Here is a 57,671-nt window from a genome sequence, read left to right on the forward strand (position 1 = left end):
GTCCGGTCGGGACACTCGATGATTCCCTGGTGGGTGGACAGATCACGGCAAAGGCACACACTGTGGTGGCCAGTCAGTGCCTGGGTCACACCCTGGATGGAAACCATCCCTACAAGTATCAACGTCCGTGCTATCTGTTAGCGTGATTCTCATTACTCACGATGACCAGCCTGTCATGGAAGGGCGATGATTTCAGCATGGACACCGGCGACGCGCAAAGACGCGCAGACGCACCAACCGGCACGGATGAGCGCACGGGGATCACGGAGGCGGACCTGCACAGGCGCAATCCGAAGCTGCCGCTGCGCAGTCAGGAATGGTTCGACAATCCGGACGATCCGAACTCGACCATCACCTCACTGGAACGGTATCTGAACTACGGGCTGTCGGCCGACGAACTGCAAAGCGGCAAGCCGATCATCGGCATCGCACAGTCCGGCAGCGATCTGGCCCCCTGCAACCGCCACCACCTGGACCTGGCCAAGCGCGTGCGGGAGGGCATCAGGGAGGCCGGCGGCATCTGCTTCGAGTTCCCCGTCCACCCGATCCAGGAAACGGGCCGGCGCCCCACCGCGGCGCTCGACCGGAATCTGGCCTATCTGGGCCTGGTGGAGACCCTGCACGGCTATCCGATCGACGGCGTGGTGCTGACCACCGGCTGCGATAAGACCACGCCCTCGCAGCTGATGGCGGCCGCGACCATGAACATCCCGGCGATCGTGCTCTCCGGCGGGCCCATGCTCAACGGCTGGCACAAGGGCCGGCGGATGGGTTCCGGCACGATCCTGTGGGAGGCCAGGGCGCAGTACGCCGCCGGCCAGATCTCCAAGGCGGAATACCAGACGATGGTGACGTCCTCGGCGCCCTCGATCGGGCACTGCAATACGATGGGCACCGCCTCGACGATGAATGCGGTGGCCGAGGCCCTTGGCATGAGCCTGCCAGGGTGTTCGGCGATTCCCGCGCCCTATCAGCAGCGGCCCACGATCGCCTATGAGACGGGCAAGCGGATCGTGGAGATGGTGCTGGCGGACCGGAAGCCATCTGACATCATGACGCGCGATGCCTTCATCAACGCCATCCGCGTGACCAGCGCGATCGGCGGGTCGACGAACGCTCCCTGGCATCTGATCGCGATCGCCAAGCACCTGGGCGTGGATCTGACGCTCGAGGACTGGCAGCACTACGGGCGCGACATCCCCTGCATCGTCGACATGCAGCCGGCGGGGCGCTTCCTGGGCGAGGAGTTCTTCCGCGCCGGCGGCGTGCCGGCCGTGGTCAATGAACTCATGGCCGCGGGCCTGATCCACGAGGACGCACCCACGGTCAACGGCCAGAGCATCGGCCAGAACTGCCGGGATGCGCAGGTGATCGACCGCGAGGTCATCCGCACGGTGGCCGACCCGCTGGTGCCCGCGGCCGGTTTCCAGGTGATGACGGGCAATCTGTTCGACAATGCGGTGATGAAGCTGTCCGTCGCCTCGGAGGAATTCACCCAGCGCTATCTGCGCAATCCGGACGATCCCGATGCCTTCGAGGGCAGCGCCGTGGTCTTCGACGGGCCAGAGGACTACGAGGCCCGGATCGACGATGAGGACCTCAACATCGACGAGCACTCGATCCTCATCATGCGCGGCACGGGCGCGATCGGCTATCCCGGTGCGGCCGAGGTCGTCAACATGCATCCGCCGGCCCGGCTCATCAACGCCGGTATCAATGTACTGCCGTGCATCGGCGACGGCCGGCAGTCGGGGACTTCGGCCTCGCCGTCGATCCTGAACTGTTCGCCCGAGGCCGCGGCCCCCGGGGCGACTCTGGCCGTGGTCCGCACGGGCGACCGGCTGCGCGTGGATGTGGGCGCCGGCCGGGTCGACCTGCTGGTCGACGCCGCCGAACTACGCGAGCGCAAGGTCCTACTCGATGCTGCCGGCGGATACTCCTATCCGGCCAGCCAGACCCCATGGCAGGAGATCCAGCGTTCCATGGTGTCCCAGTTGGGTGATGGAATGGTCTTGGAGCCGGCGGTGAAGTACCAGCGGCTGGCTCAGACGGGGCCGGTCCCACGGCAGAACCACTGAGTCCGAAACGGCCCCGGGCACACCGGTCCGAGTACGCGCACGTCCTTAGAGCAGTCCACGAAGGTAGAGGAAATGACAGATAACGCACCAGCACAGCCCACCCGCCTGCCGCACGATGATGTGGATCCGGGCGGTCTACTGGAGTATTCGGTGGTGTTCACCGATCGCTCGCTCAACCACATGTCCAAGCGCTTCACCGGTGTCATGCAGGACATCATCCGGATCCTGAAGTCCGCCTATGACGCGGATGCCGTGGCGATCGTGCCCGGTGGCGGCAGCTATGCGATGGAGGCCGTTGCCCGACAGCTGATGACGGACAAGAAGGTGCTGATCCAGCGCAATGGGTTGTTCTCCTTCCGCTGGAGCCAGATCCTGGAAGCCGGGAAGATCGCCGCTGCGACCGAGGTCCTCAAGGCCGCCCCGGTGTCCGATGACCCACACGCAGGCTGGGCACCCACCCCGGTCGACCAGGTCGTCGCCGCGATCGAGGCCGGCCGCCCCGACGTCGTAATCGCCACGCATGTGGAAACCGCTGCGGGCATCATCCTGCCCGATGACTACATCCGCGCATTGGCCCAGGCGGCCCACGCGGCGGGTGGCCTGTTCGTGCTGGACTGTGTGGCCTCGGGTGCCACGTGGGCCTCGATGCGCGAACTGGGCGTGGACGTGCTCATCAGCGCGCCGCAGAAGGGCTGGTCCGGTTCGCCCTGCGCCGGCTACGTCATGCTCAGTGAGGCAGGGCGCGCTGCCGTGGAATCAAGCGAGTCGAGCAGCTTCGCCATCGATCTGAAGAAGTGGCTGTCGATCGCCGACTCCTATGTCTCCGGTGGCACGCCGTACCACGCGACGATGCCCACGGATTCTCTGGCGCACAATGCCGAGCTCATGCTGGAGGCCGAGCGCTTCGGCCTGGACAAGCTGGCCGCGGCGCAGGCGGAGCTGGGCGAACGGGTGCGCGGCGTGTGCAAGGCGCGCGGGATCGATTCCGTCGCGGCCGATGACTTCGCGGCTCCCAGCGTGGTCGTCGCCTATGCTTCGGGCCTGCCGGTGGACGCTGCCGAGGTCCAGTCCGGTGCGGCGTTCAAGAAGGTGGGTCTGCAGATCGCCTCGGGCGTGCCGCTGCAGTGCGATGAGGGGCCCGACTTCGCCAGCTTCCGGCTGGGCCTGTTCGGCCTGGACAAGCTGGGCGACATCGACGGCACCGTCCGCCGCCTGGAGGACGCACTGGACGGCCTGGGGCTGACTGCTTCCTGACCCCACCCCCAAACACGTCGTTCCCCCGGAGACACGCTTCTATAGCAGCGTGTTTCCGGGGGAACGACGTGTTTTCATGGCTGCAGCAGGCTTAGCTGCGCGCCAGCACCTTCTGGTACTCCTCCCAGTCGTCGCTCTTCTCAGTGATCTTGGAGACGAACCAGCCGGTGAAGCCCCAGAGCAGGGCGAAGAACACGCCGGAATAGCACAGGATCGCCCACGGCGCGTACTGCAGGGTCGGCACACCCAGGGCGGACGCCATGTACACACCGGCCAGGGTCCACGGGATGATCGGCTCGACCACCGTGACCGAATCCTCCATGGTCCGTCCCAGGTTCCTGGCCTCCAGACCCCGCTTGATGTACTCCTGGCGCAGCATCCCGCCCAGGATCAGGAAGGACACGGTGGAGGTCCCGGTCGCAGCGATCAACACGATCCCGCCGATCACCGTGACCAGGATGAGCTGGCCGTTGGTGTGCACGATCTTCATGAGCGCCGCCATCACCACGTCCAGGGAGCCGGAAACGGTCAGGGCCGCGACGAAGCCGAAGGCGCAGACGACGACCATGAAGATATTCGTCATCGACTCCATTCCGCCGCGCTCCAACAGGGTGGGGATCGCCTCGACCAGCTTCGAGGTGTCCACCGAGGTGTTGCCCGATGAGGCGAACATGTCCAGCGTGAACCCCGACATCAGGGCCTCGATCGTGTCCTGCAGCTTGAAGCCCTGCACCGTCACCGCCAGCACTGCGGCGGATGCGGCCGAGACCAGCATGACCGGCACCGTGGGCAGGCGCATGACGGAGCCGACCACGATGATCGCCACGGGCACCAGCAGCAACAGCGCCACCGGCATGCTCATATGGAACAGGCCCTGCAACTGGCTCAGAAACTCATCCATGTCCCCGACATTCGCCGGCGCGTTGCCGGCCGACCAGAAGCCCGCGATCGTGTAGACGATGATGCACACGATGGCACCGGGACCGGTGGTCAACATCAGGTGCTGGATGTGCTTGTACAGGTTGACCCCCGCGGCGACGGCGGACAGGTTGGTGCTGTCGGACAGCGGCGACATCTTATCGCCGAAGTACGCGCCGGATACCAGGGCTCCGGCCACCGCCGGCAGCGGGGCGCCCATCGCCACCGCCACGCCCATGAAGGCCGCACCCACCGTGCCGACGGAACCCCACGAGGTACCGGTGGCCACCGACAGGATGAGCGTGACCAGGAAGGCCGTGACGATGATGAACTTGGGGCTGATGACGGTGATACCGAAGTAGACCAGCAGCGGGATCGTGCCGCTGACCACCCAGGACCCGATCACCACGCCCACGCACAGGACGATGAGGATCGCAGGGAAGGCCTTGGAGAACTTCACCACCCATTCGTCCTGGATCTCCTGCCATTTGTGCCCCAGGCACAGGGCCAGGACCGTGGCGTAGGCCGCCGCTATCAGCAGCAGCACCTCGACCCGCAGGTCCAACCAGACCACGCCGCCGACGATCACCGCGAACATGACGAGCAGCGGGGACAGCGCGAGCAGCAGCCCCGGCGTCTTGACTGTGCGTGCGGCGTCCTGCCCCGGTTCCGGCTGAGGGCCCGGCGCAGCGTCCACTCGGTTAGGCTTCCCCGTCATGCTTCATCCACCTCCAGTTCGATCACCAGCGGCATCGGCTCGCTGGCCGAGGCCGTCCACCGGGCGGCGGGGCTCAGCCGGATGGTCACGGCGCCGGCCTCCCCCGCTGCCTGGTCGACCCGCACGTCGAGCAGTTGCTGCGCGGCATCCGGTTCGGCTCCCAGCAGTTTCCAGCCGGTGACCGAGGTCCCCGGCTCCACCGTCAGCGCCACCTCGGCCGGCCGGCCGGGCACAATTGCATAGCGGTTGCCGACCGCTGCGGTGACGAAGACCTCTCCCCGGGCCGAGGCCTCGGCCCCGGTACCCTCGACACCCGTCCCGGGTGCCGCGTGAACGTCCGGGCTCGGCTGCGAATCGTAGATCGCGGCCCCGGCCGTCTCCAACCAGGCGCCCAGTTGGAGCAGCCGTTCCTGCTGGACGTTGTCGATCCGGCCGTCGGCTGTGGGGCCCACATTGAGCAGGAAATTTCCGCCGCCGGCCACAGTGCGCGCCAGCATCGTCGCTAGCTCCGCGGCACAGGCGTAGTCCTCGATGTTCTCCGCGCGGTTGAAGCCGTAGGAGCCGCCGATCCCGCGGGATTCCTCCCAGGGGTGGGTCTGGCCGAAGCCCTCGACGTCCTGGTACTCGGTGGAGTAGATGTCGCCGTGGATACCGGGCATGCCCACGTGGATGCGGTCGTTGACGACGACCTCGTCCTTATTGGGCGCCTGCGTGTAGAGCCAGGTGAGCATCCTGCGGGTGTCGGTGTATTCCTCCGGGAAGTCCCATTCTCCGCCGTCGGTGTAGATGACCGAGGGTGCGTAGCGCTCATTGAACTCGACCCACTGCTGGTGCAGGATCTCACGCGGGTAGTCGGCCTCGGGAATACCGTAGCGCTCGGCGTCGGCCTCGGGGATGAAGTGCTCGCCATTCATCCGGTGCGAGGTGTTCGTCTCCCATTCGGGGATCGAATAGTACAGCCCCATCTTCAGGCCCGCCTCGCGCACCGCCTCACTCAGATCACCCACCAGATCCCGCTTGGGGCCGATGGCGCCGGCGTTCCATTCGGTCTTGTGCCGGTTAGCGGTGGGCCACAGGCAGAAGCCGTCGTGGTGCTTCGAGGTCAGCACCACATAACGGGCGCCGGCCCGGCGGAAGAGCTCCGCCCAGGAATGTGGGTCGAACAGTTCGGCGCCGAAGCCCTCGGCCAGATCGTGATAGTCCCGGCCGGGGAACATGGCGTCGTGGAAGCCCGTGTCCGCATTTCGGTACTTGCCGTAGACGCTGGCGTAGTACCACTCGGCGTAGGACCCGAACTGTTCATTCTTCAGCGTCCGCCAGGCCGGCACGGAGAATACGCCCCAGTGGATGAAGATGCCGAACTTCGCCCCTGGATACCAGCCGGGCAGCGGGCGGGCATCGATGTCGGCCCAGCTCTGCGGCAGTACCGCGTCGAAACCGGCCAAGTTGTCGTCGGTCATTAACTCCCCAATACATCCTATGTCTCTGTTAGGTACACCACGGAAAACTACGCCAGTGTGAGGGTTATCGCAAATTGATCGTTCGAATTCATCTGATGACTCACCGGAATATGCTGGTTCAGTCCCCCATTCCGGCGAGCACAGAGCCGATCAAAGGTAACCTTGAAGTATGACCCAGTCATCCCCCGTCATCGACTACTTCCGCTCGGAGATCTCCCTGGGCAGACTGTCTCCCGGGCAGAAGCTGCCGGCCGAACCGCGCCTGTGCGAACAGCTGAGTGTGTCCCGTGGCGTGCTACGCGAGGCCCTGCGCGAACTCCAGGGGTACGGGCTGATCGAGGTCAAACACGGTTCCGGTACCTATGTGTCGAGCCTGCAGCCCAGTGAGCTGCTCAAGGGCCTGGCCTTCACCGTCGACGTCGTGCCGCTGGACGGGCTGATCGAGTTGTTGGAGATCCGCAAGGCGCTCGAGGCGCAGGCCGCAGCCCAGGCGGCCACACTGGCCGATGAGGAGCTCGTGTTCCGGCTGCGCGGCCTGTTGGCCGAAATGGAGGTCCCCGCGAGCGCGGACAGGGAACACAAGCAGGATCTGGACGAGGAGTTCCACGCGCTCATCTGCGATGCCGCGGGAAACAAATCGGCCGCGACGATCGCCCAGGTGATCCGGTCGCGCAGCCGCCACTACAACATGATCGCGAATGCCGATGCCGCATTGGAGAGCCTGATCGGGCACCGCGCGATCGTGCGCGCGATCGTCGAGCACGATGCGCTGGGCGCGATGTCGGCCATGCACAGTCATGTCGATTCGACATCGCTGTGGCTGCGCACGATCAAGCCCGAACCGAACTGATCGGAACCACTCCGGACGAACGCCAACGGCCGCGCGGCCCGCGACGCCGCCTTCGCGAACTTCACCCACGGTTTCCACCTAGTCGACCTGACCGAGGCCCTTGGTCCGGATTCCGTCATCTGGCCCGGCGCGCCGGCCGTGGAATTCACCGACGCCGTCCACCATGACACCGACGGCTACCATGCCCGCCTGGTGACCACGTTCGAACATGCGGGCACCCACTTCGATGCACCGGAGCACTTCGTCCCAGGCGGGGCGGACACCTCGACCATCGGCATCGACGAACTGGTCCTGGCCGCTGCAGTCATCGACATCCGCGACAAGGCCGAGGAGAACCCGAACGCCATCGTCGAACCCGCCGACATCGCCGCCTTCGAGGAAGCCAACGGCCCGATCCAGCCCGGCACCGCCGTCCTGATCGAATCCGGGTGGGCCAGGCACAATGCGGACAAACTCAAGTACGCGGGATCGGAGACCACCGATGATCTGAAGTTCCCCGGCTTCGGCATCGAGGCCTCCCGGATCCTGGTGGAGCGGGGCGTCGTGGGCCTGGGCGTCGACACACTGGGGATCGACCCCGGCGATATGCCGCACTTCCCCGTGCACCGCGAGGTCACCCACCCGGCCGGGCTGTGGCATCTGGAGAACCTGATCAACGTCGACCAGCTGCCGGCCACCGGTGCCGTCATCGCGGTGGGAGTGCCGCGAATCGTCGGCGGCACCGACTTCCCGACCCGTGTCTTCGCCTTCGTGCCCAACAGCTGAAGCGCCCGGCCCCAGCCGCCGGACTGCAGTACCGTTGGACTGGGCCGCACTTTGGACCCGACTACCCATTCCCGTGTGACGAAGGAGCCCTCGATGGAACAGTATTCACCCATTCTCCCGCTGCTCGACGATGCCGACCTTGACCCGCGCGCCAGGGCCGTCTTCGACGATATCCGTGCTACCCGCAACACCGACTTCATCAACAACTTCTGGCGCGTCTTGGCCAACGACCCGGCGAACCTGGAGCGCACCTGGGGCGAACTCAAGGAGCTCATGGGCCCCGGCACCAGCCTCGACCCCCTGGTCAAGGAACTGATCTACGTCGCGGTCTCCAGCACGAACAACTGCACCTACTGCGTCCGGTCCCATACCGCCGCCGCCCAGTCCAAGGGCGCGACGAACGAACAGCTCGCAGAACTCCAGGCGATCGTCGCGGCCGCGAACAAGACGAACCGTTTGGCGATCGGCCTGCAGGTGCCCGTCGACGAGGCCTTCTGCTGAGGGAGTCTCGGCGGAGGGAGTCGCTCCGTCCCGGTCATTCGTGGTCCATTGCGCTCCCCTGGGCCACCAGTGTCAGATAGGAATCGCGCGAGCGCTGCACATGTTCGCCCAGTGCTGCACCCGCCTCTCCAGCCTGGCCGGCATCGATCATCGCCAGAATCGGCCGATGCTCCTCCCAAGAGGAGATCCCGCGATGTTCAACCGTCAGGGCGTAAAGCCATTCCAATTTGCCCGATATCTGTCGCAGCAGAGCCGTCAGGGTCTCCCTGCCGCTGAGTTCGGCGATCAGGAGGTGGAAGCGCATATTCAGCTCGGCCAACCTCCGATAGTCGTGTTCCGCAATGGCCGTGTCACCTGCTTGCAGCACCTCGGCCAACTGTTTTCGGATGTCGAACCAGCCGACTTCCGGCGCGCCGTTCGCCGACTGCCGCGCGGCGCGTTCGGCTGCGCGCCGCGCGGTCGTCGATTCCAACACGATCCTCACTGCGAACAGATCCTCCGCTTCATCGGCTGGCGGGCGGCTCACGGTGGATCCGGCATAAGCCCGCGATTCCACGAACCCGTCCGCAGTCAGCGTGCGCAGACTCTCCCGGATCGGCACCCGGGAAACGCCGAAGCGTTCCCCCAGGGCCTTCTCCGTCAGACGGGTTCCCGGCTGCAGTTCACCCGATATGATGGCACGCCGCAACTGTTCGGTCAGTTGTTCGGCAAGAGAATCACGCATGGGTGAATTCTTCACCGGGCACGGCTTCGATCAAACGCCGGGTGTATTCCTCGGCCGGATGCGCGATCACCTGCGCGGTTTCGCCCGTTTCGATCAGTTTTCCGTGCTGCAATACGACGACGTGCTGAGCGAAGTTCGCGACGACTGCCAGGTCATGTGTGATGAACAGGCAGGACAGCCCGAGTTCCGCCTGCAGGTTCTGCAGCAGGTCCAGAATCTGTTCCTGTACCAGGACGTCCAGCGCCGACACCGCCTCATCGCAGATCAACAGTTCCGGCTGCGAGGAGATCGCACGGGCGATCGCGACACGTTGCCGCTGACCTCCGGACAATTCGGAGGGGTGCCGTTCGATGGTGTCTGCCGGCAGGGCCACCTGGTCCAAGAGCTCGGCGACTCGCCGTTTCCTCTCCGCCTTGGTTCCGATACCGAACACGTTCAGCGGCTCGGCCACGATCGATCCGATCGACCAGGCCGGATTGAGGGACGAGTACGGGTCCTGGAATACCGGCTGGGCGAAGCGTTTGAGCACACGCCGTTCGCTGCGGCTCTTGGTCCGGACCGGGTGCCCGCCCAGGAAGACCTCACCCGAAGTCGCTTCTTCCAGCCCTAGCAGGATCTTCGCAATAGTCGACTTTCCGGACCCGGATTCGCCGATGATCGCCGTGGTCTGGCCACGGTCGGCGGTAAAGGACACGTGGTCCACCGCGGTCACCGAGCCGGCGGCTCCCCGCAGCCGATAGATCTTCGTCAGATCTTCGACCGCGACGACTGGTTCCACAGCAGCGGCCGAGGCCGCGTCCGCTGCGGAGCCGGCGTCCGCTGCCGCGGCATCGACCCGAGTCGACTCCCCCGTCAGGGGCGTGAGTTTGGGTGCCGCTGCGACCAGCTGTTGGGTGTAGTCGTCCTCGGGCTGGAGGAGGACTTGCCGTGGAGTCCCCCGTTCCACCACTCGACCGTTGTGCATGACGAGGATCGTATCGGTCCGGTCCCCGGCCACGCCCAGATCATGGGTGATGAACAGCAAGGAGGTACCGCGTTCGCTCACCAGTTTCTGCAGATGGTCGAGGATCTGCTTCTGCACTGTCACGTCAAGGGCGGACGTCGGTTCGTCCGCCACCAGCAAGTCGGGTTCACCCGACAAGGCGATCGCGATCAGAATGCGCTGCCGCATGCCTCCGGAGAACTCGTGCGGGTACTGCTTCCGGCGCCGCTCGGCGTCTGGGATCCCCGCCTCGGTCATCAGCCGGACCACGGATCGCTCGATCTCCGCTCGATCACTCATCCCATAGGCACGCAGCGCATCGGCGATCTGTTCGCCGACGCGCATCGTCGGATTGAGATTCGACATCGGATCCTGGGGGACCAGGGCGATACGCGTCCCGCGCAACGGCCGCATCGCCTTATCCGGCGCATTCGTAATGTCCTCGCCGGCGAAGCGGATCCGCCCCTGGGTGATCCGGCCATTACCGGCCAGCAAGCCCAGCACCGCGCTAACAGTGGTCGACTTCCCCGATCCGGACTGGCCGACGATGCCCAGGCGTTCCCCTGGTGCCAGGGTGAAGCTGACGTCGTGCAGCACAGGGGTCGATCCGTAGGAGACTTCGAGGTTCTCTACCTCGAGTACGTATTCGCTCATCGCTTTCATCGCCCCGCCGCGTATCCCTGGGCGCCCCGTGGGTTCGCTCCGGCCAGATACACCCCGGTGGCCGGGTCGATGCCCACGCAGGACAGCCGGCCGAGGGCCCAGTCCCCTGCGCGATGTACCGCATGGCCGCGAGCGGCGAGCCCCGCGATGACGTCTTCGCCCAGCCGGTCCTCGACCTCGGCCCCGGCCGGCGTCCAGATACGGGGATAGAACGATCCGGGCATCGCAGAGGTGTTGATCATCGGAGCATCGATCGCCTGCTGCGGTTCGTAACCGCCAACCAGCAGGCGCAGGATCAGGGACAGCTGCCACTGGTCCTGCTGATCGCCACCGGGTGAACCCAGCGCGTAGACGGGCACCCCGTCCTTGAGGATCAGAGTGGGGGTCAGCGTAGTCCGGGGACGGTCGCCCGGAACCAGCGCCGAGGGCGATTCGGGGTCCAGCCAGGTCATCTGCAGCCGGGTTCCCAGGCAGAAGCCCAGCCCGGGAATCTCCGGCGAGGACTGCAGCCATCCACCGGACGGGGTCGCAGAGATCATATTGCCCCAACGATCGACGACGTCCAGATGGCAGGTGTCGCCGCGATGTTCTCCGTTCGGATCCGTCACGCCCTCAGCGGCTCCGCCGGCCGAGGTCGTGGCACGTTCGACCGTTGGCTCGCCGACTCCCGCGGTTGCCGCACGGCCGGCGTCCGAGGCCGCCCATTCCTCCGCAGTCACCAATGGCGGCATGAACACAGGAGTGCGGCCACCGGGGTTACCCGGACGGAATTCGGCACTGGCGGTGTCGGTGATGAGGTTGCGACGCTCGGCCGCGTATTCATCGGACAGCAGATCTGCCAGAAGCTGCGGATCACGTGCGGCCGCCTCGCCATAGTAGACATCGCGGTCGGCCAAGGCGAGCTTGAGGGCTTCGAGAATGGTGTGGGCGCCGAGTTCGGTCGACGGATCCAACCTCTCATCGTCGAATCCCTCGAGGATCTTCAGTGCTTGCAGCAGCATGGGGCCCTGGCCCCATGGACCGGTCTTGGCAATGGTGTAACCGCGGAAGGTCGCGGTGACGGCGGGTTCGAACTCCGCGTGGCCGTCCACCAGATCCTGGTAGGTGATGACACCGGGGTGGTCCTTGCCATCTGCGTGCCGGTGCGGAACCGTGACGAATTCGGCGATCGCGTGAGCGACGCGTCCGCTCCGCCATTCGGCACGTGCCGCGGCTATCCGCTCCTCCCTGGTCGCTGCGGCCGACCCCGCCGCCACCAGGCCGCGCAACACATCCGCATACTCCTGATTGCGCATCACGGTGCCCGGTTCGGGCACTTCGCCGGCGGGTAGCCAGTGTGCGGCAGAACTCGGCCAGTGTTCGGCGAACAGTTCCTTGACCGAGGCTATCGTGCTGGACACCCGGGAGACGATCGGATGGCCGGCCTCGGCGTAGTGGATGGCGTACGACAGCACATCGGACAGTTCCCAGGTACCGTGCTCTTCCAGCAACTTCAGCCATGCGTCCACCGCTGCGGGCACTGCGGCCGCCAGAGCGCCGGCTCCTGGCACCAGGGTCACACCCATAGCGGTGTACGTCTCGATACTCGCTGCGGCCGGTGCTGGCCCCTGCCCGTTCATGACCACCGGTTCGGAGGGTGCCTCGGCGGTAACGAAGACGCCGGTCATATCCCCACCCGGACCATTGAGATGTGGTTCTACCACGTGGAGGACGAAGGCGGCTGCGACCGCGGCGTCGAAGGCGTTGCCCCCGCGCTCCAGCACCGCCTGGCTGCTGGCCGTAGCCAGCCAGTGCGTCGACGCGGACATGCCGAAACTGCCCTTGAGAGTGGGGCGGGTGGTGAACTCATCGGGCATTGTGTAGGTCATTTGGCTTCCTTTCGCGCATTCGGATCCAGCGCATCGCGCAGAGCATCGCCGAAGAGGTTGAAGGCCAGGCAGATGAAGACGATTGCCAGGCCGGGGAACACCGCTGCAAACGGTGCCCGGTAGATGTACTGCTGGGCATCGGAGAGCATGATGCCCAGGCTGGGGTCGGGCGGCTGGATCCCCAACCCCAGAAACGACAGCATCGCCTCGCCGATTACCGCCGTGGGCAGGATGACGGTCGCCTGGACGATGATCGCGCTGGCGCAGTTGGGCAGGATGTGGGTGAACATGATCTTCAGGGGCGAGGCGTCGGTGGCGACCGCCGCGGAAACGAAGTTCATCTGCTTGATCCGCAGGGTTTCGCCACGGACCACGCGGACGATAGTCGGAATCTGCGCAATCCCCAGGGCCATGGCCGCGTTCTGCAGGCTGGCGCCGGCAATGGCGGCGAAGGCGACCGCGATGATCAGGAAGGGGAAGGCCAGCGCCACATCGGTGAATCGGGCGATGACGGCATCCGCCTTGGGCCAGTATCCCGACAACAGGCCCAATGGAGTGCCGATGATCACGGCCATTGCCACAGCCAGGATGCCGACTTCCAGGGAAGCTCGCACCCCGTAGAACAGGCGCGAGGCGATGTCACGGCCCAGGTCGTCCGTGCCCAGGGGATACCCCTGGGTGAACGGAATCTGGAAGGGTACGCTGAAGTTCGTCTGCGCGAAACCATGCGGTGCAAGCAGAGGCGCGAGCACTGCCACGATCACGACGATGAGGACCATCACCGCGCCGATCGAGCCCAGCGGATTGCCCAACAGCTTGCGCAGGAAGCTTCTCTTGGTCTTCGTAGTGCTCATCAACGACCGCCTCCCACGCGGATCTGCGGATTGATAACGGAGTACAGCAGGTCGACTGCCAGGTTGATCACGATGTAGAAGATCGTGATGACCAGGACGACTGCCTGAATCACCGGGTAGTCACGGCTGAATACCGCGTCGAGGGTGAGCTTGCCGATTCCCGGCAGTGCGAATATCCGTTCTGTCACCACGGCTCCGGAAATCAGCCCGCCCAATTGCAGTCCGATGATCGTCACCAACACGGTCAAGGAGTTGCGCAGCCCGTAACGGAAGAGGATCCGTGCCGGACGCAGCCCCTTGGCGCGGGCTGTGCGCACATAGTCCGTTGACATGGTCTCGATCATCGAGGCACGGGTCTGGCGGGTGATCACAGCGGCCAGAGTGACGCCCAGGATGACGGCCGGGAGCGTCAGGTAGTAGATGCACTTGAGCGGGTTCTCCGTCATCGCGACGTATCCGGAGGCGGGGAACCAGTTCAGAGTGACGGCGAGGAGCAGAATCGCGAGCAGCCCCAGCCAGAAGTTCGGGATCGACAGGCCCAGCAGAGCCGCGACGTTCGCTACGCCCTCGGGCCAACGACCGCGGAAGCGCTCCGCGACCATGCCCAGGGCGATGCCGACGACGACTGCGACGATGACTGCATAGGCCGCCAGCCACAGCGTCACGGGCAGGGTCGTGGAGATCATATGCACGACGGTCTGCCCGGTGCGGGTCGAGGCCCCCAGATCGCCGGTGAAGATATTGCCGAGGAAGTGGAAGAACTGGACCACCATCGGTTGGTCCAGGCCCAGATCGGCTCGGATCTGGGCCAGCTGGTCCGGGGTGGCGTCTTCTCCGGCCATCACCAGTGCGGGATCACCCGGCAGAGCGCGGACACCGGCGAAGATGAGGACCGCGGAGATGATGAAGGTGATCACCGACTGAAAGATCTTAATGGCGATGAAACGGATCATGCGTCGTCCTCCACAAAGGCTGCATTGGACAGGTGGACGACACCGTCGGCGTACACGTCGATACCCGAGACCTCGTTCGTATAAGCGGTGAGATTGCGTTGCCGGTACAGGTAGACCGTCGGGAGAACCTCGTTGAGACGCTCTACGATCTGCCCATAGGTGACCGAACGCTGTTTATCGTCCACCAACGAGGCCGCCCGGTCGAACAGTTCGTCGAGCTTCCCATCGGACACCCCCGCATAGTTGTTCCCGGCCCCGGTCTGGAAGAACTTGGCACTATTGTCGTTCGGGTCGATCCGGCCCGACCACCCCAGGTAGATGAGGTCGAAATCGCCTTTGTCCTGGGCGTCCAGAAGCGCGGTGTACTCCATCGGGGTTACCTTGAGGTCGAACCCCGCATCCTTGATCTGAGCCTGCAGCGCCTGTGCGTATCGGAGGGTGTCCTGCGCATTGGAGACCTTGATCTCGATCTTCATCGGCAGCGAGACGCCCGCTTCCTTCAACAGCTTCTTCGCGCCCTCGGGATCGTGTTCGACACACTGTTGCGCAGCCGGGGAGCTGAAGGGCGATTTCGCGGGCATGAACGAACATGCTGGCTCGTACCAACCGTTGAACACCGCGTTGGTCAGTGCCGGACGATCGATGGCCTTGGCGAAAGCCCGTCTGACGCGCACGTCCTTGGCCATTGGCGAGTCGATCTGCTCAGCGGGCTGGCCGACGCCGTCCTGGTTGCCGATATTCACGGTCACGCCCTGATACCCCAGGGAACCGACCTGCAGCGTGCCGATACCCTCCTTCTGGAGCGCGTCGATGTCCTGTGGGGAAATCGTGTCCGCCACTTGCACATCCTGTGAGCGGATATTGGCTGCTCGGATGTTCGCATCGGTCATGATCTGGTACGTCACGGAATCCAGATGGACGTTCTGCGCGTCGTAGTACAGCGGATCGCGCTCGACCTTGATCGAGGTCTGTGGAATGCGTTCGACGAATTTGAAGGGGCCCACGCACACCGGGTTGTTGCTGAAGTCCTCACCCTGATCGGCCAATGCCTTGGGCGACATGATCATGCCGGCCCGATCCGCAAGGGCAGCGGTGAAGGGGGCGTAGGGCTTTTCGAAGTCGATCACGACCGCGTCCGAGGAAGCGGTGATCTTGGTGATGGGCCCGAGCTCCGACTTCCGCTTCGAACTCTTCAGATTGATGCCGCGTTCCAGGGTGGTCTTGACCGCTTCCCCGTTGAACGCCGTACCGTCTGCGAACTTCGCATCGGTACGCACGGGAATGGTCACCCGCTTACCACCTGCTTCGGACTTCGGTAATGCGGTCGCCAGCTGTGGGACGATTTCGCCCTGCGCGTCGATGTCATAGAGCTTCTGACACATGGTCTGCATGACATAGCGGGTGTACAGCGATGACGAGGTCGTCGGGTCGAGCTTGTCCGGTTCGCTGGACAACGCCATTTTCAAGTCACCGCCCTCTTTGATCCTCTTACCGTCCAAGGACACCGATGTGGTGTCCGGACGGTTCGGCGGGTCCTGCATGGGCTGCACGGGGACGCAACCGGTGAGCATCACCAGCGCCACCCCCGCACCCATTCCGGCAGTGATGAGTCGTTTTAGCACAGCTTCCTCCTGGAAAAACATACAATCAGATGTTTGTTTCCTGTTTGTATACACTTCCGAGATATGAGACGGCGCCTCGAAGTTCGCCGTATTCGCAGGTTACGCCTGCGACCGCTTCACCAGGGCATGGCCTGCGCAGATCAATACCAGGACGACCAGGCCGGCCACCAGCAGGGCCAGACCGACACCGGCCTTGACCAGCAGAGCACCGAGTGCAGCGCCCACGAGGATCGCGACGACGGCCAGCAAACGGCGCGGCCACTTGTTCCCGTCCCCGCCGGCCAGGCGGGAGTCCGAGGCCAGACCCGTGATCGTCGAGGTCACCACCACGGTCGTGACGTCCGCGACGCCCAGCCGACGGGCGGTTGCCGCCTGCACGCCCATGAGCAGGGCCAACACGCCGGTGACGACGAAACCCCAGACGGTGCCCGCAACCGGGCTGAATGGGATGGCAAGCGCGCCCAGCAGGGTGACGCCGATCCCGGTCGTCAGGAACATCGCGGTGGTCGTGCCGCTCCAGCCCTTGGCCGAACTGCGGTTGATGCGCCCGGCGAGCACGGCACCGATCATGAAGGCGAACAGGGCGATCGTCGGGCCCAGGACGGGCAGACCGGAACCGTCGGCGACCTCGCGACCGCCCACCAGGCCCATCCCCAGGATGACGACATTGCCGGTCATATTCGCGGTGAAGACCTTGTCCAGTCCCAGGTAGCCGATCGCATCGACCATCCCGGTGGTGAACGTCAGGCTCAGCATGAGCACCAGGTGGAGGTTCGTCTCCACCCGCAGGAATCGCGGTTGTGCGGGCTCCACCGTTTGGGACTGTGGATGGGACTTCGTGGACTGGGTATCGGCCATGGGTATCCGTTCGACGTAGGGAATGATTCGGCGGCCGCCTGAAGACGGCCGCCGAGGGCATTCTATATTTCAGCGTGGCTGCGACCCGCGGTCCGCTCACCAGCGGCCGGGGCCGCGCCGCCGTTCACCCGTTCTTGCGCAGGGCCTGACCGAAGCGCTCGGGCACGACCCTGCCCGCGTCGACCGCCACGTTGCCGCCCACCAGCACGGTGGACACACCGGTCGCCAACTGCCACGGCTCATCGTAGGTGGCGTTCTGCCGTACCGTATCCGGATCGAACACCGCCACATCGGCGACCCGGCCCACCTCCAGCACTCCACGGTCGGCAAGCCCCATCCGCGCCGCCGGCGCACTGGTCATCTTGCGCACGGCCTCTTCAAGGGTCAGCAGTCCTGTTTCACGCACATAGTGGCCCAGCACAGTCACGAAGGTACCGAAGGAACGCGGGTGGGGCTTGCCCACCCGCTCGGTGTTCATCGTCCAGCCGTCACTGGCCACCGACACCAGGGGGTGGGCCAGCACGCGGGCGACATCTGCCGGGTCCATCGCGTGGTTGACGATCCCGACGGCGGCATCGTGGGCCTGCAGCACGCGCATGGCCGCTTCCTGCGGCGAGCAGCCGTCGCGCTGCCCGATCTGTTCGAGCGACAGACCGACCGTCCACTCATAGGATCCGACGCCCGACTGCGGGCCCACCGAGGCGATGACGACGCCGGCCGGGTCGATGTCGCGTCCGAAGCGCTCGGCCATGCCGGCTGCGATCCGGGCCCTGACCTCGGGTTCGGCCAGGCGTTCGAGCAGCGCGTCCTTCCCGCCGTCCATCGCGAAGCCCGGCAGCCGGGAGGTCAGCCGCGTCGACGAGGCCGTGTACGGGTACACATCGGCCGTCACGTCCACACCGCGTGCCCGGGCCGCTTCGATCAGCTCAAGTGCGGCGGCCGGCTTGCCGTAGTTCCCCGGTCCCATCGCCTTCAGGTGCGAGATCTCCAGCCGGGCGCCACCGGCCTCGGCTGCGGCGATCGCCTCGCGCACCGAGTCGAGTAGAGAGTGCGACTCATTGCGCATATGGGTCGAGTACAGCAGGTCGTGCGATGCCGCCTCGGCGACCAGGGCTGCGACCTCCGGCGGGGTCGAGTACGACCCCGGCGCGTAGATCAAACCCGAGGAGAAGCCGTGGACTCCGGCCTCGGCCGCCTTGGCGACCTCGCGGCGCATCGCGGCCAACTGGGCCTCGTCGGGCGCCACGTCGCCGGGGCCCAGGATGCAGGAGCGAATGGACGACAGGCCCACCTGCACCGCGATGTTCATCCCCGGCCGGGTCTCGTCCAAAGCTGCGAAGAACCCGGCGGCATCCGTCCACTCGCCGGTGAAGCCCGCGTCCAGGTGGGCGTTGTCGCGCCGGATGTCCTCCAGCGAGCGCGCCGGGAAGGTCGAGGATCCGCAGTTGCCCGTCAGCGCGGTCGTCACTCCCTGAACCAGCTGGGTCGCGGCGGCCGGCGAGGCCTGGATGGAGAAGTCCGCGTGCGAGTGCAGGTCGATGAACCCGGGGCTGACCACTTGGCCGGCCGCATCGATGACGCGGACTGCCTGCGGGGAGCCTGCCGGGGCACCCGCGCCGGCGGTGTCCCCACCGGCGGTCGAGGCCTCGGCCGTGCCCGCAGCGGGCCCCGTGGCGCCGGCCGGCCCGGTGGCCCGCAGGTGCGCGATCCGGCCGTCCTTGACGCCGAGCTCGCCCGGGTAGCGCCCGGACCCGGTGCCGTCGACGATCTGTGCGTTGACGATGAGGATGTCGAGCATGTGTGTCACCTGGTTTCGAAGAAGAGGATGATGCCGTACATGATGCAGGCCGGGACCAACAGCATCCAGCCCGTGAGCATCATGTTCTTCAGGTTGGTGGAGCGGGCCAGGCCCATCACACCCACCATATTGCCGTTGGGGAACGGACCATAGGTGTCCGCCTTCGAGGCGAACAGCAGCACGATGGTCCAGCTGCTGGCGGTGACGCCCAGGGCGGTGCCGACGTCGCCGAAGACCTTGTCCAGCAGGACCACCTGGGCGGCGGTCGCGCCGGGCACGCCCACCCAGCCCAGCAGGGCGATGATGATGGAGAAGACGAAGGGCGAGGCCGACTGCAGCTGCGGGCCGAAGATGTCCAGGATGACCTGGAACGGGGCCAGTTCGTCGATCACCTTGAACAGGGCCGCCAGCAGCCAGAACAGGATGAAGATACTGACCACGGCAGCGCAACCGCGGTAGACGGCCGTGACGATCGCGGAGATGCTCATCCGGGCCGCGAGCCCCGTGGCCACGCCCAGGACGGGCAGGGCGATGAGCGGGAACTGCGTACCGGCCGAGGTCATGGTGGCGAAGACGACCGAGGCGAGCAGGATGACCAGGAAGACGGCGGTGGCGCGGCCCGATCCGGGCACGTGCGCGGTGTCCTCGGCGCCAACCTCGTCCGCGGTGTAGTAGTCCTCGACGTCGCCGCCGGTGCGCTTCTGCATCCAGGCGACCACGGGCAGGCCCAGGGCCAGCGACAGGATCGCCAGGGGGCCGGCGCCGTAGAGCAGATACTGGCCGTAGTTGACCCCGGCGGCCTCCATGATCGCGACATTGGAGCCGGCGAACGGCGCCAGTGCCAGGCCAGCACAGCCGCCGATGAACAGCATCGCCGCGGTGGCGGACTTCGTGTACTTCAGGCGTGCGGTGATCGGCAGCAGGATGGGGGCGGCGATCGCGATTGCCCCGGCGAGGGTGCCAAGGGCCGCGACCAGGATGAGGCAGGAGATCATCACGCCCATCACCACGGCCTGGCGTCCCCATTTGCCGAACACCCGCATGACCCCGGTGACGATTCGCTGCGCGACGCCGGTGATCTTGAGGATCTCGCCCACGCCGGAACCCAGCATGATGATCAGGCCGATCATGGTGATCTGGTCGGACAGGGAATCGCCCATGATCTTGCCGACGTCGATCAGGTCGATCTTGCCGATGATGAAGCCGGAGACGATCGCGATGACGGTGGCCACCACGATGTCCATGCCCAGGATCGCCAGGACCGCGTACAGCACGATCGGCAGCAGGCCCCACAGGGTGGGACCGTTGGTGAAGAACGCCGCCACGACCGAGGCGATGACGCCCAGGGCGCTGAGCGTCCAGACCGTGATCCGCCGCCCCTTGGACAGGGTCACCTCGTAGGTGTTGTGGGATTCGGCGTCCTGCGCCTGCCCGCTGATGTCGGCGGCGGTGCCACCGGCCTTCCGCGTGGCCGTCGCAGTCGTCAGATCACCCTGGTCAGCCGCGGCCTGGGCCTCCCGGCCCCTGGCACTGCGGTGATGGGTTGGGTGCTGCGGGTCGTCCGGGCCCGAGGCCCCGGACTCAGTGGGCGGCGTGTTCGCCATGAGTACGTCTCTCCCTGTTTCCTTGGTTTGTGTTCCAGATCAAACGGGGTTGAACCTATCACATGGTCATCGGACGTCTGCCGGGACGGCGCCTACTTCCTCTGCATGTTGTAGATCAGATCGCCTGAGACGGCCGAGAACCGGTAGCCGGTGAACTCTTTGTTGAAGGCGATGATGCCGCTCTTCTTACCGAATTTGACGATCGGCAGATAGTCGTAGAAGGCCTTCTGCAACTCGTCCTTGTGGGTCAGAGCATCCTTTTCGCTGGATGCCGTCAGGATCTTGTCCGACACGGTATCCAGGGCCTTGCTGTCCGTCCAGCCCGGCCACGCCTTGTTCAAATACACGGCGGTCAGTGGGTTGGTCGGAGAGTTCGAACCGGTGATGAAGATTTCATAGGCCTTCGGATCCGTGCGGTCCTGCAATACGGTGGCCCAGTCGGTGACGACCAGCTGAGATTTGATCCCGGCATTGATCAGCTGCTGGTTGAGCACCACCGCATTGTTGTAGTGGTCCTCGTATTCGCGCGAGGTCAGGATCCGAATCGGTTCGCCCTTGTACCCGGCTTCGTCCAGAAGCCTCTTGACGTCCCCGGGGTTCTTCTCGTTATAACGTTCCAGGTACTTCTTGGAATTCCACGGCGAATAGGGCGGGGCCAACGCACCATCGGTGTCGTAGAACTTGCGGTCAGAGAATGCGGCCTTCTGGATGTCCTCGGTATTCGCCGCGGCCAGCACGGCCTGACGCATCTTCGGATTCGCCATCGGTCCGGTCTTCTTGTTGAACACCGCGGCGTTGAACCCCAGTTCGGTCACCTCGACGGCCAGGTCCTTATTGCCGTCCAACATTCCGAAATTATCCGGGGGCAGGACATTGGCCGCATCGTATTCACCGGTCTGCAATCCCGACATGCGGGTCGACTGGTCGGTTACGAAGTAGTAGAAGATGTTGTCGAAGTGGGCTTCCTTGTGCCCCGTGGCATCTTTCGCCTCCCCTGCGGGGGATACGTAGTCGTCGAACTTCGACAGGCGCACGAACTGGTCGGTCTGCCATTCCTCGAACTTGTACGGACCGGTGCCGGTGTAGTCGGTGACCGCGCTGTCCCCGGCGGCTTCCATGACCTCTTTGGGCTGGATCACGGGACCCTGCAGCATATCGGCGAACAGGGTGGGTGCGACGGCCAGGGGTTCGGGTAGGTTCAACCGCAGCGTGTCGTCGCCCGTCTTTTCCACGGTCGCCTTGGCGAAGAACTGTTTACCCGAGCCGGTCTTGTTCAACCATGCCTGGACCGAGGCAACCGCGTCGTCGACGTCCATGGTGTCGCCGTTGTGGAACTTCACCCCGTGTCTCAGGGTGAAGTTCATAGCGCGGTTGTCCTTCGACATGGAGAATTTCGAGGCCAGGACCGGCTTGACCTGTCCGTCATCGGTCGCCGCGATCAGGGGTTCCAGGAAATTCCTGGAGATGTCGCGGGTGGCAGTGGCGGTGGCCATCATCGGGTCCAGGGTGGTGGGCTGGGCATTGAAAGCGAAGGTGAAGTCGTTCGGGCCGGAGCCCTTGGAATCCCCCAGGCCGCCACCCATGCAGCCGGTCAACAGCAGTGAGGCGCTCACGCAGACCGCGGCGATCAATCGTTTCATGTCGTTCCTCAGTGAATCTCAGTGAATCGTCGGAAAGCGGTCGCGGGCTGTGGACAGGTCGGCCTGCGGTGCGATGTGTCCGGTCCCGACCGCCGCCTCTACCACCTGTGCCATAGCCAGCAGAGTCCGGTCATCCCGGTAGCGACCCACGACCTGCAGGCCCACGGGCAGCCCGGAGGCCGTGAACCCCGCCGGGATCGAGATCGCCGGGTGGCCGGTCAGGGTGATGATGCTGGGCAGAGTCATCCACTCGAGGTAGTCATCGAGGACCCGACCGTCGATACTGCGCGGATACCGCTCGTGCACGTCGAACGGTGCCACCTGACAGGTGGGAGTGAGCAGAATGTCCACGTCTTCGAGGAACCCGGCCATCTTCTGGAACACCCGTGACTGAGTGGCCAGTGCCCCGGATGCCTGGGCGCCCGTGACGTCCCGCCCGACGCGGGCGTTCCACAGAGCGTCCTCTTTCATCTGGTCGGCATGGTCGTGGGCCAGGGGCGCCAGGTTGTTGAACATCTGCAGGCCGCGCAGGGTGCGGAAGGCTTCGCGGGCCCCGCCCAGGTCGGGATGGCCCGATTCCATCCGGAAGCCGGCAGCGGCCAGCCGGTCGATCGCAGGGGACAGGACGGATAGGACCTCGGCGGAGACACTGATCTCTCCCCCGAAGTCGGGAGTCCACGCCGCTCTAATGCCCAAGCCGCCGTCCGGTGACCATGCCGCGGCAGGTCCCGCACCCTTGGGCCCCGGCAGGGTGTCGGCGGACAGTGGATCGAGGGGGTGCCGGCCCGCTATCACGTCAAAGAGTAGACGCACATCGGCCACGCAGCGCGCCATTGGCCCTTTGACCGACAGGGTTCCGAATCCGTAACCACCGGGGTGGTTGGGAACCGCGCCCAGGGAGGGCCGCATGCCCACCACATTGCAAAACGATGCCGGATTGCGCAGGGAACCGCCCGTATCGCTGCCGTCGGCGATCGGTAGCATGCCCGAGGCCAGGGCGGCTGCCGCGCCGCCAGAGGAGCCGCCGGCCGTTTTGTCCAGATCATAGGGATTGCGGGTCACCCCGGTGACCGGGTTGAAGGTGTGGGAGCCCAGGCCGAACTCCGGGGTATTGCTCTTGCCCACGATGACGGCACCGGCTGCGCGCATGCGCTCGACCACCACATGGTCGGTCGTCGCCACTCTCTCGGCGAAGATCGGCGAACCCTGGGTATAGCGGAAGCCCCGTGCGGGGATCAGATCCTTCACCGCGACCGGCAGACCGGCCAGCGGCAGCGCGGCGCGAACCTCGGGCGGCATCGCATCGATCGCAGCTGCCTGCGCCAGGGCCGTCTCCGGCTGAACGTCCAGGAGGGCGTTGACCGCCGGGTTCACCTCGGCTATCCGGTCGAGGTGGGCGGCGACCACTTCCCGGGCGCTGTGCTCACCGGTGCGGACGGACGCCGCCAGGTCTCGCGCCTTGGCGCCGATGATGGACCCGTGCTCCTGCTGCTCCATCGTCATCCTTCCTGTTTCCCAGTCCGCGCCCGCCGCATACCGGGGTGGGTGATGGGAACTGATTTCAACAGTTTCTTGGTGTACTCGTGTTGCGGATCGCCGAAGATCCGGTCCGGGGTTCCCTCCTCGACCAGTTCCCCCTTGTACATCACGCCGATGCGGTGGGCCATGTACCGAACCACGCTCATATCGTGCGAGATGAAGAAGTAGGTCAGGCCGGTGTCCCGCTGCAGCCGGCGCAGCAGATTGAGGACTTGGGCCTGGATCGACACGTCGAGTGCGGACACCGGCTCGTCGAGGATCAGCAGGCGAGGATCCACCATGAGAGCGCGGGCGATGCCGATGCGCTGCCGCTGTCCACCGGAGAATTCGTGTGGGAACCTTCCAGCGTGTTCGGCCCCGAAGCCCACCTGCTCCAGGCTCTCCAAGACCCGTTTGCGGATCACCTCGGGCGAGCGTTCGCCCACGATCTTGAGCGCTTCGGCCAGAATCGTCCCGATCCTCCGCCGCGGATTGAGCGAGGAGTAGGGGTCCTGGAACACCGTCTGGATCTGCCGGCGTTCGGTGATCGACCGGGATTTGCCCAGGTCGATCTCCCGCCCGTCGTAGACGACCGTGCCCGCGGTGCGTTCCTCCAGACCCTGGATCATTCTGCCGGTCGTCGATTTTCCCGAACCGGACTCGCCGACCAGCGCGTAGGTCGTCCCGGCCGGGATGTCGAAGCTGATCCCCTTGACCGCGTGGTTCTCCCGGCGTTTCGAAGAGAACGGATTGTGCGAGGAATAGACCTTGTCCAGGTCCTTCACCTGCAGTAGCGGCGTGGTCCGAGCGGATGCGGAATACGTGGATTGCGCGGTGGATTCTGTCATCGGGCTGTTTCCTTCCCCGCGGCCTGCTCGTCCATTGCCGCGATCTCCTCGGCCCTGATGCAGCGCACCCTGTGGTCCGGGGAGATCTGCCGCAGTTCGGGCACCGCGGCCCGGCAGGCCTCGGTCGCAAAGGGACAGCGTGCGGCGAACCGGCAGCCGGCCGGCACATTGTTCAACGTGGGCACGGTCCCGGGGATGACCGGCAGGTCGACCTCCGGATCCGTGTCCAGCGCCGGAGTCGAACGCATCAGTCCCTGCGTGTAGGGATGGACAGGTTTGTCGAACAGGGTCATCACATCGGTGTCCTCGATGACCTGGCCCAGGTACATGACGATGACCCGGTCGCACACCTCTGCGACGACGCCGAGGTCGTGGGTGATGAAGACGGTGCCCGCCGCGTATTCCTCCCGCAGGTTCAGGATCAACTGCAGGATCTGTTCCTGGGTGGTGACGTCCAAGGCGGTGGTCGGCTCATCGGCGATGAGCAGTTCCGGATTGCACGCCAGTGCCATGGCGATGACGACGCGCTGCCGCTGCCCGCCGGATAACTGGTGTGGGTACTGGCGCAGCCGCTCGGCCGGTTCCGGGATTCCGGTGCGCTCCAACAGTTCCAGGGCCCGGTCCATGGCCTGCTTCTTGGTCACGTCCTCATGTGCCAGGATCGTCTCCGCCAGCTGGTTGCCGATGGTGAACACCGGATTGAGCGAACTCATCGGGTCCTGGAACACCATGGAAATCCGCCCACCACGGTAATCGCGCATCTGGGCTTCGGAAACCTCCAAGAGGTTCTGTCCTTTGAAGGTCACACTGCCGGAGTACTCCGTGGTGTCGGGGTCCTGCAGGCGCATCAGCGATTCGGCTGTCACCGACTTACCGCAGCCGGATTCCCCCACCAATCCCACGATCTCACCGGGACGGACCTTGAACGAGACTCCGTCGACAGCGGTGACCTGCCCGGTCTCGGTTGTGAACCGGGTCCGCAGGTCGTCTACTTCGAGTACGAATGCCATCGGTCACTTCCTCGTCTTGTTGTGCGTCGGGTCCAACAGGTCGCGCAGGCTGTCGCCCAGCAGGTTGACGGCCAGAATGGTGACCATGATGAAGGCTCCGGGGAACACCGTCATCCACCAGGAGTTGAAGATCAGGGTCTTGCCGTCGAGGAGCATATTGCCCCAGGAAGCGGCAGGCGGCGGGACGCCCGCGCCCAGGAAGCTCAGGGCGGCCTCGGTGATCAGCGCATCGGCGAAGATGAAAGTCATCTGTACGACCAGCGGGGACAGGATGTTCGGGGCGATGTTAATACAGATGATGCGGAACAACGAAGCCCCCTGGGCTTTCAGCGCTTCGACGAAGGTCTGTTCCTTCACCACCAGAGCCGTCGACCGTACGATGCGCGCCACGTAGGGGGTGAAGACGATGCTCAGGGCAATGATCACATTGGACGTCTTCGCGCCCAGCGCGGCCATGATCGCAATGGCCAGCAGGATCGCGGGAAAGGCCATGAGGCCATCGCAGATGCGCATGATGATGGCGTCGGCGACCCTGTTGTACGCGGCGATCAGTCCCAGGAGCCCTCCGATGAAGCCGGTGATCAGGGCGGTCACAATACCCACCAGGAGGGATACTCTGGCACCTGCGATGACCCGGGAGAGGACATCACGGCCGTAGTTGTCGGTGCCGAACCAATTGGCTGCGCTGGGCGCGGCCAGACGGTTGATCGGATCGATCTCCATCGGGTCCTTGGCCAGCAGCGGGCCGATGAGGGCCAACAGCACCATGAACAGGAAGATCGCTGCTCCGGCCACGGCCATTTTGTTCTTGCCGAATTTCCGCACCAGCAGGGAACGGCGGCTTCTCGACCTGTTGAGCCGGTGTGCGGAACCGGTGGTCATTTCAGTACTCACTGGTTCACCTCATGCCATCCGGACCCGGGGGTCCAATATGCTGTACAAGACGTCGACAATGAAGTTGATGACCACATAGACGACCGCGATCAGCAGGACCACGCCCTGGATCACCACGATGTCGCGGCGTTCGATCGAATTGACGATGAGCTGGCCGATCCCGGGAATGCTGAACACCGTTTCGACCACGGCGGCCCCGGCCAGCAGGGTGCCCAGGGTCTGTCCGATGGTCGTGATGATCGGCAGCGAGGCATTCTTCAGCGCGTGCTTGTACACGATCTTGTTACCCGCCAGCCCCTTGGCCTTAGCGGTCTTCATATAGTTCTTCGACAGGGTCTCCAGCATGGAGGTACGCGTCATTCGGGCGATCAGCGCGGCCTGCATCAGCCCCAGTGCGACGGCCGGCAGAGCCAGATAGCGCAGGGTCTCCAGCGGCCCGTCCTCCAGGGCCCGGTAACCGGCCACCGGGAACCAGCCCAGCAGCACCGCGAAGATCAGCATGAGCAGCAGGCCGATGAGGAAGCTGGGCATGGAGATGCCGATCATCGCCCCGGTCATAAACGACTTGTCGCGAATCGCGCCTGCGTGACGGGCCGCCATGATACCGGCGGGCACACCGATAACGATCGCGATGATTTCGGCCAGCAGGGCCAGGTTGACGGTCGGCGCCAGCGCGGTGGCCAAGATTTCGGTCACCGGGCGGTGGATGAAGACGGACTCACCCAGATCCCCGGTCAGGATATTGCCCAGCCAGGCGAAGAACTGCACGAACAGTGGCTGGTCCAGACCAAGATTGGCGCGCAGCTGTGCGACCTGTTCGGCGGTCGCATTGGGACCGAGCATCACGGCCGCGGCATCACCGGGCATCATGTGGATGAGTGTGAAGGTAACGATGGCGACGACCAGCAGCACAGGTATCAACGCCAGTAATCGCCGTATCAGGAATCGTGCCATTGGTCCTCCGTCTGCCCCGGGTGTCCGCACCGTCCACACACGGGCGTTGTGTGAGCGGCGTTCACCCCGTGGTCGAACCATGGAGTTGCCCCACCGCACGCAATCTGTCGAATAGATCACAACCCTAGGGAAACCTGCATGAATTCCGCCAACTTTTGACAGGAGATGTAGATTAGCGACAGCGACAGGCACTGGAATCGAGATCAAGGGAGGGTGCCAGTGGCGGAATCCGGCTCACGCACCGATCAAAAGATCATAGAATCCTTGCATATCGATGCCCGCGCTTCCTGGCAGAAGATCGCAACCGCCCTGGGCCTGCACGAACGCTCCGTCGCGCGCCGTGCCCAGACCCTGCTGGCCTCCGGCGCACTGCGCATCCGCGCCATCACCATTCCCGCCCGTGGGGCCATCGTGCTGGGTAACTGCGGACTGGGACAGGCCCGAATGGCCAGTAAGGCCCTGTGTGCCCGACCGGAGACGATGTGGGCACACATCACCACGGGCACCTACGATCTGATCGCGGACGTCGCGATCTCACCGGAACAGGAAGTCGACTTCTACCTCGACGAGATACCGGCGCTGGCCGGCCTGGCCCAGGCCCAGACCCTGCCAGTGCTCGAATACCTGCGCACTGCCCGCAACTGGCGCCCGGGGATCCTCAGCACTGCCGAACGCTCCCGGATGCTGGTGGGGGTGCCCGCACCGGTGGACCTACACGTGGGCCCAGGCGTTGATCTGGACCAGCGCGATCTGGCCCTGCTCGCAGCACTCCGCGAGGACGGCAGGCGCACTTTCGAGGAACTGGGCCGCATCATCGGGATCTCCGACGTCACCGCCCGGCGACGCGTCGAGGCCCTGCGGACCTCTGGCATCCTGCAATTGCGTGCGGTCTTCGACCCCAGCCTGATCGGCAAGGACGCCGAATACATATTGGTGTGCAGGACCCACCTCAGTCAGGTCGCAGCGCTGAGCGCAGAACTGCGAGCCGACGACTCGATCAAGTACGCCGTGCGAATCGCCGGGCCCTGGCAGTTCCTCATCAAGGTCGACCTGGCGCACCGCAACAGCCTCGATGAGTTCTTAACAGCAGCGCCCTGGGCCGGCCGGATCACCGATGGCGATACCTTCATCGCGATCCACACGGACAAGCGCAACGCCGTCTCGTTGACCTGACCCTGGTCCGGCAGCGGGCTACGCCATCGCCCAGGGATCGACGGGGGTACAGCGGGCGGCTCGGCCCAACCCGTCCAGATGCCAGCCGTAGACCTTCGTGTTCCCGGTGACGATCCGGGCATCCACGACTCGGGCCCCGGCATCCACCCGGGCCAGTTTGTTGAGGAACCTGTCGCTATCCGGCAGATCGCGCAGACCGGCGACCACGATGATGTTCGCCGCCGAGGTGGTAGCGGTACAGAATCGCGTCTCGATCCAGCCGCCCACAGCCTCGGCGACAGCGGCCGACCGCAGCACCGGCACCTGCAACAACACCAGGATGCCCACCTGGTAGTCGAAGTCGGGGCGGGCCACATCGCACCGGAAGATGACGCTGTCGTGCTCGGTCAGCCCGGCCAGTTGCCGGCTCACAATGCCGGGCGTCGTATCCAGGCGGCGGGCCAGTTCGCGCACGGGAACGCGGGCATCCCCGGCCAGCTCCAAGAAGAGGGGACGCAGGTCGACAGTGGGGACCGCGACTTTCCGCGGTTCCCTGTCCCCGGGTGGGGTCCCTGCGACCAGGGCCTCGGCCGTGGGCACCTTGAGCAGGCCCTGCCGCCAGCTGACGCCACCCGATATTCGGTGGAACAGACTGACCCGTACCCGGTCGGCCAGATCGAGTTCCGGCAGGTTCTGGTAGACGCGGCGCAGAACTGCGGGCAGATCGATGCCCAGGATGATCACGAAGATGTTGAAGTCCCCCGTGGTCAGTCCGATCGTGATGACATCGGGGTGTTCCGCCAACGCCCCTATCAGGGTGGCGTGGTCGTCCGACCAGCAGCGGATCTCCAAGAAGGCACCCATCGACACCGCAGGGTGCAGGGCCACGCCCGACCACGCCAGGCCCGAGCTCCGCAACCGGTGCCAGCGCCGCGAGACCGTCGCCTCGGAAACACCAACGCGTTCGGCGATGACCGACCAGGGAGCCCGCGGGTGGAGCTGGATCGCATCGACGATGTCGAGGTCGACCGGGTCCGTCGCCCCTGACTCACTGTCTTGACTTTCATGGATCATTCCTGCATCACCTCGTATTCCAGCGTGTTTTTCATGCAGTGTTTTGGCATATTATCAACCTTCTTGCACATTATGCACTGCATCACTTCCACCGTTAGAGTTAGTCCGGTTCCCCGCCCAACTTCAATCCTGGAGGCCCTATGAGCACGCCTGTGGCGAAGCAGCAAATCGCCGAGACGCCGGCGGAGAAGGCCGTCTACCGCAAGGTGACACTGCGCCTGCTGCCGTTCCTGATGATCTGTTATCTGTTCGCATACCTGGACCGGACCAACATCGGGTTCGCCAAGCTGCAGATGCAACAGGAGATGCCGTTCCTAACGGAAGCCGTGTTCGGCCTGGGTGCAGGAATCTTCTTCCTGGCATATGCGTGCCTGGAGATTCCCAGTAATATGCTCATGCACCGGATCGGCGCCAGGAAAACGATCACCCGCATCATGCTGCTGTGGGGCCTGGTGTCCGCCGCAATGCTGTTCGTGAACAATGAGGTCTCGTTCTACATCATCCGGGCACTGTTGGGCATCTTCGAGGCCGGTTTCGCCCCTGGCGTCATCCTCTTCTTCACCTATTGGTTCCCCGCCAAGCGGATGGGCCGAGTCGTGGGACTGTTCGCCATGGCGGGTCCCCTGGGCTCGATCCTGGGATCGTCGACCTCCGGCCTCATCATCGAACTGACCCACAACGCCTGGGGCCTGTCCGGCTGGCAGTGGATGTTCCTCATCCAGGGCCTGCCCGCCGTACTGCTGGGCGCCCTGTTCTGGTTCCTCATCCCGGACAACCCGCTGCAGGCGAAGTGGTTGAACGCCGATGAGAAGAAACTCATCACCACCAAGCTCGAGGAGACGAAGGAGCGCCACCACGATTCCAAGTTCACCGACGCGCTGAAGAGCCCCGCCGTCTACGTCATGGCGCTGGCCTACTTCGGCATCATGTGCGGCATCTACGCCGTGAGCTTCTGGCTGCCGACCATCCTGCACAACGGTGGACTGACCAACAACATCACTCTGGGCTTCGCGACGGCACTGCCCTACCTCCTTGTCCTTCCGGTCCTGTGGTTCCTCACCAAGGGCTCCGACCGCACTGGCGACCGCTTCTGGCGCTCCCTCATTCCCACGGTCGTAGGGGCGCTGGCCCTGGTCGTCGCGGCCTATGCGTCCTCGATTTTCGCCCTGTCCTATATCGCGCTGTGCATTGCGGTCTGCGGAGTCTGGGCCGCGTACACGATCTTCTGGGCAGTCCCGACGACCACGCTGGGCGGGACCGCGGCAGCCGGCGGCATCGCCTTCATCAACACCTTCGGCATCCTGGGCGGTTTCGTCGCCCCCACCATCATGGGATTCGTCCAGGACGCCACGGGCTCGGCCCAGGGCGGTCTGATGACGATGGTGGTCCTGCTGGTGATATCCGCAGTGGCCATCATCATCCTGCCCAAGGTCATGAAGAAGCCGATGTAGCCGCCCGGCCGAGGTCCTGCGCCCGGCCGGCCGGAGCCTCGGCCACTGACGGAAACCCCACTGTGTAAAGGAGAGCATCACGTGAAAACCCTCATCACTGCGGCCCGCGTCATCGATGGCACCGGACGCGCACCCTTCGTAGCCGACGTGCTGATCGACGGCCAGAAGATCGAGGCCATCCGCGAACCCGGCACCTTCACCGGCCTGGCCGACGTCAAAACGGTATCCGCCGACGGAATGGTGCTCTCACCCGGCTTCATCGATACCCATGCCCATGCCGACAACAGCCCACTGCTGGACAAAGACGACACCTCGAAGATCATGCAGGGGTGCACGACCGAGGTCAACGGCAACTGCGGATTCTCCCTGGCGCCGATCGACCCTTTGCACGAAGACGGCTTCTACACACTCGTCACTCGGATCTTCCCCGCCGCCAAGTACGGCTGGCGGTCCTTCGCCGAATACAAGGCGGCGATGAACCAACACGAATACGTCACGAACTTCGCCACCCTGATCGGGCACAATACCGTCAGGGTGGCCGCCATGGGCGATGAGATGCGCGCCCCGGACAAGACCGAGATGCGCACCATGCAGCACCTGGTCGACGATGCGATCGAAAACGGCGCCGGCGGGCTGTCCTCCGGCCTGATCTACCCGCCCGGAGTGTTCTCCGAACCATCCGAACTCGTGACCCTGGCGTCGAATCTGCCACCCACCGCGATCTACGCCAGCCACATGCGTTCGGAGAGCCATCACCTGATGGACAGTCTGCGGGAGACAGTGCACGTGGCACAGAACGCCGGCATCCGCTGCCATATCTCGCATCTGAAGTTCGCCGATCGGCAGTCCTCGTCCCAGATGGCGACCGCGCTGGAATACCTGGACGCACAGCGCACGGCCGGGCTGCCTGTCACCCAGGACATGTACCCGTATTCCGCCGCCAGCACGATGATGACCGCGCTGTTGCCGCCGTGGATGCACGACGGCGGGGCCCAGAAGCTGTTGGGGCGCTTGAAGTCCCGCGAACTGGTCCGGCGCGCCGGCGATCAGATCGCCAGTTCCGAGGCCACCTTCGAGAACTATGCGCGTACTGCGGGCTGGGACGGGGTGATCGTCGCAAGCACGGGCTCGCATCGTTATGAAGGCGAATCCGTCGCGCAGATAGCGGCGACGATGGGTGTCGAACCGATCGAGGCCGTCGCGCGCATGCTCATCGACGAACAGCTGCACATCACCGTCATCCTCTGGGCCATGCGCGAGGAGGATGTGGCCCTGGGCCTGCAGCACCCCTTCACGATGATCGGCACGGACGGGCTGCCGGTGGGCACCGGCGGCAAACCTCACCCGCGCGGCTACGGTTCCTTCGCCCGGATGCTCGACCACTACGTCCGCCGGACCAAAGCCGTCGACCTGGTCGATGCCATCCGCAGGATGACATCCCTACCGGCACAGACCTTCGGCCTGGAGGGCCGCGGTGTGGTGGCCGAGGGCGCCTTCGCCGATCTGGTGCTGTTCGACCCGGACACCCTGACCGACAATGCGACCTTCGCCCACCCGACTGACGCCCCTGCCGGACTGTTCGACGTATTCGTCGCAGGTGAGCACGTCGTGGACCGAGGTGCCTGGACCGGACGGCGGGCCGGCAAGTTCCTGGCGGCGCGGCACTGAGGGGCTGAAGGCTCTCTACTTCTTTGGACTGTCTATTTCAGATTCCACTGTTTGAACAGTGGAATCTGAAATAGACAGTCCAATCTTCTATACGATCGGGAGCCGGTGAGCCACCGGCGCTACCCCATCTCGAACTTCCCACGCAGGAAGTCGGCGAGCTCGGCATGGGTGCCGACCCAGACGTCCTCCTTGCCCAGGGCGTGCTGGATGACGCGTTCCACCGCTGAGATCCGTGACCGGTGCCCGCTGATGTGCGGGTGCAGGGTCAGTTCGAAGACTCCGCCCTCCGCATAGGCCATGTCGAATTCGTCCTTCCATATCTGTTCGACATCGCGCGGCGGCGTGTGCGGGCGGATCCCGCCGAACCGGTTCATGGAGAAGTACGGAGCGTCATCGCGAATCCATTCACAGGGGATCTCGACGATCCCGGTGGGAGTCCCATCGGCCAGGATCTCGTAGGGTTCTTCATCGGCCATCAGCGAGGCATCGTAGACGAAGCCCATGTCCCTGATGACCTGCAGAGTCGAATGGGAGAAGTCCCAGGAGGGTGTGCGAATCCCCACGGGCCTGGTACCGCTGAGCTTTTCCAGGTTCTCAGTCGCCCGGCCGATCAGATCGAGTTCCGCTTCATAGGGCAGTTCTGTATTGCGCTCGTGGATCCAGCCGTGCACCCCGACCTCGTGACCGCCGGCGACGAAGGCCTCGATGTCCTGCGGATGGAGCAGTGCGGATACGCCCGGGGTGTAAAACGTGGCCTTCACACCGTTGCGCTCCAGCATTTTCAAGACCCGTGGAACCGCCACCCGGCTACCGTATTCGCCCACCGACAACGAGCCAGGCGTGGTCTGATTGTCCCGTAGGAACGGCGTCTCGTGGTCCGCATCGTAGGTGATCATCACAGCGCACTTCGCGCCACCGGGCCAGCGGCTCGCAGGGTCGGGATCGACCAGTGCGCGCCCGGCCCTGACCCGATCCACCTCGGCCCGCCACACGGGTTCGTCCCACTGCCACGGTTCGCGGTCGGCCAGCTGTTCATCGATCGAATCACTCATCGGGTTCCCCAGTCCTCATCGTCGCCTTATGCATGATTCACATCATATGCGGGTGCGGTCTGAGCGCGCCAAGGCGCCACCGGTCACAGCAGAGTCCGCATCGCACAGTAATGTGGTGCCGAGTACGGTCGTGGGCTCGCACGGTAGCGTTCACCCGGCCCGTCTTGCACTTGTACAACATTACTTGCAGGAGGCCACCAGATGACGACTCCACCCTTCACCGGCTTCGATGGGAAGAAAGCCCTGATCACGGGAGCGGCCGACGGCCTGGGCAAGGCCGTCGCCGACGCCCTGCACGCCGCCGGCGCCCAGGTCTGGGGCACCAGCCGCAGTGCCGAGACGACCGCGCAGATCTGCGCCCGCTACGGCACCGAGCCGATCCCCGGCCTGGACCTGTCCCGGCCACAGGACATCGCCTCGTTCGCGGATGCCGTCGATGCGGTGACCGGTGGAATCGACCTGCTGGTCAATAACGCGGGCGTCAACGTTCCCAAACCCGCGCTGGAGATCACCGAGGACGACTGGGACACGGTCTTCGACATCAACGTCAAGGGCACCTTCCTGATCAGCCAGGCCTTCGCACGCACGTGGGTGGGCACGAAGACACCCGGTGCGATCGTGAATATGGCATCGCAGGCGGGCATCGTCGCGATCGAGGAGCGCGCCGCGTACGGCTCGTCCAAGGCAGCGCTGATCCACCTGACCAAGCAGTTGGCCCTGGAGTGGGCCCAGTACGGTATCCGCGTGAATGCGGTGGCTCCGACCTTCGTGAAGACTGCGTTGACGGCCAGCACGCTGGAGCGCGGGGCCTGGGCGGATGAGCTCCGGTCCCGGATTCCGCTGGGCCGCTTCGGTGAGGCCTGCGAGGTGTCGGGTCCGACCCTCTACCTGCTCAGCGATGCCGCGTCCCTGGTCACCGGCACCACCCTGGTGGCCGACGGCGGATACACGATCCGCTGACCCCGTAGTCGGACTCGGTTCTCCAGGTCCTCAGCTGCGATGAGGACCCGCATTCGGAAGGAAGGCAGAGAGCGTTGCGAAGATCGATGAGGCTCTTCACGCCGGCACGTTCTCTGGACGAATCGCAGACGGCCGAACTCCTGGCCTACCGCGAGCGCGCCTATGCGAAGCTCTCTCGCAATTGTGCGCTGAACTGGGCCCGGCTCCCGGCTTCAAGTAACGGGTCGGGCAATCACGACCGACGATCATTGGGGCGGGTTCACGTGGTCGTCGCAACTTCCAACGAGATCGACATCTCGAACAGGATCCCCCGGTTTGTAATCCTCGCTCTACAGAGCGAGGATTACAAAGTCCGCAGGTCGGCGCTGAGCTTCGCGTTCGCCGGGATCCATGCGATCACACGCATCGATGGTCATCTGGCAGGAGGTGCCACCCCCGCGATGGCTATGCGGCGGGGGTTTGAAGGAGACAGCGCCGTGGCCGCACACCTTGAAAACTGTGCACCGAGCCCTTCGGATTGCGCTGGAATTCCAGCGCAATCCGAAGGGCTCGGTGCACAGAAGCTCAGCGACGCACCCGCTCGGGGGTATCACTGCGCCCATACTCCTTGATCCACCCCAATTTGCCAGCGGCAACATACAACACGAACGCAACGACCAGCGAGTTGATCGCAGGGATCCCCCAGGTCACGAAGAAACCGACGGCTGATGCGATGGCCCAGATGATGAGCGTTAGCGGAATCCAATTCGGCTGTGTCGCAGGCACCAGGCGCTCCGTATGAGCTACGTCTATCTCGCCACGCCATTTCTTCACGATGAAGTACTCCGCAACCATGATTGCCGCGACCGGAGGCATAAGCACGCCCAGCACGCTGAGGAACGTGGTGAAGTGATCCAAGATGCCAGCAGCTCCCAGCACCGAACCAAGAACACCCACGGTTATGGTGACGGTCTTGCGATCGGCGTTTCGACCGAAGATCGCTGCGATGAAATTGATGATACCGAAGACCGACGAATACAGGTTGATGTCGTTGATTTTGATCGTGCCCATGATGATGACCAGCACGCCGATCCACCCGACAGACGACAGAATGATCGTCGTAACATCGGCAGAACCCACTGCATGAGCGAGAAGGACACCAATCAGGCCGATGAGGTACTCGCCTAGGGTAATTCCCAGGACCGTCTGCTTAACGACATCGGCAGAGCTCCGGTTGTACCGGGTGATGTCTGAATTGATGACCGCACCGACAATGAATCCGCCGGCGACCAGACCAGTGCCCTGAACCAGGTTCATCTCGGGTCCAGGCGGCGCGGAGGTCAGCAGCTCACCAAAACTGTGCCGGCTCAGCTCTATCGCTGCGGCTGCCAAAGCCAAAACCAAGAAGAGAGGGACAGCGATATAGGCGACACGAGCAATCATCTTGAACCCGAAGACGACGACCACCGTGATTGCAAAGCCAAACAATAGAGCCCACAGCCATTCGGGCATTACACCTACAGTCGAGGCCAGTCCCTCAGCCGATACCCCGGATTGAATCCCGAACCAGCCGATAGAGGAAATCGCGATGACAGCTCCGACTACTGCTGCTCCACCACGCCCGAACCCCGTCCATCGGGTCAGAATCGAGGTAGTCAGGCCGGTGCGCATTCCGATGATGCCCACCATGATCGACACGACTTGCAGGATGACGGATCCCAGCGTGATGGCGACAAATGCCTTCCAGAACGGCATCCCGAAACCCAGGGTGGACCCGAGCAGGAACTGACTCAGGGCCGAAACTTGGCCAAATTTGGTGACCGCAATAGGAAACCAGTGCTTCCGTGCCCGATCTGGCACTGGGGTGTCAGCATAGTCGCTGTCAAAGTCGTCGGTCGATATGCTCTCTGGTGGATTTGATGATGCCATGGTCTTCTCCTTCGACTCCAAAGCTTGGCGAGGTGCTCAGCTGCGGGATTTCGGCCGAGGTGCGTGATACGCCAGGGAACTGGGTTTGAGGTTCAGTCGGATCGCACTTTCCAATGCCACAATCGCAGCCCCTGTTGGATCCAGGACTGGGATCGGGCCGTCGGTTGACAAGCGCTCTTGAAGCTGAGCAGCGACACCGATCATGCCCGTACAGCCCAGGATGAAGGCTTCTGCCCGATGCTGCACAATCTGGTCACGCGCAGCGGCCTCCAAACGGTCCAGCAGCACATCGTGTTGGTCGACTTCTAATACGCCCATATCTACGCTGGTAATGGCCACGATCCGATCCCGTAATCCGTACGATCCGACCCGCCGGTCGATACCTGGCAATACATCTGGCAAAATGCTGAGGATCCCGATCCGATCTGCCATTCCCAGCGCGCTATGCACTGCCGGCTGGAATCCACCGAAAATCGGGATCCGTGCGATCTCTCGTGCTGCGTGAACTGCCGGTTCTGCGAAACAAGACACGAAGATTCCGTCGACGCCGTCGGTTACTGCCCGCGACACTTCGTTCAGGATGGCCGGCAGGGCCAGGGCTTCGTCATAGTCAGACTCGATCGATTCCGGCCCATGGGCGATCTGCACCGTGTCAACGACAGTGCCAGGACTTGCCCAGCTCTTCGCCTCGACTTCAACGGGACCCAGCAGCTTCTGGGCTGTGATGGGCAAGATGACGCGTAAATGCATGTAATTCTCCCTGCTGTGGAGTCGGTCGTTCTTCTACCAGCACTTCGTGACACTAGTCACCCCGCAAGCTCGACGAAATGTGCACACTGCATACTGCTCGCTTTAGAACTGCCACTGTGCACAATGACCATCCTCACTCCAAGGTGGCACAGTGGCAGGGATTGCACATCACCATTGCGCATGACGAATGCACTTGCGTTGAGGATCAAGGAAGGCCCCAGATGAGAATCGGTATCGACGTAGGCGGCACGAACACAGACGCTGCCCTGCTGGACGGCGGACAGGTCGTCGCCGGCGTCAAACAGTCGACCACCCCGGACGTGACGAGTGGTATCACCGCAGCTTTGGAAGCGCTGAAAGCAGAACATAACTTCGATGCCGCACAGATCGACGGCATCATGATAGGCACTACCCATTTCATCAACGCCCTGGTAGAAGCCAACCGACTGGCACCCACAGCCGCCCTGCGGCTGGGCCTACCCGCGACCTCGGCGCTGCCCCCGCTGATCGGCTGGCCTGAGCGCCTAGTCAAGGCGATTGCCGGCCGCGCCTACATGGCTCACGGTGGATTCGAATTTGACGGCCGCCCAATTTCCCCCTTGGATGCCGACGAGCTGCGTGAACACGCCGCAGACATGCGCGCGCATGGCATCCGTTCTGTTGCTATCTCCTCAGTGTTCTCGCCCATCAACGACCAGTTCGAACTCGACGCAGCCAGGATCTTGGCCGAAGAGCTAGGCGAAGGGGTCGCACTGTCGCTGTCGCACCAAATCGGCCGGGTAGGCCTGCTAGAGCGCGAGAACGCGACGATCATCAATGCTGCACTGCGGGAACTGGCCGATAGCATCGTCGGACGATTAGAGGAGACTCTGCAGAGCTTGGGCTATTCCGCGCCGCTGTTTCTCAGCCAGAACGACGGCACGCTGATGGACTTGGCGTATGCACGGCAGTATCCGGTAGCAACCTTCGCCTCCGGTCCAACTAACTCGATGCGTGGGGCCGCAGTTACGTCGGGGCTCGCCACATGCGCCGTCATCGATGTTGGCGGAACCACCAGTGATGTGGGGGTTTTGACGAACGGGTTCCCTCGCGAGGCCACCACCGAAGTCGAAGTCGCCGGTGTGCGAACCAACTTCCGTATGCCCGACGTCTTGTCGATCGGCATCGGAGGTGGTTCCATCATCACAGTAAACGGCGAACCCACCGCTGGAACCCAGCAAGTCGCGCCCGAATCCATCGCCGTAGGCCCTGAGTCCGTGGGCTACCGCCTGACTAGCAAGGCCTTGGTATTCGGCGGCGACACCCTGACAGCTACGGATGTGGCCGTAGCCGCCGGACGTGCCGCTGTAGGCGACCCAACGAAGGTCGCCAACCTTGACCCTGACTTCGTCGCGGCCGTACTCGACCAAATCGGTCACCGGGTCGCTGACACTGTGGAGCGTATGAGGACTTCCGCCGAGCCGCTGCCCGTCGTGGGCGTCGGCGGCGGTGCGATCCTACTGCCCGACGAGCTTCCCGGCTTGGGGACGGTCTTGAAACCTGAGAACTCTGGCGTCGCCAACGCAATTGGGGCCGCCATTGCCCAGGTTTCAGGGGAGATCGACAAAGTCTTCTCCATCGCCCCGGGGACCCGTGACGAGGTAGTCGCCGAGGCCAAGGGCGAAGCAACCAGCCGTGCTATCGCGGCTGGTGCAACCGCTGATACCGCCACGATCGTCGAATTCGACGAGGTTCCCCTCCCCTACCTGCCCGGTGGTGCCACCCGTATCCGGGCCAAGGCCGTAGGCGACCTCTCGCTGGCGGAATGACCATGGCACATTCAACACGCACCGGTCCCGGCGATACCGCCCACCTAAAGTATCTGCCAGCCACGGGTATCGCGGCCGCAGACTGCCTGCCAATCGCCAAGGGCGCCGCGATTCTGGGTACAGGCGGTGGTGGGGACCCACACATCGGTCGACTGTTGGCCGAAGCGGCCCTGCGCGAGCACGGACCCGTCGAAGTTGTGGCACTGACCGATGTTCCTGACGATGCATGTGTCTTTCCCGTTGGAATGATGGGCGCGCCCACCGTTATGGTGGAGAAGTTGGCGGCCGTCGGACAATTCGCCGAAGCTGTACGAACCCTGGCTGCATACAAAGGGATTGTGCCCACCCACATAGCCTGCATCGAAGCCGGGGGAGTGAATTCTTTGATCCCAGTGGCAGCCGCCGCAGAGCTCGGCCTGCCGTTAATCGACGGCGACGGTATGGGGCGGGCATTCCCAGAGCTGCCGATGGTTTTACCGACAATCTTCGGCGTGACTTGCGCACCTATGGCCATGTCCGATGAGAAGGGTAATTCGATCGTCTTCGAACCGGCAGACAATATCTGGGCAGAACGCCTGGCTCGCACTGCCACTGTGGAGATGGGCTGTTCGACTATCATCAGCCAATATTCCATGACCGGGGTCCAAGTGAAACAATCGTTCGTGCCGAATACCCTGTCGCTTTGCCATGAATTGGGGACCGGACTAATTGCGGCACGTGCTGCGGCCGGTTCTGGAGCCCCCGGTGTGGTCGACAGACTAGGTGGTGTAGTGCTGGGTGCGGGAAAGATCGTCGATGTTGAACGACGGACCACGGCAGGTTTCGCACGAGGCCGAGCCACTGTCGATCTGTCATCGGACACCACCATCACTCTGGATTTCCAGAATGAGAACATAATCGCGACGGTCGGAGACGAGATCAGGGCCACCGCGCCGGACCTCATCATCTGCTTGGACAGCGACACTGGTGAAGCGGTCACCACGGAGGCTCTGCGCTTCGGGACCAGGGTAACTGTCATAGTCGCTCCCGCCGATCCACGCTGGCATTCGGAACCGGCGCTTGACCTCGTGGCGCCTCGTTGCTTCGGCTACGACCTTGACCCCGTCCGAGCGCGCTTTCCCGCCACCCATAATTTCGCGGCCGGACAGCCAGGCACCTCGGCGACCTCAGATTTCGAAGGAGATATTTAATGACCTGGCAACTTACCGTCGACGATTTGGACGATCTGGCCCGCGGCGCCACTCTACTGGGTACCGGTGGTGGGGGTGACCCGTATATCGGGCGGCTCATGGTCCAACGCGCTATCGAACAGAACGGTTCCATCACCATCATGGACCCCGACGAGCTACCCGATGAAATCACCGTTATCCCCACGGCACAGATGGGAGCACCGACGGTGATCATGGAACGAATCCCGGCAGGTACGGAGCCCGTGGACGCGCTGCGCGCATTGGAAAAGTACACCGGTCGTATAGCGGAAGCGACCATGCCTATCGAATGTGGTGGCATTAATTCAATGATTCCGCTGTTGGTCGGAGCTCAGACGGGCTTGCCGGTAGTCGACGCCGACGGTATGGGTAGGGCCTTCCCCGAACTGCAAATGGAGACATTCAACGTCTATGGTGTGCAGGGCTCCCCCTTGGCAATCGCCGACGAAGTCGGCCATTCTTTCATCGTCGACACTGCAGATGACACGCCCAAAATGGAATGGCTGGCCCGAGGGGCGACAATCCGGTTGGGCGGAGCCGCTCATATTGCCGAATACACGATGACCGGGAGGCAGGCAAAGGATACCGCGGTACCACGTACCATTACTCTGGCACTCAAAGCGGGGCGCGCACTACGCCAGGCACGTGAATCCCATGGTGATGTCATCAGCATCCTGTCCGCGGCACTCAACGATACCCTGTACAACAAAGTTGTACCTCTGTTCGAGGGCAAGGTCGTTGACGTCGAACGGACAACAGACCGGGGCTTCACTCTGGGGCATGCACTTTTCACAGCAGACGATGGCGGCGAACTGCGAATCACATTCCAGAACGAGAACCTTGTCGCGGTACGTGATGGGCAGATAGTAGCTGGTGTGCCCGACCTCATCTGTGTCTTAGAGGCGGATACCGCCGAGCCCATCACCACCGAACGCCTGCGGTTCGGCCAGCGAGTGCGAGTCATCGGGATTTCTACCCCCGACATGATGCGCACGCCGGAGGCCTTGAATGTCTTCGGCCCATCTTGCTTCGGTCTGGATCACGAATTCGTTCCTGTCGAGGACAGCGCCGTACGCTGAACTCATGGATGTTCACGTTGGGGCCCTCGCCCGTGGCTGCACCTTCCTGGGCAGCGGCGGCGGGGGTTCCACCCGTCTGTTGGAGCTGTACCTATGTGCTCACGGTGTCGAGCGGGTTGATTTGCGTCAGTGGCAGATCGGAGACGATGTGGCAGCCTTGGTCTTGGTCGGATCTGTAGACGTGTTCGCCGAGATGTTGCCAGGCGGAGCTGAAGCCGGTTCTGCGCTGCGAGCATTGGAACGCTGGACGGACCGAACTTTTACCGGTGTCGTCCCGTTCCAAGTCGGTGGCCTCTCTACCCTGGTCGCCGTTCACTGTGCTCTAAGCGAGGGGTTGGACCTGGTGGATGCGGACTTGGTAGGACGCGCCACACAGAGACTGGGACAGGGGTCCTTATACGCTCCGACAGGCGGAGTGTCAGTTGGCTTCAGCGGTGCACTGGGCGAGGTTGGAGCACTGTCCGGCAGGGATATGGCCGAACTGGAGGATCTGGTCCGCTCCATGGTGCAGACCGCAGGCGGCTGGCTAATGTTGGCTTTGGCCCCCACCACGGTTCCGGTGGGGGCCAAAGAGCTGATCCATGGGACGGTTAGCGGTGCTGCCGGCATCGGCGCATTGATTGATTGGACCCACTCCCGGGCTTCAATGAACAGATTTGCTCAAGAGGCGGATACGCTACGGACAGATCTAGGCATCACTGCACTAGCCACAGGGCGGATCCGCCATCACAATCGCTATGTCACCGGCCTGGGCACCGAAGTCGAGTCCTACCAGTTGGTCGACTCGGACTCGGGCTATGCTGTACGCGTCGAGGCGACCAGCGAGTACTTGGTCGCTGTGGTCGATGGCCGGGTACTGGCCACGGCACCAGATATCATCCAGGTCGTCGATCGAAAAACCCTGCGCCCTTTGGCAGTCCAAGATCTGCGGGTGGGCCACGAGGTGATCGTCTTAACTCGAGTGGCAGAGCCATGGTGGGCGAACCACCCTACAGCTTTGGAGAGGATTTCCCCGTGCTCCTATGGGTTGGAGGATGGAATTGAGAATCCGGAAAGCGGATGGTGGACATGATCGATGTGAATTCTGTGGTGTCCCACCCTGAGACTGGTGAACTCCAGCTGCTGGCGGGGCCGGGTCAGCGCCAGGTCGCGCGGGTGCACGCAGTTATACTGCCCGGATACACCCGGAGTCTCTCTGGGGTTGTTGATCAGTTGCGTGCGAACCGTGCGGAATTGCACCAGGCGCTTGTCATCGTGATGGCGTCGCACATCGTCTGGGACTGGCATATCGACGTCCTGCTAAGGTTCCTGCATGAACAGGGCGCGACCGCTTTGGTATTGCCCAAAGGCAGTGTGCCAGCCCGTAGTTCCGCCGCGGATTTAGCCGAACGTTTACAAGTGGCTCTTGTGACGACGTCTGATCCCCGTCCTGTCTATACCGTGACCGAGGCCGTGCTTTCGGGGCTACGCAGCCGTGCCGATCTGCGTGTCCTTGATCTGGTGCGCATTGGCGCTGATACTTCTTTGGGGCTGGGCCAGACCTACGACCGGATAGCTTCATTCTTTAGCCGGCCTGTTGTGCTCTTCGACGCGACCGGCCACGTCCTTTATGGCCCAGATGATACGCCTCCGTCGGAGACATCCGCTACGGCAGGGCGGTATGCAGGCGGTTCAGTTCTGGTCCGAAACCACGACCTCGACATGGGCGCAGTAGCTGCCGGAGCCACCTCACTCTCTGGAACTCAGGATTTCCGCCTGTCATCCGGCCGGGCGCTCATGGCATCGCCGGTGCCCGCTGACGACCTAGGATCTTTGTGGTTCGGTGCGGAGGTTGATCCTGCGATCGGACCTGACCGAGCGTATTACTCCCCTTTGGTGGAAGCCGCCGCCTTAGTATGCGGCAACTGCGTGGCGCGCACTCGGATGCACGAACAACGTGGGTCCATGCGTGAGCGGGCCCTGATCGAGGAGTTCAAGGTCACAGACCCGGTCCGGGTGCGACCCGATCTATTGCAGAAGGCTGCTGAAGAAGGTTGGAACCTGGCTGCGGACCATTGCGTGGTCAAAGCGAATCTTCAAACGCGCGAACGGGCCGCTGAAACGGTCCCCAGCCTAACCCAGGCTGTCAGATCCGAGATGGACCGCTCGGGAATTCACTACAACCTGGTAGAACAGGACACCGGCTGGCTACTGTGGTTCAACACGGTGGGCAAACGTCCGATGGCAAGTCAGGATTCTGTCGGCGCCGACCGCCCACCCGCCACAACGCTACTGCGCAAGGCAGCCAAAGTGATCCGTCGCAGTATTCCCGTCTGTTTGGGCATCAGCACCGTCCGCTCCGGCGCAGACGGATTCGTCATCTCCCTGCATGAGGCCGAGGACACTGCGAAAGTAGCCGCCACCCGACCACAATCCGGGTACGTTATGGCTGCTGACAACCTGAGTACCGAGCAGCTCCTACTGGCTTGGACATCAGCCGATTCCTTCACTCACACTGTGGACGAACTACTGGAGCCTTTGGACCGGGCAGCGTCTACCCTGCGCCCTACGCTTCGCGCCTATTTGGACGCCGAATCGTCTTTGTCTGAAACCGCAGCACTCTTAGGAGTGCACCGCAATACGGTACGAGACCGCATCCACAGGATCGAGGCCATCCTGGGCGTCGACCTCCATCAGCCCGATGCCAGGTTGGCACTGCACCTAGCGGTGCGGGCAGCAGGTTAAAGTAACTCACTTACACTCTCGATGACTTAAGAGACGCATATTTCCTACACCACAAGAAAATATTAATCGAAATGAGAACAATTGATATTGTAGCAGGCACCCAGGGGCTTGACACCCACGAAAATCCAGCACCGCGCGCCACGCAAATGTATGATATGTCTGCGATATTATGAACTGTATTCATATCCATCGAACACAGATGTTGATCATTCTCAGAGGCGGCAATATTTCTTAAATAAGAGGGGCTTACAGGAAGCATTGGCCAGTAAAACACCCAGACTACAACAAGTTACAGGACTAGGTTAAAGATTTCCACTATCTTCAGTCTAGATAACGTATCCGCCTCCAGAGATTTACGTGCCGACACTAGACACCCGAGGAGCGCGCCAACGACTAGCCCCAAAGTAGACAGATTTATCACTTGGCGGCCAGATACGGGCATGGACAAGCCGTCAGAGTTTATGTTCAAAACATCTCTCATAAACACCGTAATGCCGGGGGAAGCGAATCCTCCTAGCATTCCAACAACGGCGCCAACTCCGGACCACACAGCAACTAAACTAATTGCAGAAGCGGCAATTTTTATTACAGAGTCATTAACCCTACAAATCGCATGCGAGAAACTTCCAGCAATGAACACCGATACCACCCAGAGACCAACAAGCATAGGGCCAAATACCGAGGCTGTGAACACAGCTACTCCCCGCATAGCCTCATCTGTTGGCTGAGAACCCCCAGAAACAGATGCAGAAATTAAACCAAAGGCCCCAACCAGTGCGATCAGCGGGAAAGTAGCGATTAAAGTTGCACTGATTATACGAGACTTGAGGCCTTTATTTATAGCCCATCCAGGAATTTGTTGTAATATCCAGTCGCTAAGTCGTTCAGCGACTTTCATGATGTTCTTCATATTTATTTCCTTAATTACCATGATTACGATTAGTTTAAACTCTCGCAACTCCGGTGCCGTCACTTTGATTGTAGTGCTGGATTAGATGTTTACAGCTCTGCATGTAACGAAAATTCTTTACACAGTAGACGCAACAATTAATTATCCGAGTTTTTCAGTCCAACTACTGCCGCGGCAAATTCCTCAAAATTAAACTGTGAACGATCTGCCGCCATATTTGGCTGAGCGTTGGGTGGGCGCTCGCCACAAATGCTACACCAAGTATTTGGCGAGAAACAGTCTCAGCTACACACTTGGTCATCGCATCGTTATCATTCCAGGTGAGCGCCTTATAACTGCTAGCACTGCTCGAACGGGCAACCTTTGAAGGTCCAACGCTACTGGAAGCCATGCAACCTCTTGGACACGCCGGCATACCAATCACATAGCCGGGCCGTGTCGCTCCAACCGCAGCGGTTCCGTCGGCTTCCACAGCTCCAGTTCCTCTTCACCCATCGAATCGCCGAAGTCGTCGGAGATCTCAAGATCGGGGAACTGACCGAAGGCACGTGCTTGTGTGAAGGCCGGCAGTTCTGGAACTTTACACACGTCGCTCTCCTTACTCACTTACGCGAAGCAGTTCATTCCTCCGAACCACCGAACCCGTCCCAGGCCCCGTCGCACTTCTCTTCGAACCGGGTGTGCGGCCAGTCCGAACCCGGAACGAAGCGGGTGAAACCTCGGAATTCCAGCTCATCGTGCATGGCCCGCGCGGCCCCCGGACCGCAGCGGTACGGTCCCGATGCCTTCACCCACAGCCGTTCCCCGGCTTCCTCCACCAGGTCGAACAGGGGATGTTCGCCCAGTTCCACTTCCAAGGACGTCTGCGGCAGGCCGTAATGGTCGATGACGATCTTCAGGTCCTCCGGCAGTTTGGGCAGCAGGTCCGCGATCTCGATCTGCTGGTCGGCCTTGGCCTGGAACTCCAGGTGCCAGTCCAGGCTCTCCATGAACCGCAGGATCGGCGCCCAGGCCAGTCCGGCCAGATCCGGCATCTGGCGTCCGATCAGGTTCAGGCGCACGCCCCGGACCCCGGCCTCGTGCAAAGCGACGAAACCGTCCTTGACGAACCCGCCCAGCGCGTTGAACGTCGCCGAGGGATTGACATCGTCGATCACGATCACCCCGCGCAGCCGCTGGGGGTACTGCTGCAGGGCAGCCAGCAGGTAGCTGTTGTCCGTGCCCAGGAAGCTGGGCTGGATCAACGTGCCCCAGGCCAGGCCATGGGCGTCCAACTGCTTCAGGTAGGCCTCGGGAGGCGCAGCGTATTCCGGCACGTAGCGCGGGTGCTCCGTGGCGGCGACGCCGGCTTGGAAGACGTGGGCGTGGTAGTCGCCAGGGGCGGCGGTAGGTGGATCGAACAGCGTGTCAGCCATGGGTCCTACGATATATCTATGACAGCAACGATCATCGGCGTTGTGGGGCTCGTCGTTATCTTCGCCCTGTCGATGTGGCGCGGCGTGAGCATGGGTGCGATCGCCCTGTTCGCCGCCTTCGCGCTCGGCACCTTCTACTTCGGGATGAAGACCGACGACGTTTCGGCCCAATTCCCCACGAACCTCCTGGTCACCCTGGTGGGCGTCACCTTCTTCTTCGGACTGGCGCGGGCCAATGGCACCGTCGCCAGAGTCGTCGACGCGGCCGTCGGCCTGACCCGCGGAAAGGCCTGGGCCCTGCCCTGGGTCTTCTTCATCCTGGCCGCGATCATCACCGGCTCCGGCGCGCTTTCGGCCGCGACCAACGCGATCCTGGTTCCGGTGGGCCTGGCCTTCGCCTCGCGCTACCGGATCAGCCCGCTGCTGATGGGCCTATCGATCCTCAACGGCACCAACGCCGGCGGATTCTCGCCCATCGCCGTGTACTTCTCGATCGTCAACGGCGTGCTGGTGAAGTCGGGGATCACCGTCGATCCCATGGCGATCTTCATCGGCACCTTCATATTCAACCTAGTGCTGAACCTAGTCGCCTTCTTCCTGTTGGGCGGGCGCGGCCTGCTCGCGCGGCACGGCAGTGGCAGTGCGCAAACCGCCGGGGCCGAGGTCCCGGCCGGCAGCGCACACACCGTCACCACCGCGCCCGCGGGCACCGGCACCACGACCGCAGCCGAGGTCCCGGCGAAGGAGTCCTGGACCTGGCTGAACTATCTGACCCTGGTGCTGTTCCTGGCGATCCTGGGTCTGGGCCTGTTCGCGAAGCTGGACGTGGGGTATCTGGCGCTGGGATCCGCTGTGCTCCTGGGCCTGATCGCGCCCCGTCACGTCAAGGACGGCATGGATGCTATCGGCTGGGGCGTGGTGCTGCTGATCGGCGGCATCGTGACCTATGTAGGAGTACTGCAGGAGGCCGGCGTCGTCGACACCCTGGCCAATGGGATCACGGGGATCGGCTCCGTGCTGGTGGCCTCTCTGCTCATCATGTACGTCGCCGGCATCGTGTCAGCCTTCGCCTCGACCAATGCCATGTTCGGTGTACTGGTACCCACCGCCGCACCCCTGCTGTTGGGCGGCCAGTTGCCCCTGGTGGGCTTCGTGCTGGCACTGTCGATCGCGGCCTCGGCGGTGGATTCCTCGCCGTTCTCCACCGGCGGCGCCCTGGTCGTTGCCAATACAGAGGAGGACAAGCGCGATAAGACCTTCAAGGGCCTGATGGCCTGGGGCATGTCCATGACTGCGATCGTGCCCCTGGTCGTCTGGCTGCTGTTCCTGGTGGGGCGGGTGTAGCCGCTGTGTAACTTATTCCTCGCATTAAATGGGAGGAATAAGTTACACTCTCTGTATGAGCATCACACTGGAGCTGGACCCGTCGGTTTCCGGGATCGCACCCGGAACGATCGGCTCCGCCCTGCGCATGCAGCGGCTGCAGCAGGGAATGTCCCAGGCGCAGCTCGCCCTGCGCGTGGGCAGGAGCCGGAAGTGGGTCACAGATCTGGAGCGCGGCATCGGCTCCCCCGGGGTGGACTCGGTGGCGAATGCCGCCCACGTCCTCGGATTGACGCTCACCCTGGCACCGCACCGGGCCATCCGCACCCGGGCCGCCAGCCTGCCCGGGGACCTCGGCCGCCCGAATGAGGACACCTGGGGTGGCACCGAAACGATGGCCTGGGTCATCGACGGGGCCACCCAGCCCGGCGATACGGTCGGGACGGTGAGCGCGGCCGAATACGCGCGCACGCTTTCGGACGCCATCCAGCATTACTCGGCTCCGGGCGACTCGCTCGAACAGGTCCTCGCCGCGGCCATCCGGGCAGCCGCCACCTGGCCCCGGGACGAACCGGGGCCCGCCGCCACCGTGGCCATGGTGCGCCGTCGTGGAACCGGATACGACTGGCTGGTCCTGGGCGATGCGGGATTCCTCGTCCGAAACCGGGCGGGCAGCTCGCAGACAGTCACCGACACCCGCTTGGCCTCCGTGGCCCATGCAGAACGCACCGCACGCCAGGATGCCAGGGCCGCGGGCGCCGGGGCCGCCACGCTCCGCCGACTCTCACAGGCCCTGTACCGGGCGGAGCTGGCGGCCCGCAACACCGCCGGCGGATACTGGGTCGCCGCAGACGACCCGGCAGCGGCCGAACACGCGCTCACCGGCTATACGGAAGACGTGGACGGGATCTACCTGGCGACCGACGGCGTGTTGGACTGCATCGGCGCGGGCTCCCTGTGGGCCACCCCTGGCGCGGCCGCCGAAGCATGGGGCTCCATGCCGCCGGAGGAGGCAATCGTCCGGGCCCAGCGGCACCGGATGGGCGACCCTGCGGCCAAGGTGGACGATGCCACCCTGCTCGAGGTGACCGAGGCCTGATGTTCCCCGTGGCGGACATCCTGGACTGGGCGGCGCGGGCCGGCACCGTCTTCGGGTTCGTCTCATGGGCCACGTTCATGGTGCGCCGGCGCATCCTGCGCAACAGGGCCCGCAGTTTCTTCGGCGGGGACACCGTCGACGTCATCCTGCCTCGACGCACTCTCGATGGCCGCGACGCGGTGGCCGAACCCGATTTCGTAGCGGGGCTGAACCTGCACGAATTCCTCACCAAACACCGTATCCGGGTCAGGTTCCGGTTCGTCGCCCCACACGATCCTCTGCACATCACCGCGCCGGGCACCGTCGTCATCTGCGGGCCCAAGAGCGATCCGGCGGCGCGGCCCCAGCAAGGCGGGAGGCCCGAGGCAGCGCCCCACGGAGTCGCCGAGCCCCACGGGGGCTGTTCTCGGCGATCATTGGCGGCGAGTACACGGCCGACCCGCTCACCGTCACAGCCACCCGGCCCTTCTTCTTCGCAAAGCACTGATGCTCCGACGCTGGGGCCCAAACGGGGCCCAAACGCCGCCACCCGCCTGGCGATCAGGACCGCTAAGCCCCTGCCTCCTGCGCCCGGGCCAGGAACGAGATGTCCACCGCAGGCTGTTCTCCCACTGCCAGGGCGGCCGCGATCTCGCCGATCGCAGGACTCATCTTGAACCCGTGGCCGGAGAACCCCGCCGCCACGATCACGTTCTGCGCCCCCGGAGCCGCGCCCAGCCATTCGTGTCGGCTGGGCGTATAGGACTCGTAGTAGAAGTCCACCCGGTAGGGCTCCGGATCCAAGCCGGGGAAGTAGCGCCGGATCTTCGCCTGGAACGCCTCCATCACCTCGGGGATCACCTGCCGGGGACCGGCCTCGGGCCGTTCCACCTGGGGATGGTGTTCGAACCCCAACCCCAGTTTCATCCCCATGTGGTCGAAGGTCGGCAGAGCGTACAGATACGTCGGATTGCTGCGGATGATCGGGTGGATCCCCTCCATCACCTGCGGGGTGCGCCCGGTGAACCACGCGGACATCAGCTGGTGGCTGTGCAGGGTATCGGCCAGCTGCGGCACCAGATGCTGGGTCCACGGCCCGCCGGCCACAATCACCCGATCGAAGTACTCGGTGCGCGTCTCCGCGGCCGCGGCCCCCACCGTGCCCGCGGCACCTTCTGCGGCACGACCTGTCCCCTGCACCCGTGAAACGACCCGCACCCTATCGCCCAGATCCTCGACCTCCACCACCTCGGTGTTCGTCCGCAGCTCGCAGCCGGCGCGCACCGCCAGCCCTGCCGCGGCCTTGACCGTCAGCTCGGGCCGGATCACCCCGCCGAGCCGGTCGAAGACGATCGCATCCTCGGCGTCGAAGGCGTGCGAGGGGAACCGCAGCCTGGCCTCGTGGACATCGAGGATTTCCGCCTCTGGTTCGTCCTGCGCCGCGGCCAGTGCATTGCGGGTCTCCTCGGCGTCGGCGGGGCCGGCGACCAGCGCGCCGCCGAGCTCGCGCAGCCGCCAGCCCGACTCCGTCTCCAGGTTCGTCCACAGTTCGCCCGCCCGCGCCACGATCGGCGCATAGTGCGCGTCCTCGAGTTCGATATTGCGGAACAGCCGGTTCCCGCCGCCGGCCGCCCCACGCGGATGGCCCGGCGCGTACTGTTCGAAGGCCGTCACATTGTGACCAGCGCGGGCCAGCTGCCACGCTGCCTGCGCGCCCATGGTGCCGGTTCCGATGACTGCAAAGCGGTTCGTGCTCATTGTCCTCACTGCTTCCTTTCAGGGGATGGTGCGGTGCATTTCGGATGGGGCGCGGGCGCCCTCTGAGACCCTGCCCGTTCCTCCGGGCTCACTCCCGCATGGCTCACGGCGCCGAGGTCTCGACGACATTGCGCAGCGGCTCACCTGCGGCGAACCTGGCCAGGTTGTCCAAGAAGAGTTCGGCGAAGCCCCGGTGCCGGTCCCGCGTATCCCCAGACATGTGTGGGCTGATGACGACATTGGGCTGCGCGAACAGCGGATGGTCCTCCGGCAGTGGCTCCGGCGCGGTCACGTCGAGCACCGCCGCGGATCCCGGCCGCTGCGCCATCACCCGGGCCAGGGCGATATTGTCCACCGTGTCGCCGCGACCCACATTGATGAAGACCACGCGCTCGGACAAGCCGTCCAGCAGCGCGGAGTCGATGATGCCCCGGGTCGTGGGGCTCGACGGGAGGACTGCGACGACCACGGAATAGTCGGCGATGTCCACGACCTGCCCCAGCTGTGCAAAGGTGAGAACCCTGTCGAAAGGGCCGGCTGCGACCTCGGCATCCGGGGGAACCGTACGGCGCACTCCGTCGACTCGCGGCACTCCGATCCCCCGCAGATGCCGGGCGACCGCGGAGCCGATCGAGCCCGCGCCCAGCACCAGCGCGCGCAGCTCGTCATTGCCCAGCAGCTCGCGGTAGTGCGAGCTGTGCGCCCGCGAATCCAGGGTCGAGGTCAGCAGTCCCTTGGACCACAGCAGGGTCCCGCCCACCACGAATTCCGCGATGGCATCGTCGAGGACTCCGCGCGCATTCGTCAGGGTCGCCCCGGATTCCCTGAACGCAGGGGTGAGCAGCCGGTCATAGCCGACCATGCTCAACTGCACCCATTTCAGTTCGGGAGCCAGCCGCAGGAGTTCGTCGATATCGGTCCAGTAGGAGGCACGGACATAGACGGCCTCGGTGTCGGGGTGGATATCGGCCAGCTGGGGAAGCGTCAGGACCTGCAGTCCCAGGTCCCCCGCCGCCCGCTCCAGGTACTGGGCTCCGGCTCCGTCCTCGCGATCGATGACGCAGGCGCGAACTCGGCGGGCGGTATCGGCGTGGTTGGCTATCACACTGGCAACTCTACGTGATACCCATCACCTGTCGTCTATCCCTATAGGCTGTCCCCATGGCACAGCTCGTGACGCTCCAACAGCTCAAATACTTCGTCGAGGTCGCCACGCACGGGTCGATCACCGCCGCGGCCGAGGTCCTCTACATTTCCCAGCCCAGTCTGTCGGCTGCGATGAAGGAGCTGGAGGCGCGCCTGGCCAAAGAGCTGTTCGTCCGGTCGACCCGCGGCATCACGCTGACCGCCGACGGGGTCGAGTTCCTGGGCTATGCGCGGCAGGTGACCGAACAGGCCGAGCTCTTAGAACAACGCTACGGCACCCCCACCCCTTCGAAACGCCAACTGGCTATATCGGCCCAGCACTTCGCGTTCGTGGTCAATGCCTTCGTCACAATGGTCCAAGAGGCAGACAGCCACGAGTACCAGTTCACCCTACGCGAGACCCGCACCCACGACCTCATCGAGGACGTCCGCACCATGCGCAGCGAGCTGGGGATCCTGTACCGCAACGACTTCAACCGTCGCGTGATCGACCGGCTGCTGCGCGACGCGGGACTGTCCTTCCATCCGCTCTTCATCGCCAAACCGCATGTCTTCGTGGGCAGTGGCAACCCCCTGGCCCGCCGCCGATCGGTAACCCTGGACGACCTGACGCCGTACCCGCGCCTGTCCTTCGACCAGGGCGAACAGAATTCCTTCCACCTGGCCGAGGAGATCCTCTCGACCGTCAGCGTCCCCAAGTCGATTCACGTGAGCGACAGGGCCACGATCTTCAATCTGATGATCGGCCTGGGCGGCTACACGATTTCCACCGGCATCGTCAGCGCGGACCTCAACGGCCCCGATATCGTGGCGGTTCCACTGCGTGTCAAGGAACGGATCGAGGTCGGCTGGATCGCCCACTCCGCACTCCAGCTGACCCAGCAGGCCGCCCACTACATCGACCTGCTGCGAACCACCGTGGCCGAGTACGACGTAGAGGTCCTGGAATAACGGACCCGGAGCGGAGGCGTGGCTATTGCGAGCCATAGAAAGTACCTATAGTTACACATAATGACAGCCCCTTACCCTTGAGCAAATGTTCTGCGCCACCATGGAGCCATGACTGAACGCTTCCAGATCGTCGGCAGCCTGCTGCGACCGCAGGACCTGCTGGACTACAAGACCCAGATCGAACACCGCGATGACATCGCCTACCCCTTCTACGATGACCTCCCCGGATACCGGGAAGTCGAGGTGGCAGACACCCACGATGTCGTGGCCAAGGAGATCGAACACGGCATCGACGTCCTGACCGATGGTGAATACACGAAGTCCATGTGGCACCTGGACTTCGTGTGGGGCCTGTCCGGCGCCCAGCGATTCATCGCCCCACAGGGCTACCTGTTCCGCGACCTCGACGGGGTGAACACCTACGAGACCCGCCGCGACATCGGCATCCGTATCACCGCACCCCTATCGGGCAAGAACCACCACTTCATCGACTGCTGGAAGCGCGTCGTCGCCCAGGCCGAGGGTGTGGACAGCGTGCAGGCGGTCAAGCAGTGCATCCCCTCGCCGGCCCACATCTACGGAGAACTGTCCGGCCTGATGTCCGGCCAGCCCCACGCCGGCAAAGCCGAGGGCGTCTACGCCACCCTTGAAGAGCTGCGTGAGGGCCTGCTGGGCGCCTACAAGGAATTCGCCGCGGAATACGCCGCGGCCGGCGGCACGATCCTGCAGTGCGACGACTGTCTGTGGGAGCTCTTCGCCGATGACAACGACCACTCGCCGTTCAGCGGCAACGGCCCCCACGCCGGCGCCGCCCGCGAGGTCGCCGAGACCTTCGTGTCGATCAACAACGAGTTCATCGACTACGCGCACTCCCTGGGCCTGACGGTGTGGACCCACAACTGCCGCGGCAACTACGAGTCGCGCAATATGAGCGGCGGTTCCTACGCCGCGATCGCCGAGCTGTTCCTCGGCGGCCAGCGCTACGATCGCTTCTTCCTCGAATGGGATGATGAGCGCGCGGGTTCCGTCGACGCGCTCCACGCCTTCGACGGCCGTCCCGGGGTCGAGGTCGTGCTGGGCGTGCTGTCCTCGAAGACCACGGACTTGGACGACGAGGCCAGGGCCCAGCACCTGCTGGCCGCGGCCTCGGAGATCCTACCCAAGGAGAACCTGTACCTGTCCCACCAGTGCGGCTTCGCCTCCTGCGACGGCGGCAATGCCCTGGCCGCCGACCAGCAGTGGGCCAAGATCGACCAGGGCCGCAGGATCGCGGCCGACTTCTGGGGCTGAGCAGAGTACGGGACTGAGCCGGACTGCATACGGGCGGACCCGCCCAGGACACCTGTGCCCGAGGCCGCACTCACCGAGCGCAATGCCGCCCGGTGAGTGCGGCCTCGGCGGTTCGCCCGTCAGTCGGAAAGCCGCTGCACGATCGCCTCACCCAGCGAAGCGGTCGTGCCATTGCCGCCCAGGTCGGGCGTCCGCGCGTCCGAGCCCGAGGCCAGCACGGCCTCGATCGCGGCCACAATGGCATCCCCCGCATCCTTGTGGCCCAGATGCTCCAGCATCATCGCACCCGACCAGATCTGCCCGATCGGATTGGCCAGACCCCGGCCGGCGATGTCCGGGGCCGAACCGTGCACCGGCTCGAACAGGCTGGGGAACACCCCCTCCGGATTGATGTTCGCACTGGGCGCGATGCCGATCGTCCCCGTGCAGGCCGGGCCCAGGTCCGACAGGATATCGCCGAACAGATTACTGGCCACGACCACATCGAACCAGTCCGGATGCAAGACGAAGTTCGCGGTCAGAATGTCGATGTGGAACTGATCGGTCGAGATCTCCGGGTACTGCGTCGCCATTTCCGCGAAACGCGAATCCCAGTAGGGCATGGTGATCGAAATGCCATTGGACTTCGTGGCACTGGTGACCTTATGGCGCTTCCTTGTCTGCGCCAGTTCGAAGGCGAAGCGCTGGACCCGGTCGACGCCCGTGCGCGTCATCACCGTTTCCTGAATGACGGTTTCCCGGTCAGTGCCCTCGAACAGGATGCCGCCGGCGTTGGAGTATTCACCCTCGGTGTTCTCCCGCACCACGTAGAAGTCCACATCGCCGGGTTCCCGACCGGCCAACGGTGATTTCACCCCGGGCATCAGCTTGCAGGGCCGCAGGTTGATGTACTGGTCGAATTTCTTCCGGAACTGGATGAGGCTGCCCCACAGCGACACGTGGTCGGGCACGATATCGGGCCAGCCGACGGCACCGAAGTAGATCGCGTCGAAGCCGCGCAGCTGTGCTTCCCAGTCCTCGGGCAGCATCACGCCGTGCTCCTGATAGTAGGCGGCGGACGCGAAATCGAATTCGGTGAACTCCAGATCGATCCCGAACCGCCGTGCGGCCGAATCGAGCACGCGCAGCCCCTGTGGCATCACCTCCGGGCCGATTCCATCGCCGGCGATCACGGCGATCCGGTGCGGTCCGGACTGGTGGGACTGGTCGGATGGGTTCGGCACAGAGGCATTCTGTTGCGAGTCGGGCATGGGGCTCCTTCATCATCGAAAACGGAATCCACTCCAATCTACCCGCCACCCGGATGCCACGACCGGGGATCTGGTTTTCCACAGATTCGGCTACGGGTCTTCCCTTGGACGGGCGCTTCTGGTTTGATGAGATCACCGCACCATTACTCACGATCCTTCACGACTCCTCACGACAGGGCATCACTCATGAGCACATGGCGACAAACGATAGGCAGACGACACCGAGGTCCCCGCCCGTCGGCCCCGCCAGACGGCTTTCCGCACGGCCGGGCGGGCACCGGCCGTGCAGGCCCCGGCCGCATCGCCGCCCTTGTGCTGGCCGTCGGAGTCGTGCTGAGTGGCTGCGGTGCCGGCGAGCCCCAGCGTCCACCGGCGCCCGTCACCGCGTCCCCCGAAGCAGCGGTCGCGGACCCCACGCCCGCCGTCCCCGAATACACGACGAAGCTGAAACTCACCGCCAAGGAGAAGCAGGCCGCCGATGGGGCAGTCCTGACCGTCGAACGATATTTCAAGGCTTTGACCAAGATCTATCAAGATCCGAGCTCCGATCCCGAACCACTTAAATCACTCAGCGGAAGAGATATTCACTATCTAACCATGAATACTATTTCTGGCATGCAAAGCGAGAAAACTAAGATGGAAGGTGAGTTTCAATTTCACTCCATATCAGTGGATTCTGTAAACGCTGACAATAACACCTCAAAGAAGGTATCTCTCACGGGATGTTCGCCCAACGAGGGGCTACACACAATAAATTCTCAGGGGCAGATAATTTCAAGCGGAAAAGGCTCAGAAAAGATCACCATGTATATGAATACGGTGGACTCCCACTTTGTTGTAGACAACATGGAGCCAGTCGGTGCAGCATGCTAAGACCCACTAAAATATCGATAGCAGCAGTTACACTGATGCTGCTTTCTATCGCCGTGCCAGCCGAAGCAGGAACTCGTAAAGTATGCGAACGAACCAATGAAGGTGTCCGCTGCACCATTGTCGAATCGACCCCAGGCAACCCCGGTGGCGGGGGTTCCACCCCCGGACACCGTGACCGCCCCGCCGGCCACAACCCCGGAGCCGGTAACGGCTCGGGCGGAGGCGCTGGCCGGGGCCCTGGCTCAGGCAACGGATCGGGCAACGACTCCTGCACCCCCATCGAAGGCGGTGAAGCCTGCCTCGTCTTTGATCCTCGACCCGGCGGCGGTGGAGAAGGCGCTCCCGCGGCTCCCGCAGTCCCCGTGATCACCGTCCCCGATATCATCGAGACCGAATTCCAGGAAATCGACATCCCCGGTCAGAAGATCAACATGTGGCCCAACGGCTGGGCCGTCGCCCACCGCAAGACCGCGTTCTGGGCCACGGGCGGAACCCGAATCGCCGACATCACCCTGCTGGGCCAGCCGGTGAGGATCCGCGCAACACCGGTCCAGTACCGATGGGATTTCGGTGATGGGGCGAAGGAGACCCGCCGGACCCCGGGAGCGAGGCCCCGGTCATTGGACAGGGCGAAGTTCACCCACGAATACCGGGCGGTGCAAAAGGTCCGCGTGAGCCTCACGACGATCTACCACGGCGAGTACTCGGTCTCCGGCGGCCCGATGACACCCATCGCCGGAGATGTCGGCGTCACGACTCAAACCGATCCGATCCAGATCTACCGCTTCCACAAGTACCTGGTCTCAGGACCCTGCGCGGACGACCCGACCGACCCCGACTGCATACCGTCCAAGAAGTAACGGAGGACGAACCCTCCCACATCAAATCCCGCCCGTCGAGAAATACCGCTGCAGTTCGGCCATGAACACCGTCCCCGAACGATTGAGCCCATCGGGGTTCCAGGTCGCATAGATCGGGATCGTGGGCAGTTCCGGCTCCAGCTGCACCCAGCTCACATTCGGCACATTGACCGCGCTCATCAGCGACTCCGGCACCAATGCCACGCCCAAACCCGCCTTCGCATAGCCCACCTGGTCCATATATGAGGCCACGACCTCGGTCAGGGCGGGCGAGCGCCCGTGCTCGGTGAAGTACCCGAGCATCGCATCGTAGTTCGCCCGCGCGGATTTCCGGGCGAACGAGATGATCGGCAGGCCGTCGAGCGCGTCCAGCGGAGCTCGTTCCATAGCTCCGTCTGCGTCCTCACCAGAGACCAGATGCGGATAGGTCTCCGGGTTGAAAGCGACGACCAAGCGGTCCTCGTAGAGCAGTACGTCCTGGCAGCCGTCCACACTGCCGAAGGTGTTGGAGAACGTCACGTCCAGTGCCCCGCTCTCCAGCTGCGCCTGGATCTGCGGGGTGTTGTCGTTGAACAGCTCGATCCGCAGGCCGGGGTTGTCCCGCCGAATCAACCGCAGGCCGTCGACGACGCGGCTGAACAACAGAGCC

49 protein-coding genes and 1 pseudogene (1 of these 50 running past the window's edge) are annotated in these 57,671 nt (G+C 63.8%); 21 read left to right on the forward strand and 29 right to left on the reverse strand.

Features of this window, described 5'->3' with window-relative positions; all coding sequences use genetic code 11:
* Nucleotides 1–161 precede the first annotated feature (161 nt).
* Both NQ038_RS07305 and NQ038_RS07310 read left to right on the forward strand, forming a co-directional pair.
* The gene (locus NQ038_RS07305) at nucleotides 162–2,078 is read left to right on the forward strand and encodes an IlvD/Edd family dehydratase (RefSeq protein WP_257059120.1); all 1,917 of its coding nucleotides are present in this window, start codon (nucleotides 162–164) and stop codon (nucleotides 2,076–2,078) included.
* A 72-nt stretch (nucleotides 2,079–2,150) separates the two neighbouring features.
* On the forward strand, nucleotides 2,151–3,332 hold the full coding sequence (locus tag NQ038_RS07310) for an aminotransferase class V-fold PLP-dependent enzyme (protein WP_257059117.1): 1,182 nt from the start codon (nucleotides 2,151–2,153) through the stop codon (nucleotides 3,330–3,332).
* A gap of 91 nt (nucleotides 3,333–3,423) precedes the next feature.
* On the opposite strand, the gene nhaC is transcribed toward NQ038_RS07310, so the two are convergent.
* Complete coding sequence (gene nhaC / locus NQ038_RS07315) at nucleotides 3,424–4,968, reverse strand: Na+/H+ antiporter NhaC (protein ID WP_257062223.1); 1,545 nt, start codon at nucleotides 4,966–4,968, stop codon at nucleotides 3,424–3,426.
* Complete coding sequence (locus NQ038_RS07320) at nucleotides 4,965–6,428, reverse strand: alpha-L-fucosidase (RefSeq protein WP_257062224.1); 1,464 nt, start codon at nucleotides 6,426–6,428, stop codon at nucleotides 4,965–4,967. The genes nhaC and NQ038_RS07320 overlap by 4 nt, the downstream gene beginning before the upstream one ends.
* 169 nt (nucleotides 6,429–6,597) lie before the next feature.
* On the opposite strand from NQ038_RS07320, the gene NQ038_RS07325 reads away from it, so the two are divergent.
* The 3 genes from NQ038_RS07325 (at nucleotide 6,598) to NQ038_RS07335 (ending at nucleotide 8,544) form a co-directional block, all read left to right on the forward strand.
* Nucleotides 6,598–7,278, forward strand: a complete 681-nt coding sequence (locus tag NQ038_RS07325) for a FadR/GntR family transcriptional regulator (protein ID WP_257049550.1) — start codon at nucleotides 6,598–6,600, stop codon at nucleotides 7,276–7,278.
* Between the two features lie 87 nt (nucleotides 7,279–7,365).
* Nucleotides 7,366–8,043 carry a cyclase family protein gene (locus NQ038_RS07330; protein WP_257049586.1) on the forward strand — a complete coding sequence of 226 codons (678 nt, stop codon included), beginning with the start codon at nucleotides 7,366–7,368 and terminating at the stop codon, nucleotides 8,041–8,043.
* Between the two features lie 93 nt (nucleotides 8,044–8,136).
* Entirely contained in the window at nucleotides 8,137–8,544 is a 408-nt protein-coding gene (locus NQ038_RS07335) for a carboxymuconolactone decarboxylase family protein (RefSeq protein ID WP_257049551.1), read from the forward strand.
* Nucleotides 8,545–8,578: 34 nt separating this feature from the next.
* Here NQ038_RS07335 and NQ038_RS07340 read toward each other — a convergent pair whose 3' ends face one another.
* The 15 genes from NQ038_RS07340 to NQ038_RS07410 form a co-directional block, all read right to left on the reverse strand.
* Complete coding sequence (locus NQ038_RS07340) at nucleotides 8,579–9,268, reverse strand: GntR family transcriptional regulator (protein WP_257049552.1); 690 nt, start codon at nucleotides 9,266–9,268, stop codon at nucleotides 8,579–8,581.
* Nucleotides 9,261–10,904 carry an ABC transporter ATP-binding protein gene (locus NQ038_RS07345; RefSeq protein WP_306427830.1) on the reverse strand — a complete coding sequence of 548 codons (1,644 nt, stop codon included), beginning with the start codon at nucleotides 10,902–10,904 and terminating at the stop codon, nucleotides 9,261–9,263. Before NQ038_RS07345 ends, NQ038_RS07340 begins: the two co-directional genes overlap by 8 nt.
* A gap of 5 nt (nucleotides 10,905–10,909) precedes the next feature.
* Complete coding sequence (locus NQ038_RS07350) at nucleotides 10,910–12,781, reverse strand: gamma-glutamyltransferase family protein (protein WP_257062226.1); 1,872 nt, start codon at nucleotides 12,779–12,781, stop codon at nucleotides 10,910–10,912.
* Nucleotides 12,778–13,635 (reverse strand): ABC transporter permease, encoded by an 858-nt coding sequence (locus NQ038_RS07355; RefSeq protein ID WP_257062227.1) that lies wholly within the window; start codon nucleotides 13,633–13,635, stop codon nucleotides 12,778–12,780. The genes NQ038_RS07350 and NQ038_RS07355 overlap by 4 nt, the downstream gene beginning before the upstream one ends.
* A complete protein-coding gene (locus NQ038_RS07360; RefSeq protein WP_257062228.1) occupies nucleotides 13,635–14,588 on the reverse strand; it encodes an ABC transporter permease in 954 nt (317 codons plus the stop codon). The genes NQ038_RS07355 and NQ038_RS07360 overlap by 1 nt, the downstream gene beginning before the upstream one ends.
* Nucleotides 14,585–16,210 carry an ABC transporter substrate-binding protein gene (locus tag NQ038_RS07365; RefSeq protein ID WP_257062229.1) on the reverse strand — a complete coding sequence of 542 codons (1,626 nt, stop codon included), beginning with the start codon at nucleotides 16,208–16,210 and terminating at the stop codon, nucleotides 14,585–14,587. The genes NQ038_RS07360 and NQ038_RS07365 overlap by 4 nt, the downstream gene beginning before the upstream one ends.
* A gap of 99 nt (nucleotides 16,211–16,309) precedes the next feature.
* On the reverse strand, nucleotides 16,310–17,068 hold the full coding sequence (locus tag NQ038_RS07370; protein WP_257062231.1) for a YoaK family protein: 759 nt from the start codon (nucleotides 17,066–17,068) through the stop codon (nucleotides 16,310–16,312).
* A gap of 124 nt (nucleotides 17,069–17,192) precedes the next feature.
* A complete protein-coding gene (locus NQ038_RS07375) occupies nucleotides 17,193–18,866 on the reverse strand; it encodes an amidohydrolase family protein (protein WP_257062234.1) in 1,674 nt (557 codons plus the stop codon).
* Nucleotides 18,867–18,871: 5 nt separating this feature from the next.
* Entirely contained in the window at nucleotides 18,872–20,470 is a 1,599-nt protein-coding gene (locus tag NQ038_RS07380) for a Na+/H+ antiporter NhaC family protein (protein ID WP_257062235.1), read from the reverse strand.
* A 92-nt stretch (nucleotides 20,471–20,562) separates the two neighbouring features.
* The gene (locus NQ038_RS07385) at nucleotides 20,563–22,110 is read right to left on the reverse strand and encodes an ABC transporter substrate-binding protein (RefSeq protein WP_257062237.1); all 1,548 of its coding nucleotides are present in this window, start codon (nucleotides 22,108–22,110) and stop codon (nucleotides 20,563–20,565) included.
* Nucleotides 22,111–22,128: 18 nt separating this feature from the next.
* Entirely contained in the window at nucleotides 22,129–23,607 is a 1,479-nt protein-coding gene (locus tag NQ038_RS07390) for an amidase (protein WP_257062238.1), read from the reverse strand.
* A 2-nt stretch (nucleotides 23,608–23,609) separates the two neighbouring features.
* Nucleotides 23,610–24,476, reverse strand: a complete 867-nt coding sequence (locus tag NQ038_RS07395; RefSeq protein WP_257062239.1) for an ATP-binding cassette domain-containing protein — start codon at nucleotides 24,474–24,476, stop codon at nucleotides 23,610–23,612.
* Nucleotides 24,473–25,486 (reverse strand): ABC transporter ATP-binding protein, encoded by a 1,014-nt coding sequence (locus NQ038_RS07400; RefSeq protein WP_257062240.1) that lies wholly within the window; start codon nucleotides 25,484–25,486, stop codon nucleotides 24,473–24,475. The genes NQ038_RS07395 and NQ038_RS07400 overlap by 4 nt, the downstream gene beginning before the upstream one ends.
* A 3-nt stretch (nucleotides 25,487–25,489) precedes the next feature.
* Nucleotides 25,490–26,380: an ABC transporter permease gene (locus NQ038_RS07405; RefSeq protein ID WP_257062241.1), complete on the reverse strand. Its 891-nt coding sequence runs from the start codon at nucleotides 26,378–26,380 to the stop codon at nucleotides 25,490–25,492.
* Between the two features lie 9 nt (nucleotides 26,381–26,389).
* The gene (locus tag NQ038_RS07410) at nucleotides 26,390–27,334 is read right to left on the reverse strand and encodes an ABC transporter permease (protein WP_257062242.1); all 945 of its coding nucleotides are present in this window, start codon (nucleotides 27,332–27,334) and stop codon (nucleotides 26,390–26,392) included.
* 219 nt (nucleotides 27,335–27,553) lie between these two features.
* Between NQ038_RS07410 and NQ038_RS15605 the strand changes: the two genes are divergently transcribed.
* Nucleotides 27,554–28,507 (forward strand): AsnC family transcriptional regulator, encoded by a 954-nt coding sequence (locus NQ038_RS15605; RefSeq protein ID WP_257062243.1) that lies wholly within the window; start codon nucleotides 27,554–27,556, stop codon nucleotides 28,505–28,507.
* Nucleotides 28,508–28,525: 18 nt separating this feature from the next.
* On the opposite strand, the gene NQ038_RS07420 is transcribed toward NQ038_RS15605, so the two are convergent.
* A complete protein-coding gene (locus NQ038_RS07420; protein WP_257049574.1) occupies nucleotides 28,526–29,560 on the reverse strand; it encodes an Lrp/AsnC family transcriptional regulator in 1,035 nt (344 codons plus the stop codon).
* A gap of 152 nt (nucleotides 29,561–29,712) precedes the next feature.
* Here NQ038_RS07420 and NQ038_RS07425 point away from each other — a divergent pair, with 152 nt between their 5' ends.
* Both NQ038_RS07425 and NQ038_RS07430 read left to right on the forward strand, forming a co-directional pair.
* Nucleotides 29,713–31,011: an MFS transporter gene (locus NQ038_RS07425; protein ID WP_257062244.1), complete on the forward strand. Its 1,299-nt coding sequence runs from the start codon at nucleotides 29,713–29,715 to the stop codon at nucleotides 31,009–31,011.
* Between the two features lie 81 nt (nucleotides 31,012–31,092).
* Nucleotides 31,093–32,679 (forward strand): amidohydrolase family protein, encoded by a 1,587-nt coding sequence (locus NQ038_RS07430; RefSeq protein WP_257062245.1) that lies wholly within the window; start codon nucleotides 31,093–31,095, stop codon nucleotides 32,677–32,679.
* Nucleotides 32,680–32,798: 119 nt separating this feature from the next.
* Here NQ038_RS07430 and NQ038_RS07435 read toward each other — a convergent pair whose 3' ends face one another.
* Nucleotides 32,799–33,731, reverse strand: a complete 933-nt coding sequence (locus NQ038_RS07435; protein WP_257062246.1) for a polysaccharide deacetylase — start codon at nucleotides 33,729–33,731, stop codon at nucleotides 32,799–32,801.
* 201 nt (nucleotides 33,732–33,932) lie between these two features.
* On the opposite strand from NQ038_RS07435, the gene NQ038_RS07440 reads away from it, so the two are divergent.
* Nucleotides 33,933–34,691, forward strand: a complete 759-nt coding sequence (locus tag NQ038_RS07440; protein ID WP_257062247.1) for an SDR family NAD(P)-dependent oxidoreductase — start codon at nucleotides 33,933–33,935, stop codon at nucleotides 34,689–34,691.
* Nucleotides 34,692–35,255: 564 nt separating this feature from the next.
* Here the strand turns inward: NQ038_RS07440 and NQ038_RS07445 are convergent.
* Both NQ038_RS07445 and NQ038_RS07450 read right to left on the reverse strand, forming a co-directional pair.
* A complete protein-coding gene (locus NQ038_RS07445; RefSeq protein WP_257062248.1) occupies nucleotides 35,256–36,599 on the reverse strand; it encodes a cytosine permease in 1,344 nt (447 codons plus the stop codon).
* 36 nt (nucleotides 36,600–36,635) lie between these two features.
* Nucleotides 36,636–37,349, reverse strand: coding sequence for an aspartate/glutamate racemase family protein (locus tag NQ038_RS07450; protein ID WP_257062249.1), 714 nt, complete (start codon nucleotides 37,347–37,349; stop codon nucleotides 36,636–36,638).
* Nucleotides 37,350–37,570: 221 nt separating this feature from the next.
* Here NQ038_RS07450 and NQ038_RS07455 point away from each other — a divergent pair, with 221 nt between their 5' ends.
* The 6 genes and pseudogenes from NQ038_RS07455 (at nucleotide 37,571) to NQ038_RS07475 (ending at nucleotide 44,168) form a co-directional block, all read left to right on the forward strand.
* The gene (locus NQ038_RS07455; RefSeq protein ID WP_257062250.1) at nucleotides 37,571–39,157 is read left to right on the forward strand and encodes a hydantoinase/oxoprolinase family protein; all 1,587 of its coding nucleotides are present in this window, start codon (nucleotides 37,571–37,573) and stop codon (nucleotides 39,155–39,157) included.
* Nucleotides 39,158–39,159: 2 nt separating this feature from the next.
* Complete coding sequence (locus tag NQ038_RS07460; protein WP_257062251.1) at nucleotides 39,160–40,347, forward strand: DUF917 domain-containing protein; 1,188 nt, start codon at nucleotides 39,160–39,162, stop codon at nucleotides 40,345–40,347.
* Nucleotides 40,347–41,444 (forward strand): DUF917 domain-containing protein, encoded by a 1,098-nt coding sequence (locus NQ038_RS07465; protein ID WP_257062252.1) that lies wholly within the window; start codon nucleotides 40,347–40,349, stop codon nucleotides 41,442–41,444. The genes NQ038_RS07460 and NQ038_RS07465 overlap by 1 nt, the downstream gene beginning before the upstream one ends.
* Nucleotides 41,445–41,448: 4 nt before the next feature.
* A pseudogene (locus NQ038_RS15610) lies at nucleotides 41,449–41,832 on the forward strand (DUF917 family protein); the annotation flags it as partial.
* Nucleotides 41,833–41,916: 84 nt separating this feature from the next.
* A complete protein-coding gene (locus NQ038_RS15615) occupies nucleotides 41,917–42,516 on the forward strand; it encodes a hypothetical protein (protein ID WP_373456793.1) in 600 nt (199 codons plus the stop codon).
* Nucleotides 42,504–44,168 (forward strand): CdaR family transcriptional regulator, encoded by a 1,665-nt coding sequence (locus tag NQ038_RS07475; RefSeq protein ID WP_257062255.1) that lies wholly within the window; start codon nucleotides 42,504–42,506, stop codon nucleotides 44,166–44,168. The genes NQ038_RS15615 and NQ038_RS07475 overlap by 13 nt, the downstream gene beginning before the upstream one ends.
* Nucleotides 44,169–44,457: 289 nt before the next feature.
* On the opposite strand, the gene NQ038_RS07480 is transcribed toward NQ038_RS07475, so the two are convergent.
* The 3 genes from NQ038_RS07480 to NQ038_RS07490 all read right to left on the reverse strand — a co-directional run bounded on the left by NQ038_RS07480 (nucleotide 44,458) and on the right by NQ038_RS07490 (nucleotide 46,493).
* The gene (locus NQ038_RS07480; protein ID WP_257062257.1) at nucleotides 44,458–45,078 is read right to left on the reverse strand and encodes a hypothetical protein; all 621 of its coding nucleotides are present in this window, start codon (nucleotides 45,076–45,078) and stop codon (nucleotides 44,458–44,460) included.
* Between the two features lie 420 nt (nucleotides 45,079–45,498).
* Complete coding sequence (locus tag NQ038_RS07485; protein ID WP_257062258.1) at nucleotides 45,499–45,666, reverse strand: hypothetical protein; 168 nt, start codon at nucleotides 45,664–45,666, stop codon at nucleotides 45,499–45,501.
* Nucleotides 45,667–45,698: 32 nt separating this feature from the next.
* Nucleotides 45,699–46,493 (reverse strand): amidohydrolase, encoded by a 795-nt coding sequence (locus tag NQ038_RS07490; RefSeq protein WP_257062259.1) that lies wholly within the window; start codon nucleotides 46,491–46,493, stop codon nucleotides 45,699–45,701.
* Nucleotides 46,494–46,511: 18 nt separating this feature from the next.
* On the opposite strand from NQ038_RS07490, the gene NQ038_RS07495 reads away from it, so the two are divergent.
* Entirely contained in the window at nucleotides 46,512–47,837 is a 1,326-nt protein-coding gene (locus NQ038_RS07495; protein WP_257062260.1) for an SLC13 family permease, read from the forward strand.
* A gap of 55 nt (nucleotides 47,838–47,892) precedes the next feature.
* Complete coding sequence (locus NQ038_RS07500; RefSeq protein WP_257062261.1) at nucleotides 47,893–48,915, forward strand: helix-turn-helix transcriptional regulator; 1,023 nt, start codon at nucleotides 47,893–47,895, stop codon at nucleotides 48,913–48,915.
* Nucleotides 48,916–48,977: 62 nt separating this feature from the next.
* On the opposite strand, the gene NQ038_RS07505 is transcribed toward NQ038_RS07500, so the two are convergent.
* From NQ038_RS07505 to NQ038_RS07515, 3 genes are all read right to left on the reverse strand, one after another.
* Nucleotides 48,978–49,187: a hypothetical protein gene (locus tag NQ038_RS07505; protein WP_257062262.1), complete on the reverse strand. Its 210-nt coding sequence runs from the start codon at nucleotides 49,185–49,187 to the stop codon at nucleotides 48,978–48,980.
* A gap of 277 nt (nucleotides 49,188–49,464) precedes the next feature.
* Nucleotides 49,465–50,652 (reverse strand): FAD-dependent oxidoreductase, encoded by a 1,188-nt coding sequence (locus tag NQ038_RS07510; RefSeq protein WP_257062264.1) that lies wholly within the window; start codon nucleotides 50,650–50,652, stop codon nucleotides 49,465–49,467.
* 103 nt (nucleotides 50,653–50,755) lie between these two features.
* Nucleotides 50,756–51,757, reverse strand: coding sequence for a D-2-hydroxyacid dehydrogenase (locus NQ038_RS07515; protein WP_257062265.1), 1,002 nt, complete (start codon nucleotides 51,755–51,757; stop codon nucleotides 50,756–50,758).
* Nucleotides 51,758–51,813: 56 nt separating this feature from the next.
* Here NQ038_RS07515 and NQ038_RS07520 point away from each other — a divergent pair, with 56 nt between their 5' ends.
* The gene (locus tag NQ038_RS07520; RefSeq protein ID WP_257049517.1) at nucleotides 51,814–52,749 is read left to right on the forward strand and encodes a LysR family transcriptional regulator; all 936 of its coding nucleotides are present in this window, start codon (nucleotides 51,814–51,816) and stop codon (nucleotides 52,747–52,749) included.
* A gap of 108 nt (nucleotides 52,750–52,857) precedes the next feature.
* The gene (locus NQ038_RS07525) at nucleotides 52,858–54,039 is read left to right on the forward strand and encodes a cobalamin-independent methionine synthase II family protein (protein ID WP_257062266.1); all 1,182 of its coding nucleotides are present in this window, start codon (nucleotides 52,858–52,860) and stop codon (nucleotides 54,037–54,039) included.
* 119 nt (nucleotides 54,040–54,158) lie between these two features.
* Here the strand turns inward: NQ038_RS07525 and NQ038_RS07530 are convergent, their stop codons facing one another.
* The gene (locus tag NQ038_RS07530; RefSeq protein WP_257062268.1) at nucleotides 54,159–55,262 is read right to left on the reverse strand and encodes a tartrate dehydrogenase; all 1,104 of its coding nucleotides are present in this window, start codon (nucleotides 55,260–55,262) and stop codon (nucleotides 54,159–54,161) included.
* Between the two features lie 339 nt (nucleotides 55,263–55,601).
* Here NQ038_RS07530 and NQ038_RS07535 point away from each other — a divergent pair, with 339 nt between their 5' ends.
* Both NQ038_RS07535 and NQ038_RS07540 read left to right on the forward strand, forming a co-directional pair.
* On the forward strand, nucleotides 55,602–56,162 hold the full coding sequence (locus NQ038_RS07535) for a hypothetical protein (protein WP_257062270.1): 561 nt from the start codon (nucleotides 55,602–55,604) through the stop codon (nucleotides 56,160–56,162).
* Between the two features lie 362 nt (nucleotides 56,163–56,524).
* Nucleotides 56,525–57,022 (forward strand): PKD domain-containing protein, encoded by a 498-nt coding sequence (locus NQ038_RS07540; RefSeq protein WP_257062271.1) that lies wholly within the window; start codon nucleotides 56,525–56,527, stop codon nucleotides 57,020–57,022.
* 21 nt (nucleotides 57,023–57,043) lie between these two features.
* Here the strand turns inward: NQ038_RS07540 and NQ038_RS07545 are convergent, their stop codons facing one another.
* Nucleotides 57,044–57,671 carry the 3' portion of a LysR family transcriptional regulator gene (locus tag NQ038_RS07545; protein WP_257062272.1) on the reverse strand. It continues 296 nt past the right edge of the window, so 628 of the gene's 924 nt are visible here — the last part of the coding sequence; the start codon falls outside the window, past its right edge — the gene reads right to left on this strand; it ends in the stop codon at nucleotides 57,044–57,046.

This window comes from Brevibacterium sp. 50QC2O2 (assembly GCF_024580675.1).
GTDB classification, from domain to species: domain Bacteria; phylum Actinomycetota; class Actinomycetes; order Actinomycetales; family Brevibacteriaceae; genus Brevibacterium; species Brevibacterium moorei.

Bases quoted from the DNA above. Each gene is read 5' to 3' on its own strand.
- NQ038_RS07465 (WP_257062252.1), top strand. From the start codon at position 40,347: ATGACCTGGCAACTTACCGTCGACGATTTGGACGATCTGGCCCGCGGC.
- NQ038_RS07380 (WP_257062235.1), bottom strand. From the start codon at position 20,470: ATGGCGAACACGCCGCCCACTGAGTCCGGGGCCTCGGGCCCGGACGAC.
- NQ038_RS07325 (WP_257049550.1), top strand. From the start codon at position 6,598: ATGACCCAGTCATCCCCCGTCATCGACTACTTCCGCTCGGAGATCTCC.
- NQ038_RS07435 (WP_257062246.1), bottom strand. From the start codon at position 33,731: ATGAGTGATTCGATCGATGAACAGCTGGCCGACCGCGAACCGTGGCAG.
- NQ038_RS07355 (WP_257062227.1), bottom strand. From the start codon at position 13,635: ATGAGCACTACGAAGACCAAGAGAAGCTTCCTGCGCAAGCTGTTGGGC.
- NQ038_RS07480 (WP_257062257.1), bottom strand. From the start codon at position 45,078: ATGAAGAACATCATGAAAGTCGCTGAACGACTTAGCGACTGGATATTA.
- NQ038_RS07475 (WP_257062255.1), top strand. From the start codon at position 42,504: ATGGTGGACATGATCGATGTGAATTCTGTGGTGTCCCACCCTGAGACT.
- NQ038_RS07335 (WP_257049551.1), top strand. From the start codon at position 8,137: ATGGAACAGTATTCACCCATTCTCCCGCTGCTCGACGATGCCGACCTT.
- NQ038_RS07310 (WP_257059117.1), top strand. From the start codon at position 2,151: ATGACAGATAACGCACCAGCACAGCCCACCCGCCTGCCGCACGATGAT.
- NQ038_RS07320 (WP_257062224.1), bottom strand. From the start codon at position 6,428: ATGACCGACGACAACTTGGCCGGTTTCGACGCGGTACTGCCGCAGAGC.
- NQ038_RS07490 (WP_257062259.1), bottom strand. From the start codon at position 46,493: ATGGCTGACACGCTGTTCGATCCACCTACCGCCGCCCCTGGCGACTAC.
- NQ038_RS07420 (WP_257049574.1), bottom strand. From the start codon at position 29,560: ATGATCCATGAAAGTCAAGACAGTGAGTCAGGGGCGACGGACCCGGTC.
- NQ038_RS07340 (WP_257049552.1), bottom strand. From the start codon at position 9,268: ATGCGTGATTCTCTTGCCGAACAACTGACCGAACAGTTGCGGCGTGCC.
- NQ038_RS07350 (WP_257062226.1), bottom strand. From the start codon at position 12,781: ATGACCTACACAATGCCCGATGAGTTCACCACCCGCCCCACTCTCAAG.
- NQ038_RS07510 (WP_257062264.1), bottom strand. From the start codon at position 50,652: ATGAGCACGAACCGCTTTGCAGTCATCGGAACCGGCACCATGGGCGCG.
- nhaC (WP_257062223.1), bottom strand. From the start codon at position 4,968: ATGACGGGGAAGCCTAACCGAGTGGACGCTGCGCCGGGCCCTCAGCCG.
- NQ038_RS07440 (WP_257062247.1), top strand. From the start codon at position 33,933: ATGACGACTCCACCCTTCACCGGCTTCGATGGGAAGAAAGCCCTGATC.
- NQ038_RS07360 (WP_257062228.1), bottom strand. From the start codon at position 14,588: ATGATCCGTTTCATCGCCATTAAGATCTTTCAGTCGGTGATCACCTTC.
- NQ038_RS07460 (WP_257062251.1), top strand. From the start codon at position 39,160: ATGGCACATTCAACACGCACCGGTCCCGGCGATACCGCCCACCTAAAG.
- NQ038_RS07450 (WP_257062249.1), bottom strand. From the start codon at position 37,349: ATGCATTTACGCGTCATCTTGCCCATCACAGCCCAGAAGCTGCTGGGT.
- NQ038_RS07385 (WP_257062237.1), bottom strand. From the start codon at position 22,110: ATGAAACGATTGATCGCCGCGGTCTGCGTGAGCGCCTCACTGCTGTTG.
- NQ038_RS07375 (WP_257062234.1), bottom strand. From the start codon at position 18,866: ATGCTCGACATCCTCATCGTCAACGCACAGATCGTCGACGGCACCGGG.
- NQ038_RS07390 (WP_257062238.1), bottom strand. From the start codon at position 23,607: ATGGAGCAGCAGGAGCACGGGTCCATCATCGGCGCCAAGGCGCGAGAC.
- NQ038_RS07455 (WP_257062250.1), top strand. From the start codon at position 37,571: ATGAGAATCGGTATCGACGTAGGCGGCACGAACACAGACGCTGCCCTG.
- NQ038_RS07495 (WP_257062260.1), top strand. From the start codon at position 46,512: ATGACAGCAACGATCATCGGCGTTGTGGGGCTCGTCGTTATCTTCGCC.
- NQ038_RS07410 (WP_257062242.1), bottom strand. From the start codon at position 27,334: ATGGCACGATTCCTGATACGGCGATTACTGGCGTTGATACCTGTGCTG.
- NQ038_RS15615 (WP_373456793.1), top strand. From the start codon at position 41,917: ATGGCCGAACTGGAGGATCTGGTCCGCTCCATGGTGCAGACCGCAGGC.
- NQ038_RS07400 (WP_257062240.1), bottom strand. From the start codon at position 25,486: ATGGCATTCGTACTCGAAGTAGACGACCTGCGGACCCGGTTCACAACC.
- NQ038_RS07525 (WP_257062266.1), top strand. From the start codon at position 52,858: ATGACTGAACGCTTCCAGATCGTCGGCAGCCTGCTGCGACCGCAGGAC.
- NQ038_RS07370 (WP_257062231.1), bottom strand. From the start codon at position 17,068: ATGGCCGATACCCAGTCCACGAAGTCCCATCCACAGTCCCAAACGGTG.
- NQ038_RS07520 (WP_257049517.1), top strand. From the start codon at position 51,814: ATGGCACAGCTCGTGACGCTCCAACAGCTCAAATACTTCGTCGAGGTC.
- NQ038_RS07395 (WP_257062239.1), bottom strand. From the start codon at position 24,476: ATGACAGAATCCACCGCGCAATCCACGTATTCCGCATCCGCTCGGACC.
- NQ038_RS07345 (WP_306427830.1), bottom strand. From the start codon at position 10,904: ATGAGCGAATACGTACTCGAGGTAGAGAACCTCGAAGTCTCCTACGGA.
- NQ038_RS07305 (WP_257059120.1), top strand. From the start codon at position 162: ATGACCAGCCTGTCATGGAAGGGCGATGATTTCAGCATGGACACCGGC.
- NQ038_RS07500 (WP_257062261.1), top strand. From the start codon at position 47,893: ATGAGCATCACACTGGAGCTGGACCCGTCGGTTTCCGGGATCGCACCC.
- NQ038_RS07445 (WP_257062248.1), bottom strand. From the start codon at position 36,599: ATGGCATCATCAAATCCACCAGAGAGCATATCGACCGACGACTTTGAC.